The sequence below is a fragment of the Comamonas sp. UBA7528 genome, from assembly GCF_002479375.1.
Classification (GTDB): Bacteria; Pseudomonadota; Gammaproteobacteria; order Burkholderiales; family Burkholderiaceae_C; genus Comamonas.
Window position 1 is genome coordinate 307,285 of sequence record NZ_DLMU01000004.1, and the last position, 57,671, is coordinate 364,955.

A 57,671-nucleotide genomic window follows, 5' to 3' on the forward strand; every position below is an offset into this window, starting at 1 on the left:
CAGGCTGCGCGCCCGCTCCAGCGTGGAGGGCAGGCTTTCATGGGTCTTGTAGTGCTGGATGATGCTGCCGCTGCAGTCCAGGGTATGCACTTCATAGGGGGCGCCCAGATAGCAGCGGGACACGATGCCAAAGGGCAGTGCATCGATCGACACATCGGGCAATTCATTGCGGATGGCATCGATCAAGGCCTGGGTGGCGGCAGGGCTGTGCACGTGTCCACCGGCATCCAGCTGTGTCACGGCCTGCACATAGGCCGAAGAACGCTTTTGCCGCAAGCGGGCCTGCAGCGCGGCACCGTTCAGGGGAGTCTGGAGCGGGGTGGTGGTGTACAGCTCCAGCGGGGTCTGGGAGGCTGCAGGGCGGAGTCCGAGCAGTGAACGGGCCATTGGGCAAACATCAGCCGTGCCAACAGCGGCACGGCCTAGTTTGTAACATAGCGTGCTTGCACCGTGGAGGAAAAACGGCGGTTCAGGCGTTTTCTTCCCGGCCTGGATGGCGATGATCCTCCGCGGTGGCTGTTGCATTGGTCCGCCTTGGCAGCGCGTGTAACCGAGGACGCATATCACGTAGTTGACCTGCAAGAGTTATTGATCGCCATGCGCGTTGCCGTCTGTATCCGTTGGTCGTTTTCCGTGCCAAAGAGGTGATGGGTGCTGACTGCGTCCCAAGCAGCGTTGCCGGGACCGGCCCACTGACCGCGTAGGTCTAGCGAAGGTCCGAGTGATGCTGGGGGGGGGGGTGCCAAAAATCGAACGTTTGTTCTGTTTTTTATTCCTTTTGGTCTTTGCTAGAGGCATACATCTGACACGGTGTTATGTCAACAAAAGGTAAAAATTTCTTACGAAACAAGATGGTACAACTTTTGACATTTATAATCGCTGGCCATATTGATGTTGATAAATATATTTTTATTTAACATTATAATATTGTTTGATAAGTTCTGCATAAATATATTCATATTAATTTATAAATATAAATACTAATGCAAGGATCTGCAAGAGAGGGTAATGAATAATATTTTCAAAGCAGCAGGGGCGGTGTGGAAAGCATTATTTCTGCGTGAATCCATCGTGCGCATGTTTGGCTCGCGTATGGCGTGGGTCTGGCTGGTTCTGGAGCCTGTGGCCAATGTGCTGTGGCTGATTCTCATATTCACAGTCATCAGGGTTCGCCATGTCGGCGGCATTGAAACCCCTTTATGGATTGCCAGCGGAATGCTGGTTTTCATGACATTCCGGCGCACTGTGTCACAGGTGCAGAACGGGGTGGATGCGAACAGCTCACTCTTTGCCTACCGTCAGGTGCGGCCTGCAGATGTAGTGCTGGTGCGCTCCGTGGTTGAGGGTGTCACCATGCTGTTGATCAGCGCCACGGTATTTGCTGCGGGTGCCGTAATGGGGTGGATGGACTGGCCCGCTAGCGGCTGGAATGTATTGGAAGCCTTTACGCTGGCTTGGTTATGCGCCCTGGGTTTGGGCATGATCTTTGGGGTGCTCATCAAACTGGTGCCAGAGACCGAGCGCATCATCAACTTCATCATGATGCCGTTGATGATGGTTTCGGGTGTCGTCTTCCCCCTTTCGCTGGTTCAGTCCCCTTATCTGGATTGGTTACTGTTGAACCCGATCGCGCATGCGATTGAGGCATCCCGCGTGGGCTTTGCACCTTATTACCACTCAGTTGCCGGTCTGGATCTGGTATATGCCTATCAGTGTGCGCTGGTGTTGCTGTTTCTGGGGTTGGCGTTGTTTCGGCGCTTCAATCAGCGCTTGGTGATGCAGTAAATGATTGAAGTTCTCGATATCCACAAACGTTATTACACAGACCATGGAATGGGGCCCTGGGTGCTCCAGGGTGTCAATCTTCGTATTCCTGCCGGACTCAGTGTTGGTCTGGTGGGCGGCAACGGGGCCGGAAAATCCACCTTGTTGCGCATCATTGGTGGGGTGGACTATCCCTCCAAAGGCGAAGTGCGACGGCACTGCAAGGTGTCCTGGCCGATGGGGTTTGGTGGGGGTCTGCAAGGCAGCATGACTGGCCGGCAGAACACCAAGTTTGTTGCCCGCATCCACGGCGTGGAGCATGAGATTCCCCGCATTCTGTCCCAGGTTCAGGATTTTGCCGAAATCGGATCGGCATTTGATGAGCCTATCAAAACCTATTCTTCTGGCATGAAATCGCGCCTGCAATTTGGTTTATCACTGGCGTTCGATTTTGATGTCTATATTTCCGATGAGATCACTGCTGCGGGGGATAGGTCTTTTCAGGCCAAGGCTTCCAAGGCATTCAAGGATAAGGTAGGCAAGGCCAGCGTCATCATGGTTTCGCACAGCGAGGCGACGTTGAAAGATTTTTGCCAGGCAGGTGTGTGGCTGCACCGCGGGCAAGCCCATTGGTTTGATCAGATTGACGACGCCTTGCGCGCCTACCACGACAGCACTTCCGTTTCCACTTCATGAATATCGCCTCTACTTTGCGCGGCCCAGTTCAACAATGGCTGCGCCGCTCTCCCTTGCGTTCAATTACTGCCGCAGCGTGTGTCTGTACGGCTGTTTACTGGCTGGGCATTGCCTCGGATCGGTATGTGTCCGAGTCGCGTCTCATCATTCAGAGTACCAACCTCCACAGCGGTGCGGCGATTGATCTGGGGAGTCTGATTTCTGGCTCAACAGGGAGCAACCGTGACGATCAGCTTCTGCTGCGTGAGCACCTGCGCTCACCCGACATGGCCGAAAAGCTGGACACCACGTTGCACCTGCGCGAACACTTTGGATCACAAGGTGACTGGTTCTCCCGCATGTGGCAGGGTGCTGAGGCCAGTCGTGAAAATTTCTATGCCTACTACCTGCGCCGTGTGCAGGTGGAATACGACGAGTTTGCGGGGGTGCTGGTCGTCAAGTCGCAAGCCTATGAACCAGAAAAGGCGCAGCAGATTTCGCAAATGCTGGTGCAAGAGGGCGAACGTTTCATGAACCACATGGCACATGCGATTGCCCAGGACCAAGTTACCTTTCTGGAAGGGCAGGTGCAAGCTCTAAACAGCAAGGTGCTGGCCTCGCGCCGTGCATTGCTGGAGTTTCAGGACAAAAAGGGAATGATTTCTCCCGAAGCTGCAGCCCAGGTGATTGCTGCCATCGTGGCCAATCTGCAAGGGCAGATGGCGGACCTGCAGGCCCAGCGCGCTGCCATGCAAGCCTATCTGGTTGCGGACCATCCCAACATCGTTTTGCTGAATCAGCGCATCGACGCTTTGGAAAAGCAGATCGCGCAGGAGCAGGCCAAGCTGGCCGCTCCGGGTGGCAAAACCCTGAATCGTACGGCTGAAGCCTTTGCGCAGCTCGAGTTGCAGTCCAAGTTTGACCTGGACATGTACAAGACTGCACTGACTGCGCTGGAACAGGGGCGTCTTGAAGCCACACGCACGCTGAAAAAAGTCTCTGTTCTGCAGCAACCCAACTTGCCGCAAGACGCCAAGGAACCCCGGCGCCTGTACACCACCAGTATCTGGCTGGTCACCATCATGCTGTTGGCCGGCTTGGCGCACCTGTTGCTTGCCATAGTCCGTGACCATCGCGATTGAAGTTGCCTGCCAAACAGGATGCGGTATTGGCATAACAGGACATATATCTTTGGCAGATACGCCGAAACTTGAAGGCAGAACTGTCAATAGCTATTGAATTAATCGCTTGCAGCGAAATACCTGCAGGCATTTCTCATTTCTAGACCCAAAAAATGATGACAGATCCGACGCCCGCAACTCTGCATTTAAAAGCATTCAACGCGCGCCATCTCACAGGCCGCCGTGTTCTGCGCCCTGGCGCCATGCTGGTGCTGCTGGCACTAGCTATGTGGCAGCCCACAGCGCGGGCGCAATATGACCTCAACAGCACCCTGGGGCTTGGCGCAGGCACCAACAACAATGCGACGACCAATTCGGGCAACGGCTCGTACGTCAACGGTGGCGTTGCCAGCTCTGCCTACCCCACACCCACTGCGGTGCTTCCGCCCGTGGCACCCAGTGCTGCTTTCACCACACCTGCAAGCAGCCTTTACCAGCCCCAAACGCAGAATGCAGGTGGCAACACAGGTTCACCAATTCGGGCGGCGGGGCAAGCACCGGGTTCGCAGAGCTTGACTGCGCAAACCCAGGACCAGATCAACAACCAGTCCAGCGATGTGTTTGGCGCCCAATTGTTCACAGGCGCCTTCAGCCAACCTGGCGCGACGCAATTCAATCCCGACTACGCGATTGCGATTGGCGATCAGATTGAGGTGCGCTTATGGGGTGCGTTTGCGTATGAGCAATCACTGACCGTAGACCCGCGCGGCAATATCTTCTTGCCGCACGCAGGTCCCGTACAGGTATTGGGTGTGCGCAACCGTGAGCTGGAGGCCGCAGTACAGGCTGCCGTGCGTCGTACTTTCCGTAATAACGTGAGCAGTTACGCCAGCCTGGCTGCGGCCCAGCCGGTGCGCGTGTTTGTCGGCGGCAATGTCAATCGCCCCGGCCTCTACAACGGCACCAGCATGGACAGCGTGTTGCGCTATCTGGACATGGCCGGCGGCGTGGACCCGGAGCGCGGCAGCTATCTGCAGGTGCAGGTCAAGCGAGGCGAAGTCACCAAGGCCACCGTCAATCTGTATGATTTTTTGCTGCACGGAACCATGCCGATGGTGCAATTGGCCGATGGTGATGTCATCTTTGTTCCGCCATATGCTCGGCGTGTCAGTGTCAAGGGGTTGGTGGCAAATGCCAAGCGTTTTGAATTTCTAAGCGGGCATCAAACCGTCGCACAGTTGATGCAAGTGGCCAAGCCCTTGTCTATTGCCACCCATGTGCGCGTGGTGCGCAATACCGGCAGCGTGCGCAACGCCGAGTATTACGCTCTGAGCGAAGCCAACTCTGTGGCACTGGCCGACGGGGATGAACTGGAATTCACGGCAGACAAAAAGCCCGGAACCATTACTGTGCGCGTGGAGGGGGAGCACAACAGTGCCCAAGAATATGTGCTGCCCTACGGCACCCCCATGGGTACTTTGCTGGAACAGATTCAGCAAAGCACCAACTCCGACATGGCCAGCGTGCAACTGTTCCGAGAAAGCGTGAAGCTGCGTCAGAAAGAAATGTTGCAGACCAGCCTGCACAACCTGGAAATGAGTCTGTTGACCGCCCGCAGCGGCAGCAGCGATGAAGCCAAGTTGCGCAAGGATGAGGCCGATTTGACCCTGCAGTGGGTGCAACGTGCCAAGCAGATTGAGCCTACGGGCCAGGTACAGATTGCCAAGGCCAGTCAACTGAGCGGCATGCTGCTGGAAAACGGTGACGTCATCCGCATTCCGCGCAGGGACGACCTAGTACTGGTAAGCGGAGAGGTTTTATTCCCCAATGCGGTCGCTTATCAAACAAAGTTGAGCCTGGAGGGCTACATCCAGCGCGCCGGTGGTTTTACACAGATGGCCGACAACGCTCGCGTGGTAGTGGCCCGTCGTGATGGATCGTTTGACCAGGTCAACCCCAAACAGCTCTTTGCCAATACCGATATTCACGCAGGTGATCAGATTCTGGTGCTACCCAAGGTGGATGAGAAAAAGCGCCAGTTCTGGAAAGACATGACACAAATCATGTACCAGATTGCTGTGAGTGCAAAAGTGGTCTTTGGTCTTTAATTATATTTTGTGAATAAAAAATGAAAACGTGGGTTTTTTGTACTTATAAATGGCAAGGCAATCCGAAGGCATTGTTTCTTTATATGACTAAGCATTATTCAGCAACCCACGAGTGCTGGTGGGTTGCTGAAAACAGTCAGGATGCTCAAGAAATAAAGAATTTTGGGTTTGAGCGGGTTACTTTCAACGGTAGCAATCGTGCTAAAAATTTGTTCTCTTCTGCTGATGTTTATGTCAGCGAAAATTTTAGAGAAAAGTACCCGCCGGAATTGAAAAAGGATGCTGTTGTATTCAATACATGGCACGGCGTGGGGCTTAAGCATATTGAGCTAGCTGTCAGCGAAGGCTCCATTATTGCTGATGGGGTGATGCGGAAGAACATAAGAAATTTTAAACTGTATAAGAACCAGACCTATTTTCTTGTGACCTCCAAAGAAATGGAAGACCATTTCTTAAAGGATACGCTTGTCAGTCCGGATAAATTGATCAGAGGGAATTATCCGCGCAATGAGGTTTATGGCAAGCATAAAATCTCTACATTTGAACTTTCTGAAGTTCTGAAGAATGATAAAAAAGATTATCGCAATATAATTTTCTTCGCTCCTACCTGGCGAGTTAGCCGAAAAGAAGGGGTGTTTCAATATTTGCTTCCAAGCTTAGATATTGTCAAAGAGACTGTAGCTGCGAATAATGATTTATTCATCATTAAAGTTCACCCGTTGATGGAAAATGATGTTTATTATAAGAAGGCCAAAGAAAAATATCAGGGTGATGAGAATATTCTTTTCTGGGATGATCGTTTTGATATCTATGAGATTTTTAATAAAATTGATATCGCAATCGTCGACTATTCGAGTATTTTCTATGATTTACTCGCGGCCGGTGTGAATAAATTCATCAGATATATTCCAGATTATGAGGAATATGTAAGCGATGCAGAACTTGTAGGTGATTATTTTGAATTGACTGGCGGGGAGCCGGTTTTTGAGTTCAATCGTTTGCTTGAGGTTTTAAAGCACGGCGTCGAGGTTATTAATAACAAGAATTATCTATTGGAATATTTCTTCGGGTATAAAAACGAAGAAAATATGGATGGGATTATAAGAAAAATCGATGAGGCACAAGTCATTGATGTTAAACATCCAGAGTTTCATACTTTTGATGTTTTTGATACGCTTATAAAACGAAAGACACTTGCCCCATTCAGTATATTCTTCTATGTTCAGAATTTGATGAAAAAATCTGGATTTATATTCCCGGATTTTTTGAAAGAAAACTGGCCAAGAATTAGAAACCAGGTTGAGCACGACGTTAGAGATATGCGTCGCAAAACGCTCTTTGAGCGAAAAAGTGATTCACTGGAAATCACATTGGACGATATATATAAAAGATTGCAATCGAGTCTTAATCTTTCTGATGCCGAAACAGAGTTTCTGAAGAACGCCGAAATTTCGGCAGAAATTGAACATGTGGAACCGATCAAGTCCCGCATTGATATGTTGTTTGAACTGGTGGAGTCTGGGCATGATGTCGCATTGATCAGCGACATGTATTTGCCTGAAAATATTATTCGAGCAATGCTTGAAAGAGCGGACTCGAGACTCAGTGCTGTTCCACTGTTTCTTTCTGCCAGTGTAGGCCATCAAAAATCAACGGGCAAGCTTTATAAGAATATATTCTTTAAGAATAAATATAAGTATGAACGTTGGGTGCATTACGGAGATAATGCGCACGCTGACGGAAGTGTCCCTAGACAGCTAGGTATTGAAACCGTTGTGCATCATATGGATTCGTTCGCTCCATATGAGAAGGCATGGGTCGATGCTGCAAATATGAATTTGCGCTATGACGCATATCGGCTTGCTGCAAAAATGCAACGTTATCGTATGTCTTTGCTGGATAGCGATAATTCTGATATTTTTGAGAAAAAATATTATGCATATGCTTATGCAGGGTCTGCTCTAGTTCCCTATATACATTGGGTGCTTCTCGATTCCATGAAGAGAGGGTATGAAAAAGTATATTTTATTTCGAGAGATGGACATTTTCTCAAGCAAATCGCAGATCATATTCTAGAGCGCAAGAAGTATCCATTGAAAACTGGGTTCTTATATGGTTCTAGAAAAGCATGGCGAGTGCCCTCTTTTATTGATTCTGTTGACCCAGAAACTTTCGGACCATTTGGTAACTTTACCGGGATGGATTCTTTCGAAGATCTGGTCAATGCGAGCTGTCTCAATGAAGAGGAGTTCTTGGGGTTGTTCCCTGAGTTTGAATCTCTGCGGGAATCTCGGCATCTGCGCGGAGCGGCTGCCGAAAACATCAGAAGAACGCTGGAGCAATCTGAGACATATAAAAGCAGGCTGTTGACCATTGCGCATGAGCGCCGAGAGATAGTTCGCAAGTATCTCTTGCAAACAATCAATTTCGATGAGAAATTTGCGTTCGTGGAATTTTGGGGGCGTGGTTATACGCAAGATGTTTTTGGTCGATTGTTGAATGATGCCGCAGGAAGGCATGTCGTAAATCCATTCTATTATGTCCGAAGTTTTACAGAGGATTATGGCAGTTCATTGCGACATAATTTCATTATGTCTTCTCAAAATTTTTCTTATTTTGAGCCGATTTTTGCGAGCACCCCGTACGAAAGCATTCAGCAGTACTCTGAAGATGGTGACGGCATAGTTTCTCCGGTAATTGTCCCTGCTGATAATGAAATGTCTGTCCATTTTGAGAATGGGCTGAAAAAATTCGCGGAAGATTATTTGGAATGTGTTGAGTGCGATGATTTGAATTTCATTAGATCTCTCGCAATTTTTGCTTATGAATACCAGCTCAAGAATTCGGATGACCAATTTGTTTGCTCAGTATTCGCAAAACTGAAAGACAACATGTCTAGTTATGGGCAAGTCAAAGAGACAGCGCCTGTGCTGACCTTGCAGGAACTTGAATCTGCACGGGATAAAAAAGATCTTGACGTTCTAACGAGCCGCATATCTATTTCCTTGGCAAGAAGTGATAATTCCGTCAGAGATTATTATGCTAAGTTTCATAAGAAAATGCGATGGCCCGCTGTTCAGGTAAACGCATCCAAGAAGCACTACGTTGTCAATGATCTGGATTATTATGTCCGATCTGATGCTTTTCCTTTTAAAGCCATTTCTCTTCAAGAGAATGGACTATATATGGATATAGCATTAAATCCGGCAACGAAAAGACAAGATAAAATTTTGAATCCATTCGAAGTTTTTGATGTCGTTTCCATTGATTGGACGAGCAACGGTGTTCCACGGCTTTTGACAGCATATGGCTATGTTACAGCCAACAAAGAGTATGTGCAGAAAGTGGTGGATGATTCAAATGCTGAATCCAGTGTAAATAATATGAAGCTGATTCTTCGTGGTTTCAATCGACGGCAGATTGAAAATTCGAAGAAGACGGGGGTAATAATTTCGAGGACTGAAAACAAGAGCATCGCTAATATGATCGATGCCATTGGGAAAATATTCAGATTAGATATGGTTGAAGTGAAGCGTGGGCGGAAATGGAAAAAATTCACCCGTAACCCTTACCAGTTCTTTGATGATGCCAAGAGTCCATCTTGGCGTCGAATGCGTGTGCTTTTCAGTCCTGGACATGTTGTGGGTAAAGTCTCAACGAGATGGGTGAGGCGCTTTCTTGATTGAATTCGCTGAAAATTGAGTATTCTAAAAAATCCAAGATTTCTTGGTTTTTAATTGTAAGTGGGTTGATGGATATTTATGTCGAAGAATATAGCAGTTATTTTGTCCGGGGGATCTGGTTCGCGTTTTGGTGGTGCATTGCCCAAGCAGTTCACAAAATTGGCTGGAAAGGCAGTCATCGAATATACAGTTGACGTTTTTGAGAAGTCAGCCCACATTGATGAAATTATGATTGTCTCGCAGGTGAACCATATTGAAAGAACCTGGGAGATTGTGAAAAAAAACAGCTGGTCCAAAGTTTCTAAAGTAATTACCGGTGGTAAGGAACGATTTGATTCGACATATTCTGCATTGCAAGCGTTGAAAGACTATGATGATAAATCAAAGGTTTTATTTCATGATGCGGTGAGACCGTTGATTAGTCAGAATATCATTTTTGAATGTTTGGAAGCGCTTGAGAACTTTGAAGCAGTTGATGTTGTAATTCCTTCTGCAGATACCTTGGTTGAGGTGTATGACGATGGCTGTATTGCGAATATTCCTAACCGCTCCATGATGCGTCGTGGTCAAACTCCGCAAGGTTTCTTACTGGAATCCATCAAGAAAGCTTATCAGAAAGCCATTGATGCAAACCGTTATGTATTCACTTGTGATTGTGGCGTTATACGCTCAATGCTGCCACATGTGCGTGTTGCTACGGTAGAGGGTAGTGAGCGGAATTTGAAAGTTACCCAGCCGGTTGATCTGTTTATCGCAGAGAAATTGTTGCAAGCAGGCAGCAAAGGAGATTATTTGGAGGGAGACAGCCTTTCTCCTTTGTCCGGAAAAAATATAGTCATTTTTGGTGGGTCCAGCGGTATCGGACTCGAAATGAAGAACCTTGCTGTTTTGAATGGTGCAAATGTAGAAGTTGCAAGCCGTAGCGCAAATGGTATTGATATTCGAAATCTGGATAATGTCAGGCATTTCTTAAATGAGGTGAATTCTCGCCTGGGTCAAATAGATTACGTGGTAAATACTGCGGGCCTGCTCATCAAGAAGCCTATTGATACCTTGTCGATTGAGGAGATGTCTGATCTTATCAACGTCAACTATACCGGGGCTGTAAACGTGGCAATTGCTGCGAAAAAATTCCTCATGGAAAGCAACGGCATGCTGCTTAACTTTACATCTAGCTCCTATACACGTGGACGAGCCTATTATGCTTTGTACTCGTCAACAAATGCAGCTATTGTCAATTTCACGCAAGCACTGGCAGAGGAGTGGGAAGGGGATGGTGTGCGCGTCAACTGTATTAATCCTGAACGAACGGCGACGCCAATGCGTACCGCGAACTTTGGTGTTGAACCCGCCGGTTTACTTCTCGATGCGAAAGATGTTGCAGCGACCAGTCTGCGCGTGCTGTCTTCTGAAAGGACCGGCATCATCATTGATGTCCGTAAGGATGGAAGATAAATCGCTGTAGATTAAATATTATGGGCAAGATGTTTGCGCTGCCCATAATATTCAGGCCGCTATTTCCTTTCCTCCTGTGTCATAAGATGTTGAAAAAAATAATAACCCTGTTGAAGTTCATTAGCCTCAAGTGGGGGAGAGGGCGTGATAAACCAGAGGTGGACGCTGAATGCTCGTTTGTGTTTATTGATAATAAATTCGAGAATTTTTTCGAGCAAATAAAGATTTTTTTTGATTCGGGATTTTTAGATGCAAAGAAAACAGTATTAATTGTAAAATTTTATAATTCAAATTATCATAACATCGATACCGTTGCAAAGAAGCTTGGTCTTAGGGTGATATTTTATTTATTTTATAGACAAATTCCTAGCTTGAATGGACGAGTGATTTTTTATCCTTATAACGCACAATCAAATTGCCGTTTGATTCTAAATCGCAGTGCATGCCATGTTTTTCTGACTCATGGGGAAAGTAATAAGAAGGCAAGTGTCAACCGGATGGCTCGTCTTTATGATTATGTGCTGGCTGCAGGAGATATTTCATCTCAACGGTATGTGAAAGGTGGTGTATTTACTCGTCAGGACATTGAGGCCGGGCGTGTGATTCGCGTTGGTGCGTCACTAAGTGCAAAATGCCTCGAGTATACAACGAATGCTGGAAGTCCTTGCCTTGTTTATATGCCAACCTGGGAGGGAGGGCTTGATGAAGAGAACTTCTCCAGTATTGCGTGCCAAAATATTGCAAGCATACTCTGGAATATATTGCAAGGGCTAAATATAAAAAAAATCTTAATCAAATGCCATCCCAACACGGGGGGGAGAATTCGTACATATAAATCAGCACTTGCACTTTTAATAAATTCCTTGATGGAAAAAGATATTGATGTCTATGTGGATCCGAATTCGGAAAAATTTTTAAAAAAATATCCTGAATTGCAGCGTAGAGTTAATTCTGATTGTTCTAGATTAAATGTCCTCTGGGGTGTTGTTGATGTCTCTGCTGCCGAATTTATGCTTGCAGCAAAGAAAATTCCAACAATTGTTCTTCTTCGACAGAGAAATCAATGCTTTGCCACCTCCGAATATATGCGTATGCGGCATGACGCATTAATCGATATGGATGGAGTAATTGAAGTCAATGCTGCTATTGAATATTTAAGAAACTCGACCCAGGAAGATGAGTTTATGCTGAAGGCATTCCAAAAGGAAGAGTACCTTTGCTCCAAAACTACCAAAGAGATGGCAGAGATATTGATTGCGAAATTTCACAATGAAATGCGCATTGGAAATATGGAGATGATATGAAATATTTATGGATATTGATTACCTGTTTTTTTATGCGGTCATCGTTGGCTGGAAATGATGCAGACTCTCTTGGAGAGTGTTTTCCCAACGAAAAGACGATAACGCAATCTTTTACTATTGACAATAAAGCAAATGAATCGTTTGGGCAAACGCTAAAAAAGATATCGCAGAATCCTGATGTTTTTGGTGCAATCATTAGCCATTATCCGGGGACAGTAGGTACGTTGCGCGCCAAGGATTGGACCCCCCCTCTGGATATCATTGGACACCAAGGGCTTGCCATCCAATATATTAACAACGAGCGGTATTTTTGGGGTTCCCTGAATGAGGATTACTCATCCGATCCAGGGGCTTACGCAATTCGGTATAAGTTGGAGGGAGGGGCGGTCAATTCAGTTGAATTCTTTAAAATTTTTTCTGATAGAAATACGAAGCAGCCCACTTCGCCGACAATCAGTGCAGATGGAAAATATTTGATTGTTCAAATGGTGCGAAAAAATGAATATGAGATACGCTCATTTAATCTAGATATGTTGTCGCACGAAGGTGACTTTTCAAATTCTTACTCCCATCATTTCATCTTGAAAAGAGAACGGCAGAAGAATGGACCGTATGCCGCGCAAGCGCTGGCCAGCGACGGGGCACGCATTTTTATGCTAATGGGTTCTTTTAAGGTTGATGAAATTAATATCTTAAATATTTATACTATTTCTGGAGCGTTTATTGAATCTGTCCCATTGAGATTTGGTGAAGAACGTGCCAGAAATACCGGTAAAGGTACTCATTATGAGCCAGAAGGCCTTACATGGCTGAAGACGGCCAAAGGCAGTGAGCTCATTCTGCAGGTAGCCGCAGGGGATGGAAAGAACCGCAGCTGCTTGCTTTACGGAACGGGTATCCATGCGCAATGAATTTCGCATAAATGGACTAGCACGATGTTTTTCTACTTCAGCGTTTCGTCGACATGGATAGCTTTTCAAGAATTTCTGGAATTCGGGTGAGATAAATGGATATATTGCAATCGATCCTGGAAATTGGATTGGCAGGACAGGCTGGGTGTGCTTTGCCTATCAAGGCCATGACGAATCCACTGTATGTGGAGGCCATCTGAATATGCGTTTGGGAATCTTTTCGCAAGGCATTGCGCGCATCCCTTTTCTCTCAACGCTGGCTGGTGCCACCGTGCACAGGCTTCGCGTGTGGCCTTCCATTGCCGTGGATGCGGTGGCCGGGTGGGGCTTACGCCCAAGCACCGCCCGCGCAAGAGCCTATGCCCATAAGCAGTGCCTTTCTTATGTGGCACTGGAGGATGGGTTTCTGCGCTCTTTTGGTACAGGCGAGACATGCCCGCCTTTGGCTTTGGTGCGTGATGAACTGGGGATCTATTACGACTGCACCAGGCCAAGTGCTTTGGAAAATCTGCTAAATAGCGATCAGGGCTTGCAAGGCGTGGGGATGGCTGCAAGCAGTGGTGCACGTGCACAACTGCTGCGAGCGAAACTTAGCAAGTACAACCATGCTCCATTATTGAGACCAGAGCAACTGTGTGGGAATGACGTTGCCAAGGTATTGGTGGTAGATCAGACCTATGGCGATATGAGCGTTGCCTTGGGCGGGGCTGATGAAAGGTCTTTTCAAAACATGGTGCAGGCTGCGCTTTCTGAGAATGTGGGAGCGGCAATTTATGTGAAAACCCACCCAGAAGTCTCATCAGGACGCAAAGCCGGATATCTAACCAATCTGAAGACGGATTTGGCCCAGCGCATAGTGGTTCTACGCGATGCCGTGAATCCAATCAGCTTGATCGAGCAGATGGATAAGGTATATGTAGTCAGCTCCACCATGGGATTTGAAGCCTTATTAGCAGGTAAGCCCGTGAGCTGCTTTGGTGTGCCATGGTATGCGGGATGGGGTGTCACGGATGACAGACAGCCAGATCATCCTGCCATGTTGCGCCGTTCCGCAAGGCGTGGAATCAGCCGCTCTGTAGACGATTTATTTGCAGCGGCATACATGCAGTACACGCGTTATCTAAATCCTGAAACGCATCAAGCAGGCGATATTTCTGATGTGATGGCATGGTTGCAGCGGCAACAAAAAATGGCACAGCGGTTTAATGGCCGCATGATTGTCGTGGGTTTCCGGCGTTGGAAAGCTGCGAATGTTCGATCCATGCTGTCACTCCATCCTGGCAGGGTCATCTTCGTCAAAAACGCCTCAGCTGCAGCGGCATTGCTGCCAGAGGACTGTGATTGCCTTGTGTGCTGGGGTAGGGTACCGCCGGCTGGTCTGGCCGAGCTTGCCAAGCAAAGCGGTTCGCGTTTGCTTCGTATGGAGGATGGATTTATACGCTCAGTGGGCCTTGGTTCAGACCTTATTCCTCCACAGTCATTTGTGCTGGACGCAAAAGGGATTTATTTTGATCCATCCCAGCCTTCTGACTTGGAGGTTTTGCTAAATGAGCATACTTTCATTCAAGAAGATTTGGATCGTGCTGAGTCTGTGCGAAAGACTATTATTGAGCATGGTATTACTAAGTATAATATTGAGCCTTTGATCCCAGTGCAGTGGGGGATTGAAGGTGTTAATCGCCAAGTTGTTTTGGTTCCTGGGCAAGTCGAGGATGATGCATCCATCCGTTCCGGGTGTGATTGTGTTAACGGAGTGCATACGAATGCTGGTTTGTTAAGCGCTGCACGCAAGCAATTTCCCAACGCCTTTATTGTGTATAAACCACACCCAGATGTAACAAGTGGGAATCGCAGTGGAAAACTAGCGATGACTGAAGCGCTGCAATGGGCTGATCATGTGGAAATGCATGCATCCGTTGTGAGCTGTATCGAGGGATGCGATACGGTGGTGACCATGACATCATTAACTGGCTTTGATGCACTGCTGCGTGAAAAGCAAGTTGTTGTATATGGACGCCCTTTCTATGCGGGTTGGGGGCTGACTCAAGACATGCTACCCATTCCTCGGCGATCACGCGCGTTAAGTTTGAATGAGTTGGTAGCATGTGCTTTATTGCATTATCCTTTGTATTGGGATCCTGTTTTGAAGGGTTACACCAGCTGTGAGGCGGTTCTGTTGCAGATTGTAAATAAACGTGATCGTTTGATTCGCACAGGAAATATGGAGAAATTGCGTGCAGGTTATTTTAGACGGCAGTTTAGAAAACTAATGGTATTATTTAGGTTGATCAGAAATTGAATTAGATAGATTGTATTTAAAATAGTGCTATAAGAATTAATATGAACAAGCCCAGTTTCCACGGTAAAAAAGTACTTTTTTTGCAAGGTCCAGTCGGTCCATTTTTCTGGAATCTATCAAAGGATATGAAATCGAAAGGGGCAGACGTATATAAATTCAATTTCAATGCGGGAGACTGGTTATTTTTCCGGGAAAATGCCAATTCATTTAGAGGTGATTTGACTGAATGGCCTGAGGTTTTAGGGAAATTTATAAAAGAAAAAAGTATTGATGTAATCATCCTTTTTGGAGACTGTCGGCCTGTGCACGCTTGTGTAAGAGGCTTGGCTCAAGAATTGGGTTGCGCCGTCGGTGTTTTTGAAGAAGGATATTTGCGACCAGACTATGTCACTTTTGAGCCGGTAGGGGTAAATGGCAACTCTGAATTTTCACAAAGCCTTGCCCCGTGGCTTGTGCAGCAGGCACTTTCAAAAGAAGCAGATAATAAAGAATATAAAATCAATATAGAATCAAAAAGCATTCCAGTTGGCAATACGTATTGGTATGCTGCGCGTTGGGGTATGCTATATTTTTTTGTTTCCTGGATATCTCAATGGTTCTGGAATAATACTTTGCATCACCGTCAAATGTCTGTACTGGATGCTCCTTGGTGGTGCTTGTCATATGGCCGTAAGATTTGGTACAAAATAAAGGAAAAAGGAGTGGAGGAAAAGCTGTGTGGCGAATTTCGTCACCGGTTCTTTTTGATTCCTTTGCAGGTACATAATGATTCGCAAATTACGGTACATTCTGATTTTGATTCAGTCTGCAATTTTGCGGATTATGTAATGAGATCTTTTTCCAAGGCATTAATCGACGAGCAGAAAGAATTATTGCCCAAAGATGCTCTTTCGATTTCAGATGCTGTGCTGGTTTTTAAACATCACCCGATGGACCGAGGTCATAGAAATTATGGAAGAGCGCTCAAGCTATTGACACGTCGTTATGGCTTGGAAGGTAAGATTATTTATATCCATGATCAGCATCTACCTGCTTTGTTGAAGGCAACGCGAGGGGTGGTTCTTGTCAACAGTACCGTCGGTTTGTCTGCACTCCAACATGGTGCCCCCGTCAAGGTGTGCGGAACTGCGCTGTACGATATGCCTGGATTGACTTTTCAAGGCCGGTTGCGCGATTTTTGGCACATGACTGGACAGGCAATTCCGGATGCAGAAGAGTTGAAGCGGTTTAAGCAAGCACTTATTCGCCGCACGCAGCTTAATGGGAGCTTTTACAAAAAAATGTCACAGGTTGAATGGCAGTGCGGTGTTGCTCTTGATGGTCAAATGGCCGAGCGGCTATGGCCGGCTGCTGTTTCAGCATTCCAGAAGCCTTCGTCCCAATTTCTAAAATCGCCAATGTTAGCTCCGGCAAAAATGTCTTCTGATGGGGTATGGGTTGTCAGACCTACCGGGGGCCAAGGAAAAGTCGAAGAGCAGGACACTTTGAGCGTGGAGTCCTAGATGCCGTACCAGCAAGAAGAGGCTAAGCTGCCTTCAAAAAATGAACGGTTAATACTTTTTGTCGGTGGGTATGATCCACGCGGTGCGCGGCATTATCACCAAATTATGCAACGTGAGTCTTTGAAGCAGAGCGAAGTATCACAGAAAAATTACAAAATAGGCAATCGCCATCGTTGGGAGCCAGGTTTGGAAGAAGGACTCTTCCATTCCCAATGGACTGTTAGCAATGAGCAAGGGCAAACCAGTGACTATGTGTTTGTAGACTGGTCAGATTTGGTGCGTCAGAGTTGGTCTTCACGGATTGCGGATGTTTTGTTGCAAGGAATGAAGACGTATCGTTTGATATTTCTCAACAAAAGCCTATTGCGCCCGTTGTTTAAAGCGACACCCTATGTAATTTGGACGTTGGCGTATCCTTTGATGTATATGCTGCTCTGCTTGGTACTTGCAGTTATCGCAATAACAGTGTTTTATAAAATCAACCCTGGATGGATTGGCTTTGCAAGCGGTACATTAGGTGGCGCTGTTATTTTATGGATTGGATATGTGCTTGATAAAAGGCTACATATTAGCTGGTTACTTAGAATATTGAATTTTGCAAAAAAAGAAGCTGAACAGCCGCTGCACGAGATTAAAGACCGCTTCGAGAGGACAGCAAAAATTGTTGCGAGGCAGGTCATCCTGGGTGACTATAAAGAAGTTATCGTGATCGGTTTTAGTGTCGGCAGTGCTGTAGCGGTTTCTTTTTGGCAAGCGATCCGTGAAGAATTTATTTCAAAAGGTTATCCTAAACAAAAAATCAATTTTCTGACACTGGGTAATTGCATTCCATTATTCTCGCTTATGCCAGGAGCGGACAGGATGCGCCGCAATTTATTTGATTTGGCTAAAGATGAGAGCTCTTATTGGATCGATATTTCATCTCCTGGCGACAGTGTAAGTTTTGGTATGTGTGATCTGCTGGCGTTGAGTTTTCCCAAGCAGGACAGCATAGTGATGGCAGGTTGTGTCAACCCTAGACATATGTGCAGCCCACGTTTTCACAAGCTGTTCACGTCATCGACCTACCGTTGGATGAGGCGCAACAAAATGCGGATGCACTTTCAATATCTGATGGCATCTGAGTTACCCGGTGCATATGATTATTTTGAGTTGCTCACTTGTAAAGATCCGTTACCAGATTTTATTGAAAAGAGATTGGTCCGATGACACGGTTTTGTCCTGTTTATCCAAAGCCTCATTCTGAGAAAGTATCCAAGCTGAGCTTGTTCTGGCATGCCCGACGCTCCTGGATGGATGCGTTGTACGAGCGCAGTTACACCATGCAGATGGGCGAAGTGCACTTGCCAGGCGTAGATCTGTACATGCTCAATGACACGGAGCAGGTCAAGCGCGTCATGCAAACAGAGGCCGAGAATTTTCCCAAGAGCCACTTGCTGCATGAGTCATTGGAGCCGCTGTTGGGCGATAGCATTTTCACTACCAATGGTGAGCAGTGGAAGCGCCAGCGCACGATGATGAATTCTGCGTTTGAGCAGGCGCGTTTGCATGTGGCTTTCCCACGCATGTTGGATGCAGCCATGGCCATGCTGGAGCGGCTTGATGCCTTGAAGGATGGTGAGGAATACGATATCGAAGTGGAGATGACCCACGTCACCGCGGATATCATTTTTCGTACGATTTTTTCAACTCCTCTGCAGGGTGCGGATGCTTACCGCGTTTTTGCTGCATTTGCACGTTACCAGGCATTGGCTCCCAGGCTCATGTTGCCAGCCCTGTTTGGTGTGCGCTGGTTGCGACTTCCATGGCTGAAGTGGCAGAGCAATCAGGCTGCTAAGGAAATCAGGACGCTGTTGGTGGAGATTGTCCGCCCTCGCTATGAAGCATATGCGCGCGGCGAAGATCAAGGCCAAGAGGATATCTTGACTGCGTTCATGCGTGCACGAGATCCGCAGACTGGTGAGCCATTCTCCTTTGAAGAGCTGATCAACCAAGTGGCAATGCTGTTTTTGGCAGGACATGAAACCTCGGCCAGCGCGTTGACGTGGACTTGCCATTTGTTGGCAAAATCTCCCGATATTCAAGAGCGGGCTTTCAGCCAGATTCAAAGCTTGCTTGGCGAGCGTGCTCCAGAACAGACGGATATGAAAAATCTCCCTCTTCTTTGGAACATTTTTCGTGAATCTTTGCGCCTTTTCCCGCCGGTAGGATTTTTTGCCCGAGAGAGCGCACAAGGTTGCCCTATCCGCGGTAAACAGGTCAAGGCAGGAAGTACCGTGGTAATTGCTCCATGGCTGCTGCAGCGACACCGCAAATGGTGGCAGAACCCGGATGCATTCGACCCTGATCGATTTGATCGTGAAGAGAGCAAGCAGGCGATTAAGCACACCTATATGCCTTTTAGCATGGGGCCGCGCGTTTGTTTAGGGGCTGCGTTTGCGTTGCAAGAAGCAGTGCTGATTCTGGCCTGTCTTCTGCGCCACTATGAGTTGCTGCCTGTGGATGGGCATGAACCGCAGCCGGTGGGGCGTCTGACGATTCGTTCGGAAAATGGTGTCCGAGTTCTGTTGCGTAAAAGGATCAGTGGGTGAAAGAGCGTTTGGCAGGTTTTGCTCTGATGTGTGCCATGGTGCCCATGGCGATCATGGGATATCTGGTGCTGTGGTGGGTCGGTTTGTGTGGAAACACCGAGCGAGGGCGGGCAGGCGTGCGCGCCCTCGATCATTTCGTCAATGCGACAGTGTTCAATGGCTACGCCTGGGAGAGCGTGTCATCCCATGCATGGCGGGTGCGTGAAAAACGTTGGGCACGCTTTGTCATCTGGTTCACTGACCATTTTCAGGAGAATCATTGCCAGCGGGCGAACAAGAGAGAGCAACCCATCGTGGACCTGGCCCTGCGCAAGGGCCTGGAAAAGCGCACGATCGAATAAGACGTTCAGGCAGCGATGTTAGGCAGTGGGCAAACCACTGCCCAAAGAAGCTGCAGTGCCATTCGCCTGCCCCTGCAGCGTGTGCAGCAGGGCCGCTGCACTGATGCACTGGATCAGCAGGCTGCCGCCATTGGCCTTGACCAAGGCATCCACCAGCCGGTGCTGGGAGGGCGCCATGGCAGGTGCCGGGATGACCTGGCTGTCGGCAAAGCGGGCCACGCCCTGCAGGTCGCTGACCAGCAGGCCCAGGCGGCGCCCGGCATGCTCCAGCACGATGACCTGGCTTTGCGCGGTGACCCGAGTGGGCTTGCCGTGCAGCAGGGCGTTCAGGTCAAACACCCAGACATAGCCGGTCAGCGCGCCGCGGCTGCGGCGGGCCATGGTGCCCACGCAGTGGGGAATTCGGCCGGCCGATACCGGGGCGATGGCCGCAGCGGGCAGGGCTTCGAGCACGCAGGCGGCGTCCAGGGCCATCAGGCTGCTGCCGACGAAGAAGGTGGCCATCTCGCGCAATTGGTGCTGCCCGGCCTGGGCGGGTGCCATGGAGTCGATGTAGGTGCTGCGGCGGCGCACGGCGGCGATGGCGTCTTCCTGCTCGGCCCCGAAAGGCTGTACGGCCACGGCCAGCACGTCTTCGCGGTAGCCGTCGCTGCGCTTGAATTCGCGGTAGCCGCTGCCTGCCGTGGCGGCCACGATGCAGTACTGGCCGGCATGCACCATGGCGCGTGCGGCACTCTGCCCGGCAGGCAGCTGCAGCAGGTCGGCTGGCAGGGGCATACGGCTGCCCACAGGCTGGGCCGTGTCGGTGGAGGCCAGCACCTGGCCCTGGCGGTCCAGGTAGAGCACGCGGGTGGCGCTGTCAGCGGTAGCAGCGTTGTGCGGCGCGGCACTGTCCAGCATGGACTGCAGCTCGCGTTCGGCATTGAAGACCAGACCGATGCCGCCAAGCACCTGTCCGTCGTCGCTGCGCAAGGCTGCGTGGTAGGCATAGGTGGGGGCCTGGCTGCTTTCGAGGGCGCTGGGCCGCCAGGGGCTGACGTGGTAGGCCTGCGGGCCGGACAGGGCCAGCACCTGGGTGAGCGTGTCGGCCTCGATGCTCTGGCCCAGCAGGGGATGCTGCAGGGCGTCGTCGATGGAGCGGAGCCCGCCGGTGGGTGCCCCAGCGGGTGTTTCGCCCCGCAAGCTGGAGGCTACGATGCGGCCACTGCGGTCGTACACCACCAACTGGCTGTAGACGGTGTAGAGGCTGTGAATGTGGCTGAGCTGGGCACAGACCTGCTGCACCTGGGCGTCCGTGGCCTGGTTGCGTTGCACGGCCAGCAACAGCGCTGGCAGCTGGGGTGTCAGCGCCCACCAGCGGCAATCGTTGGCCCGTTCGTACAGGTTGCGGTCCAGCAGGTCCACCAGCAGGCGGCTGAGCAGGGTGTTGTCGCGCAGGGCTGCGTTCAGCACCGTGTCGTACAGCGCGCGGATGGACTGGGTGAACACCTCATTGGTGCGCGCCCCTGTCTCGCCGATCTGCTCCAGCACGGCCTGCAGACGGGTGCCGTCGCTGCCGTTGTCGGGCGTGTCGCCGGCAGTCATCACCTGGCCATTCCAGACCACGCGGCGGATGGTGTCCGCCGCCGTGATGATGGCATGCAGCGGCGGGCAAAAACGGTGGGCATGGGCCAACAGACCCTGGGCCACATAAGGGTCCAGCTGTTCCAGCAGATGCTGGCTCTGGTTGGCAAAGGCCTGCTCCACCGGAATCATGATCTGGCCTTGCCAGCCTTCAGGGCCAGGGTAGCCCTGGTAGCCGGCCGACGCGGCAGTCTGCACCAGATAGGTGCGTCCTGCATGAATATGCAGACTGGGTGCACTGTCGCGGTACGTTGGGACAGGGCTGTTGGCACCAATCCAGTGCGGATCGCTGCTGGCCAGCACCTGGCCGCTCCCGTTGACCAGCAGGCCCACGCTGCGCACGCCATTGTTGCTGCCTTGCAGGCCTGCGGCACGTGCCCCGAAGATGCCGCGCATTTCGCCATCGAAATCAAAGCTGAGGCACAGCACGCCAATGGGTTCACCCGTCTGTGGGTGCAGCATGCGCTGGGAATAGATCAGCGCGTGGGTCTGGTGGGGACGCAGGTCGGTGGCGCGGAAGGTCTCCACATAGCTGCTGCTTTGCAGCGTGTGCGCCAGCAGCGGGTCCTGGCTGCCTTCCACGGGCGAGTCGCCATCGGTCTGGGCCAGCACCGTACCGTCCAGGCCTACGAGCAAGATCTCGTTATAGACCGTGTACTTGCTGCGGTAAGCGCGCAGGCGCTCCTGCACGCCCACACCGTCGGCCAGCCCGGCCACGTAGCGGCAGAGCATGCTGTCGGTGGCCAGAAAGCCCACGTCGGCCGTGCGTTCGTACAGGTTGCGCACCAGGGTATCGATCACGTTCTGTGCCTGTGTGGCCAGGGCGGCCATCACCCCGGTGACGGACTGATGCACCATGGAGTGCACCAGATCCTGTTCCAGTTGCTCAAAGCCGGCACGCGTGGCGGCCATCATCGGAAGGATCGCATGCGCTTCCTGCGGGCAGTTCATCTTGGCTGACGATTCGATCAGCCGCCACATCAGGTTCAGCTCGCGCAGCGAAGCCTCGCAGCGCGTGACATTCCGCATATATGGGATGAAGGCATCGGTGTGCAGCTGGGGGACTGCAGAAGATGCGGCGGCATTGTGGCTGGAGGTCGTCATACGGGTCCTTGTCTCTTGTTGGTGTGTGCCTCGGTACGCGTGATCTGCATCAGCAAAAGCCGGGCCCGGGGTAAACCCATGTCAAGAAACTGCCAGCAATGTCAGCAGCAGGTGGTGGGCGATATCGCGGGTTTTGTGGCCGTGCCGTGTTCGAGCGCCGCCAAGACCCTTACCATCGGCGCCTATGAGTTCCCAGTACGAAAACCTGCCCCAGCCGGGCGATTACGCCGCCTTCTTCAAAGTGAGTCCTGTGGAGGTGCCTGCGGAGCGCCTGGTCCGTGCCAACCGCCTCAGCGGCATGGTCCGCGCCGTGGCACAGCCCGTGTCGTCGGACGCTACGGTGGCCGATGTGGTGTCCGTGGCAGGTGGTGCAGCCGAGGCCGCGCCCCTTCCGGAGTCGACCGTGGCTGTTGCCTCCGATGCGGTGCCTGCGGCCAAACCCAAGGCCCCTCCCGTGCAGCGCGAATGGGTGCAGGCACAGTTCGGTTTTGTGGCGCACTGGGTCAAATCCGCATCCGATGCCCGGCTGCGTGCGCCCAAGCAACTGGTGGCGCGCAACGACACGGTATCCACTGTGCAGGCCTACCGTGACGCATGGTTGGCCGGGCAGCGCTGCATCATTCCAATGCAGGCGTTCTTCGAAGACGATCTGCGCAGCGGCAAACCCGTGTCCACCCGCATCTCGCGCGTGGATGGCGAGCCTATGGGCGTGGCCGGGGTGTGGTCCCGTTGGCAGGATCCGGACAGCGGCGCGGAGCTGATCAGCTATGCCATCCTGACCGTGAACGCCAACAGCCATGCGCTGATGCACCGCTACCAGCACCCGGGCAGCGAAAAGCGCATGCCGGCGATTCTGAACGAAGGCTCGTACGACGCCTGGCTGACTGCCCGCCAGGACAAGGCGCGCGAGTTTTTGCGTGCCTATCCGTCCAACTGGTTGACGGCCAACCCGGTGGAGCGCAAGCAAGACAAGAAGCCCAAAGGCTGGCTGGGCTGAAGAGGCCATTCAACGCGGTACAGGGGATCGCCACGGACCGCTGTGCCGCGGCCGTCGCCGCCAGATTGCAAGTTCCTGCCACGGTGTACCCAGGGCAGTGCCCGGCGTTAGGTGGGCGTACATGAAAAAGCCCGCAGGATTCCGGCGGGCTGGTGCAGACGGTTGTGAGTGGACGATCAGACCAGATCGATGGCGTGCACCTGGTCGCTCATGCCGTTGTCGCGGTCGGCAAACCAGCGCTGCAGCGTGGTGCTCACGGTGCGAAAAGCAATTTCGTCCCAGGGAATATCTTCTTCGCGGAAGAACCGTGCCTCAATCGTTTCGGGGCCCGGGTTGAGTGCTTCGCTCAGCACTTCGGCGGTGTAAAACAGGTGCACCTGGCCTACGCGCGGCACATTGATGACGGAAAACAGCCGCCCCATGCGGATCTGGGCGCCGGCTTCCTCATCCGTCTCGCGTGCTGCGCCCTGGCTGGTGGTTTCATCCAGTTCCATGAAGCCGGCCGGCAGCGTCCATTTGCCCCAGCGTGGCTCGATGTTGCGCTTGCACAGCAGCACGCGGCCATCGGCCAGCACGGGAATGGTGCCCACCACGTTCAGCGGGTTCTCATAGTGGATGGTGGCGCATTGCGGGCAGACGGCGCGGGCACGGGTGTCGCCGTCGTCGGGTACGCGGTAGGTCACGGCATGGCCGCATTCACGGCAGAACTTGATGGGGCTGCGCAAGATCATGTCTGGAATATAGGAAAAATGGCACTGTGATGCTTGCGGGGTGAAGATTGCCAGCTATCAAAACATGAGTTTTAGGCGGCATTGGCGTTCACGGATTGCACACAGGGCCCGGTCGACCGCTGGTCTGCATGGAGACCAACGCGAAGCCCGGCGTACAGCACGGCCGTACGCCGGCGTCTACAGGGCGGCCCGGGCTGCGTTTATGCCATGCGCACGCGGATGGACTCCAGTCCGTCCACGCCGCCCGCCATCACATCGCCACGCACCACGGCACCCACGCCTTCGGGCGTGCCGGTCATGATCAGGTCGCCGGGTTGCAGCTCCCAGGCTTGCGACAGGATGGCCACGGTCTCGGCAATGTTCCAGATCAACTGGTCCACATTGCTGCGCTGGCGGTCGGCGTCGTTCACCTGCAGCCAGATGCCCGCCGTGGCCACGTCACCCGCCTGAGCGACTGGAGTGATAGGGCCGATGGGGGCGCTGTAGTCGAAGCCCTTGCCAATGCACCAGGGACGGCCCTGCTTCTTCATCTCGCCTTGCAGATCGCGGCGCGTCATGTCCAGACCCACGGCGTAGCCGTAGATATGTTCCAGCGCCTGGGCCACGGGAATGTCCTTGCCGCCCTTGCCAACGGCCACCACCAGTTCGATCTCGTGGTGCAGGTTGTCAGTCAGCGTGGGGTAGGGCATGTCCACCGTCTGGCCTGCGGGCACGGGCAGCACGGCATCGGCCGGCTTCATGAAGAAGAACGGCGCCTCGCGCCCGGTAAAGCCCATTTCCTTGGCGTGTTCGGCGTAGTTGCGGCCCACGCAGTAGACGCGGTGCACGGGAAAGTGCGCTTCGCTGCCGGTGACGGGCAGGCTGGCAACAGGAGCAGGGGGGAGAACGTACTGTTGGGACATGGTAGTTGGTCAATCTAGCGTGTTGTCTCGGGGCACGGGCAAAGTGGCGCTGCGGCTTTTCTGCCCTGCTTGCAGTGTGCCACGGCGCCAGCACGGTGCAGCCCAAAAGGCGACACGGCCTGCGCTATGCTGCGGCCCATGCAGCTCTACAACTACTTCCGCTCCTCGGCCTCGTTCCGTGTGCGCATTGCTCTGGCACACAAGGGGCTGCCATATGACTACCACGCCGTACACCTGGTGCATGGCGCGCAGCGGGCGCCGGACTATTTGGCGCACATGGGGGACAGCCTGGTGCCGGCCCTGGACATCGGCGGCGGTGCCGCCTGGTTGAACCAGTCCATGGCCATCATTGAATACTTGGACGAGGCCCATCCCCAGCCCAGCCTGCTGCCAGGCGATGCGCTGGCTCGTGCGCGCATCCGCGGCCTGGCGCAGATGGTGGCTTGTGACATCCACCCTTTGAACAATCTGCGGGTGCTGCGCTGGCTGGTGCATAAAGGCGGTTTGAGCGACGACACCAAGAACCTGTGGTACCACCACTGGGTGCGCCAGGGCTTGGAGGCTTTCGAGCGCGAGCTGGCGCTGCTGGCGACCGAGCGCGCGCGCCTGGATCTGGCGCCGTCCACGCTGTGCTGGGGTGACAGCCTGACCTTGGCAGACTGCTGTCTGGTGCCGCAGATCTTCAATGCCCAGCGCTTTGGCGTGCCGCTGGACGGCCTGCCTGCCACCCTGGCCGCCTATGAAGCCGCGCTGGCGCAGTCCGCTGTGCAAGCGGCGCAGCCCTCGGCCTGCCCGGATGCACAGCCTTGAACGGCGGCGTTGCGCCGAATGAGGAGCTTGATGTGGTGTGTGTGAACGAGAAAAATGACGATGCGTGAGAGTGTGATGTTGCCTGTGTCCCATCCTTGGCTGACGCCTGAATGGCCGCAGATCAAGGGTGTGCAAGCCCTGTTCACCACCCGTGCAGGCGGGGTGAGCCAAGCGCCGTTTGACAGCCTGAACCTGGGCGACCATGTGCGTGACGACCCTGCCGCGGTGGCCGCCAACCGGCATATCCTGACCGAAGCCATCCAGCGCAGCAGCCCGGGAGCGCGCCCGGTGTTCTTGCAGCAGGTGCATGGCTGCAATGTGGAGGCATTGCATGCCCACTCCGCCGACGGCACCGCAGCAGATGCCTGCGTGAGCGATCAGCCGGGCGCGGTGTGCACCATCATGGTGGCCGATTGCCTGCCGGTGCTGCTGGCCCACCGGCATGTGCCGGTGGTGGCTGCCGCCCATGCAGGCTGGCGCGGACTGGTGGGACAGGATGGTGTGGGCGTATTGGAGACAGTGTTTGCCCGTTTTGCAAGGCAGGTACAGGCACGCCAGGCGCATCCGACGCCTGCAGCCCTGCCACATGCTGTTGAAGCGATGTCGGTGCAGACGGTGGCTGACATCGCAGCCGATACCCAGGTCTGGATGGGGCCGTGTATCGGCCCCACGGCGTTCGAGGTGGGCAGCGAAGTCCGCCAGGCGTTCGTCACTGCGTCTGCGCCCGCGGCCAGTTGCTTCACCTCTGGCGCGGCGCCGGGAAAATGGTGGGCCAACCTGCCAGGACTTGCCCGCCAGCGCCTGCAGGCGCTGGGTCTGACGGGCATCTACGGAAATGACGGCAGCACGCCCTGGTGCACGGTCACCGACAGCGCCCGCTTTTTCTCCCACCGCCGTGATGCTGCAGTGCTGGGCAGCACGGGACGGATGGCCGCATGCATCTGGCTGGAAGGGTAAGCGCCTGCAGCGCGAAGCTGACGGATGTCATGCCCAACTGGCTGGGCTACCCCAGACGCAGGCCGGTGTGGCACGTGAGATTTGCAGCGAGCATGTGCCGCGAGCTGGGCTGCAGACGTTCGCAGGACGAGGCACCGTGGCGGTCCTTTGGGGAAGGATCGCAGCGATTGATCGGTGGTCCTGCGCCGGTGGGTACGCACAGTTTTCAATTGCTTGCAACTTGGCTGGGCGGCCCGGACAGACTGTGGCGTGCGCGCTGCAAGTGGCATGCCGTTGGTCGGCGTCCGTCTTTCAGGGGTGCTGTTCTGTCGGGGCGGTGGCGTTCGCTGGCCGCGCCTCGGCAGGAACAACGGGTGCGGAGCCAACTCCTGTCGTGGTCGGTGCCTCGATCGTGCCGGAGGGCATGGACTTGGTGGTGGTTGCAGGGGGCTCCTGGGCTGCATCCCAGGCCTGCTGCTCGGCTTCGCGCCGGGCTTTCAAACGGCGTTTTCGCTCGGGTGTGGCCATGATGTAGCCCACGATGGCCATGGGGAGCAGGCCATACAGCACAAACGTCACGATGCCGCCCAGCACCGACCCCACGGGGTTGGTGGCTTCGGCAATGGCCATCATCAAGGTGACGTAAAACCAGGCAATCAGGATCAGGTACATGGCGCCAAGCATAGGGCAGAGGGGGGTGTGCATGCCGAAAAACACCGTGAATCGGGCTTGATGTCTGTCAACGTCCCTCCAAGCAAGGCACAGTGCGGCGCTGGGGTGCGTTGTCAGCGCCTGCCGCCTCGGCAACAATGGATGCAAGCCCGTTGGCGACACACGGCATGGCGGGCTGACAGCGACAGCAACACCAAGGGGACAAGGCAGGCATGAATTCTGAACCTATCTGGGGCCAAAGCGCCCAGGCTTTCCAGCAGTTCTTTGGCGAGCATTGGGTCAAGACCCTGCAGTCATTCCAGCAGATCGATCCGAAGGCGCCCGGCGCCGTGCCGCCGGTGCAGTTTGAGCCGGGCAAGCTGCAGGCGCTCCAACAGGAGTACGTGCGGGAAGCCACGGCCTTGTGGGCCGCCGGCATGAAGGCCCCCGTGCCCAAGGACAAGCGCTTCAGCGCCGCACCCTGGGAACACAATCCGCTGGCGGCATTCTCGGCTGCCAGCTATGCGCTCAACGCCAAGGTGCTGACCGGCATGGCCGATGCGGTGGAGGCGGACGAAAAGACCCGCCAGCGCATCCGCTTTGCTGTGGAGCAATGGGTGGCGGCCATGGCGCCCAGCAATTTTCTGGCGCTGAACCCCGATGCCCAGCAAAAAGCCATCGAAACGCGTGGTGAAAGCATCGCCAAGGGCGTGCAGAATCTGCTGCACGACATCCAGCAGGGCCATGTGTCCATGACGGACGAAAGCGTGTTCGAGGTGGGCAAGAACGTGGCCACCACCGAAGGTGCGGTGGTGTATGAGAACGAGTACTTTCAACTGATCGAATACAAGCCGCTGACGGCCAAGGTGCATGAGCGCCCCTTCCTGATGGTGCCGCCGTGCATCAACAAGTACTACATCCTGGATCTGCAGCCCGACAATTCGCTGATCCGCTATGCCGTCAGCGAGGGGCACCGCACCTTCGTGGTGAGCTGGCGCAACCCCGATGCGGCCATGGGTGACCGTACCTGGGACAACTACATCGAAGACGCCATCCTGCGTGCCATTGCCGTGGTGCAGGAGATTGCCGATGCGCCCAAGATCAACGCGCTGGGTTTCTGTGTGGGAGGCACCATGCTGGCCACCGGCCTGGCGGTGCTGGCCGCGCGCGGAGAGCATCCGGTGGCCAGCGCCACCTTCCTGACCACGCTGATCGATTTCCACGACACCGGCATCCTGGATCTGTTCATCGACGAGAACTTCGTCAGATACCGCGAAATGCAGATGGGGCAGGGCGGGCTGATGGCAGGTCAGGACCTGGCATCCACCTTCAGTTTTCTGCGCCCCAACGACCTGGTGTGGAATTACGTGGTGGGCAACTACCTGAAGGGTGAAACCCCTCCCGCGTTCGATCTGCTGTACTGGAACAGCGATTGCACCAATCTGCCTGGTCCCTGGTACGCCTGGTATCTGCGCAACTTCTATCTGGAGAACAACATGGTGCAGCCAGGCAGGCTGACCGTGTGCGGCGAGCAGATTGATCTGCGCAAGCTCAAGCTGCCGGTGTATGTCTATGGCTCACGCGAAGACCATATCGTGCCTATCACCGCGTCCTATGCGTCCACCCAGGTCCTGCCCGGTCCCCGGCGCTTTGTGATGGGGGCCTCCGGGCATATTGCCGGGGTGATCAACCCGCCTGCCAAGAAAAAGCGCAGCCACTGGATCCGGGAGGATGGTGCATTGCCGCCCACCCATGCCCAGTGGCTGGAAGGGGCGCAAGAGCAGCCCGGCAGCTGGTGGGAAGACTGGGCCGGCTGGCTCAAAGGCCATGCTGGCAAGCAAATTGCTGCGCCCAAGCGCTACGGTCAAGGTACCAAATACAAGGAACGCATGCCAGCACCCGGCAGCTACGTGCTGCAAAAAGCCTGAGGTTTCGCTGCCGCAGCCCCGGAGGACAGGGCAGAATGCTGCGGTGCAATATCTGAAGCAGCCGCTGTACGGCCCTCGGGCTGTCATCGGCTGCGGAGCTCAACCACCCCGATACGGAAAAACACAAGAGGAAGACCATGGAAGACATCGTTATCGTTTCTGCTGTCCGCACCCCCGTTGCCAAGTTTGGTGGCGCCCTGGCCAAGGTGCCTGCCACCGAGTTGGGTGCCGTCGTCATCAAGGAGGCTCTGGCCCGTGCCCAGGTGGGCGCTGACCAGGTGGGTGAAGTGATCATGGGTCAGGTGCTGACTGCAGGTGTGGGCCAGAATCCCGCTCGCCAGGCCATGATGAAGGCCGGCGTTGCCAAGGAAACCCCGGCGCTGACCATCAACGCCGTCTGTGGCTCCGGTCTCAAGGCCGTGATGCTGGCTGCCCAGTCCGTGGCCACGGGGGACAGCGAAATCGTGGTGGCCGGTGGCCAGGAAAGCATGAGCCTGTCGCCCCACGTGCTCAATGGTTCGCGCGACGGCCAGCGTATGGGTGACTGGAAGATGAGCGACACCATGATCGTGGATGGCCTGTGGGACGTGTACAACCAGTACCACATGGGCATCACGGCCGAGAACGTGGCCAAGGAAAACAGCATCAGCCGCGAGCAGCAGGACGCGCTGGCGCTGGCTAGCCAGCAAAAGGCTGCAGCGGCTCAGGACGCTGGCAAGTTCAAGGACGAAATCGTTCCCGTGGTGATCCCGCAGCGCAAGGGCGACCCCGTGGTGTTTGCGGCCGATGAGTACATCAACCGCAAGACCAATGCCGAAGCCCTGGGCGGCCTCAAGCCTGCTTTCGACAAGGCCGGCACGGTGACCGCGGGCAATGCCTCGGGCCTGAACGACGGCGCTGCCGCCGTGGTGGTGATGAGTGCCAGCAAGGCCAAGGCCCTGGGCTTGAAGCCATTGGCCACCATCAAGTCCTATGCCACCAGCGGCCTGGACCCCGCCACCATGGGCATGGGTCCGGTGTTTGCCACCCGCAAGGCGCTGGACCGCGCTGGCTGGTCTGTAGGGGACGTGGATGTTTTTGAGCTGAACGAAGCCTTCGCAGCCCAGGCCTGCGCCGTCAACCAGGTGCTGGGCATTGATGCCGCCAAGGTCAACGTCAACGGTGGTGCCATCGCCATCGGGCATCCCATCGGTGCTTCCGGCTGCCGCGTGCTGGTGACCTTGCTGCACGAAATGCAGCGCAGCGGCGCCAAGAAGGGCGTGGCTGCGCTGTGTATCGGCGGCGGCATGGGTGTGGCCATGGCGCTGGAGCGTTAAAAGCCCGGCGGCACACGCGGCGCGATGCGCTGTCGCTGCGGCCTGGCAGCAGCCAGGCCGTGGTTCGGCACCATAGGGTATGCCCCGGTGGGCAGGGGGGGAGGGCTTCGGCTTGCCGTTTGCTCCGGTGTTGATAGCGCGAAATCCAATCTAATTGCCGCGATTGGTACTTACCTCAAGGTTTCCCTGCGCCAAAGCAGGTAGAGTGTTAGTGGAAAACTATCGATTAACAGGAGAATATGTATGAGCCAGAAAGTAGCGTATGTGACCGGGGGTATGGGTGGCATTGGTACGGCCATCTGCCAGCGCCTGCATCGGGAAGGTTTCAAGGTCATCGCCGGCTGCGGCCCGACACGCGACTTTCAGAAGTGGTTGGATGAGCAAAAGGCACTGGGCTACAACTTCCACGCGTCGGTCGGCAATGTGGGCAACTGGGAGTCGACGGTCGAAGCTTTCGGCCAAGCCAAGGCCGAGCATGGCAGCATCGATGTGCTGGTGAACAACGCCGGCATCACCCGTGACCGCATGTTTCTGAAGATGACCCCTGATGATTGGCAGGCGGTGATCGAAACCAACCTGAACTCCATGTTCAACGTGACCAAGCAGGTCGTGGGCGACATGGTGGAAAAGGGCTGGGGCCGCATCATCAATATCAGCTCGGTCAACGGCGCAAAAGGCCAGGCCGGCCAGACCAATTATTCTGCTGCCAAGGCCGGCATGCATGGCTTCACCATGGCCCTGGCGCAAGAGCTGGCCAACAAAGGCGTGACGGTGAATACCGTGAGCCCGGGTTATATCGGCACCGACATGGTCAAGGCCATCCGCCCTGACGTGCTGGAGAAGATCGTGGGCACCATCCCCGTCAAGCGCCTTGGCGAGCCCGGCGAAATTGCCTCCATCATCGCCTGGCTGGCATCGGACGAAGGTGGTTATTCCACCGGTGCCGACTTCTCGGTCAACGGCGGTCTGCACATGCATTAAAAGATGGGCGGCTTTTCGAGGCCGTTGGCATACTGTATGCAAAGAGAAGGAGCTGGACATGTCCCGCTCCTTTTTTTATCTTTGTGGATGTTTTGGTGGCCTTGCCGGCAGATGGCTGGTGCGTGCACGCATGAAAAAAAGCCCACTTGCGTGGGCTTTTTTACAGGTGGAACAACGTTGAAGACGGCGCAACACTCAAAGAACAGATCCAGGGCATTCGATGGGCGAACGGGGCTCCCGGGATCGGGCCAGCGTCATGGCCGCTCAGCCTGCAATCGGATTACAGGCGTGCGGGTGCGCGCTTGCGGTCACGTTCGTCTTCAGGCCATGCGGACAGGATGTCGGTCAGGTTCATACGGTTTTCACTCCTTGTGCTTATCTAACGCGTGGCCTGCAGCACGGGTTGACGGTCAGGATGCAAGCAGGTGCATGCAAAAGTGAACGAGTGTGTAAACGCCCCAGGTTGGTGGGATGCTGTGGACCACCATGGTGCCAACGGCGTTGCGGTGCAACGGTGATGAAGCGGAAATTGCGGTGTCTGCAGGGAGCTCGTGATAACAAAAAACCCGCCAGAGGCGGGTTTCAGAGTGGGTAGTGTGTCGTATCTCGGCGCACAAACTGTGCAGCGGCAGCGGTCGGCAAGCGCCGGCACGGCATTTGCTTACAGGCGTGCAGGTGCGCGCTTGCGATCACGTTCGTCGTCAGGCCAGGCAGACAGAATGGCGGGGGTTTGCATACGAATTCACTCCTTGTACTGCTTTAACGTCCGTCATGCAGGCCGGGTTGACACACTGTGCGTAAAAGAGCGCCGGAAATGGCGGGGGAAAGGTGGGCAGATCTGGCTTTCAGGGCCGGCATCGCCTGCGTCTTGCTCTGGCAGACCTGTGGGTGGAGCGGTGGCTTGCACCAGCTCTACACACTGGCAGGCTCCATGTGAAGCACAAAGCCCGCCGAAAGCAGGTTCAGGCGGGCTGGGTTGTGTAGCAAGGTGCGCGTAAAAGTGGTGTGCCTGGCAGGGAACGCGCTCCCTGGTAGCAGCCAGCATGCACGTGCTGGCGCGGAGCCTGTGGCAGGCTGTCAGAAGCGGGCTGGTGCGCGCTTGCGATCGCGTTCGTCGTCAGGCCAGGCGGACAGGATGGCGGTGGTATGCATCTGGGTATTACTCCTTGTGCACCTCACAACGCGGCCCCGATCACACCGGTTGACACATTCTGGAAATATTTCGTTGCCGATATAAAAAATTTTAAACTGTATATAAATACAGTTCGTTGCAAAGCATTGAAACAGGCCGCCTACAATTCACGGCTGTAGCTGGATAGGCATTTCCATGCGCTGCTGTCAGCGTGTTGCTTGTTGCACCTATCCGTCCCCTGCATTTTGCCAGGCGGGTGCAGCCGTGTATGGCGCGCTGCGCTGGCGGTTGGAAGTTTCCATGTCTTTGCATACCTGGTTGTTGTTTGTTTCCCTGGCAGGCGCCGTGATTGTGGCGCCCGGACCGTCGGCGTTGCTGTGCGTGACACATGCGGCACGCCATGGGGTGCGCCCGGCACTGGCTACCATCGTGGGTGGGATGACGGCATCGATGACGCTGATGGGTCTGTCCGCTCTGGGTCTGGGTGCGGTGATTGCCGCATCGGACACGCTGTTTCACATCATCAAATGGGCAGGGGCAGCCTATCTGCTGTATCTGGGTATTGCCACCTGGCGCAGCCAGAGCAACGGCGCTGCGGATGAGCCTGCTGTGCAGACGGCTGCCACCGCCAACCCCAACCCTGCCGTTCAAGACCCCCCGCAGGCCGGCCGGTCCATGTGGTGCAGCTGGCGGCCTTTGTACCGCAAAGGCCTGATCGTGGGCATTGGCAATCCGAAGGACCTGCTGTTCTTCAGTGCGCTGTTTCCGCAGTTCATGGACGCCAACCTTCCCATTGCCGGGCAACTGGGCGTGCTGGCGTTGACCTGGCTGGTGCTGGATGGCACCATCATGCTGGGCTATGTGCTGTGTGGCGCCACGTTGCTGGCGCGCCTGCAGCAGGGCAGCGCGGGCCGCTGGTTCCAGCGTGTGACCGGTGGCGCTTTCATTGCAGCGGGTGGGGTGCTGGCTGCGTCCCACCGCTAAAGGCTGGGACGAGATGGCGCTGAGCGCACTGGCAGCGCTCGTCGGTGGGCTGCCACCGTGCGGCGGCAACAGGTCTGCAAGCCGGAACTGGATATCTGACCAGTCCCGGCTGCAGACCTGAGGTTTCAGACCAGACCCGCGGCCTGGGTCAGTCCGTCGATCTCCTCGGTCAGCTCCAGCCAGCGCTCTTCCAGCGCGTCCAGCTCGCTGTTGATGCTGCTGAGCTGTTTGCCTGCTTCCGCAATGTCGGCACCGGACCGCCCGGGCATGGCCAGCTCGGCTTCCAGCGCGTCGCGCTGGGCCGTCAGCTGGGGCATTTTCTTATCGATCTGCTCCAGTTCTTTCTTGAAAGGCTTGGTCTTTTCCGACAGCTGCTGGCGCGCGGCGGCGGCCAGCTTGCGCTGCTCCCGCTGGTCGCCTTGCGGGGCAGGCGCCGCAGATGGTGCCGCAACGATTTCCACAGGTGCTGCCACCGGAGCCACCACGGCGGTGGCTGGAGCCAATGTCGCAGCGGCTTGCTGGGCCTGGGCTTCGGCATGCTTGGCTTCTTCGCGCAGGCGCTTGGATTCTTCCAGCAGATAGCGCTGGTAATCGTCCAGATCGCCGTCGAAGGGGCCGACCACGCCACGGCCCACCATCCAGAAATCTTCGCAGACGGCACGCAGCAGGTGGCGGTCGTGGGACACCAGCATCACCGTGCCGTCGAAGTCGTTCAACGCCATGGCCAGGGCTTCGCGGGTCGCCAGATCCAGGTGGTTGGTAGGTTCGTCCAGCAGCAGCAGGTTGGGGCGCTGCCAGACGATCATGGCCAGCACCAGGCGGGCTTTTTCACCGCCGCTCATGGTCCCCACGGTCTGCTTGACCATGTCGCCGCTGAAGTTGAATGTGCCCAGGAAGTTGCGCAGATCCTGCTCGCGGCTGGGTTGCTTGGCATCCGGACCCAGATCGCGTGCCAGGCGGATCATGTGCTCCAGCGGGTTGTCGCTGGGGCGCAGCACGTCCAGCTCCTGCTGGGCAAAGTAACCGATGTTCAGGCCCTTGCCTTCCGTCACCGAGCCGGCCAGCGGCTTCATGGTGCGGGCAATGGTCTTGACCAGGGTGGATTTACCCTGGCCGTTGGCCCCCAGAATACCGATGCGCTGACCTGCCAGCACCGAGCGGTTCACGCCGGTCAGGATGGTGGTGCTCTGGCCTTCGTTGTCGGTGTAGCCAAAGGCCGCATCGCTGATGGCCAGCATGGGATTGGGCAGGTTGGCGGGCTCCTTGAATTCGAAGGTGAATTCGGCCTCGGCCAGTACCGGGGCAATCTTTTCCATGCGTTCGAGCTGCTTGACCCGGCTTTGTGCCTGCTTGGCCTTGCTGGCCTTGGCCTTGAAGCGGTCGATGAAGTGCTGCAGGTGGGCCATCTTTTCCTGCTGCTTGGCAAAGCTGGCTGCCTGCAGCTCCAACTGCTGGGCGCGCAGTTCTTCGAACTTGCTGTAGTTGCCGCCGTAGCGCGTGAGCTGGCCTTGCTGGATCTGCAGCGTGACGTTGGTGATGGCGTCCAGGAACTCACGGTCGTGGCTGATCACGATCATGGTGCCCGGGTAGCGCTTGAGCCAGGCTTCCAGCCAGACTAGTGCGTCCAGGTCCAAGTGGTTGGTGGGTTCGTCCAGCAGCAGCAGATCCGACGGGCACATCAGGGCGCGCGCCAGCTGCAGGCGCATGCGCCAGCCGCCGGAAAAGCTGTCCACCGGGTGGTCCAGCTCGCTGGTCCTGAAGCCCAGACCCAGGATCAAGGCCTGGGCGCGTGCCTCCGCGTCGTGAGCGCCGGCGTCATGCAGGTCGGAATAGGCCTGAGCAATGGCCATGCCGTCGTCACTGGCCTCGGCTTCCGCCAGCTGGCGCTGCACTTCGGTCAGGCGGGTGTCGCCCTCCAGCACGAAGGCGGTGGCGCTCTGGTCGGTTTCCGGCATGTGCTGGGCGACTTCGGCCATGCGCCAGCTCGACGGAATGTGGAAGTCACCGCTGTCCTCATGCAGCTTGCCGCTGAGCAGCGCAAACAGGGACGATTTGCCTGCACCGTTGCGGCCGACCAGACCCACGCTTTCGCCGGGGTTGATGGTGGCCGAGATGTTGTCCAGCACCACTTTGGTGCCGCGGCGCAGGGTGACGTTGCGAAGGGTAATCATCAGCGAGTACGAAAAAACGCACCCGCCGGCGAGCTGCGCTCACGGCGGGTGGAGGGGTTGTGCGATGGGGCGCAGGCCTGGCAGTGGCTGCGCCGGGCTTTCCGGCAGGCCAGCTGATCGGTGATCCAGCGGGGCTGCGCGGTAGGGCGATAGCCTCTATTGTGCCAAGAGCTTGGCCTGGGCGAGCAACGCGGCGCGGGTAACCAGCAGAACCTGGTCCTCGCCAGCGCTGGTGTCCAGCCAGAACACCGGCAGCAGCGGGAAGGCGGCTTCAAAGAATGCGCGTTCGTTACCGATTTCCAGCACCATCACCGCGTCTTCCGTCATGGCGGAGGGCGCGGCGGCAAACAGATTCCGGATGAAATCCATGCCGTCGGTGCCTCCGGCCAGGGCCAGTTCGGGCTCGGCCCGGTATTCCGCAGGCAGCTTGGACATGCTGTCCGCATTCACATATGGCGGGTTGCACAGGATCAGATCCCAGGGGCCGGGGACTTGGGACAGGCCGTCGGTTTCCACCAGCGTCACGCGTTCTTGCAGTCCGTGTTTGTCGACATTGATGCGGGCCACGGCCAGCGCATCGGTGGACAGGTCGGCGCCTGTCACTTCGACTTCGGGGTAGGCCATGGCCGCCAGGCAGGCCAGCGAGCCGTTGCCGGTGCACAGGTCCAAGACCTTGTGCGTCTTGTCGGAGAGGAAATGGTCGATGCTGCCGTCGGCCAACAGCTCGGCAATGAAGCTGCGCGGCACGATGGAACGCTCATCGATGTAGAAGGGCACCCCCACCAGCCAGGCTTCCTGCGTCAGGTAGGCGGCGGGCTTGCGGCTGGTGATGCGCTTGTCAAACAGCGCGGCGACCTGTGCGCTTTGCTCCGGCGTGACAGTGTGGTTGTCGATGGCGTCTTCATCGTCTTCCAAAGGGCTGTCGATCGGCAGGCCCAGCTGCCACAGCACCAGCCACGCCGCTTCGTCGTGCGCATTGGCCGTGCCATGGCCAAAGCCTACGCCGGCCTGTGTCAGGCAGGTGGCGCCGCCGGCAATCAATTCACCCACGGTGGTGCCGTGGGGCAGGGTATAGGGAGTCGTCATGTGAAAAAGTGTTGTGCGCGCAGCTTATTCGGAGGCCGCCGCAAAGGCCATTGCAGCCGTGCGGGCTGCCAGTGCCTGGGCATGCAGGTTTTCCAGCGTGCGGCGGTAAATGTTGGTCAGCGGCTGCACATCGGCGATGGCAATGTGCTCGTCGATCTTGTGGATGCTGGCATTGGGCGGACCCAGTTCGATCACCTGGGGGCAAATCTGGGCAATGAAACGCCCATCGCTGGTGCCGCCGGTGGTAGAGAGTTCAGTGGTCACGCCGGTTTCGGCGTAGATGGCCGCCTGCACGGCACCGACCAGATCGCCTGGAGTGGTCAGAAACGGCTCGCCGCCCAGGGTCCAAGCCAGGTCGTATTCCAGCCCATGGCGGTCAAGCACTGTCTTGACGCGCTGCTTGAGGGATTCGGCCGTGCTTTCGGTGCAGAAGCGGAAATTGAAATCCACCACCACCTCACCAGGGATCACATTGCTGGCACCGGTTCCTCCGTGGATGTTGCTGATCTGCCAACTGGTGGGCGGGAAAAAGGCATTGCCCTGGTCCCAGGTGGTGGCCGCCAGTTCGGTCAGCGCTGGCAGCGCCTGGTGGATGGGATTGCGTGCCAGCTGCGGGTAGGCAATGTGGCCCTGGATGCCGTGCACGGCCAGACGCCCGCTGAGCGTGCCGCGGCGTCCGTTCTTGATCATGTCGCCGGTCTGGTGGACGGCAGTGGGTTCGCCCACGATGCAGTAGTCCAGCTTTTCGCCGCGCTGCTTGAAAATTTCGACCACGGCCTTGGTGCCATCGATGGAGGGGCCCTCCTCGTCGCTGGTCAGTAGGAAAGCGATGTCCAGCACGGGCTCTGGGGTGGCTGCCAGAAACTCTTCCACGGCGACCACGAAGGCGGCGATGGAGGTCTTCATGTCGCTGGCGCCGCGCCCATAGAGCTTGCCGTTGCGGTAGCTGGGGATGAAGGGCTGACTGCTCCACTGGGATTCCGGCCCTGTGGGTACTACATCGGTGTGGCCGGCAAACACCAGGGTCTTGACGGCAGCTTGGCCGCCTGCCGCAGGCTTGGCCGATCGTTTGGCCCACAGATTGTGGACACGGAACGTGTCCGGGCCGCTGTCCAGGCGCTCGCAGGCAAAGCCCAGTGGCGCCAGGCGTTCGGCCAGCAGTTCCAGGCAACCGAGGTCTTCGGGGGTGACGGAGGGGCGGCTGATCAGGGCTTCAGCCAGCTGCAGGGTGGGGGACATGTCGAAAACGCTTCCTCGAAGCCCTGGCCCCGGGCGCACGCGCTCAGAGTCTGGGCATATGGGTATCCAGCACCATGTCGCTGACCGGGGCCCCAGGGGCGGCGTCAGCGGCAGGGTGCCGGAAGCTCGGTACGGCCTGCTGCACAGAGGCCGCGGCAGCCGTGGAGGGTCATTTTGCAGGCACCACATCAAGTTGGTGTGCGAATCTGCATTGGACAGACCTTCCTTACGGTCTATTTTGCCGCTCAAAACGCGCTGTGCGAGGCTATCTTCAAAGGTTTGCGAACCTTCGGCCATGGATTGATCCATCGCATCCTGGATAGCGGTGAGGTCGCCTTTCTCGATCATGGTGCGCCCCAGGGGGAGTTCACCATGATTTTGGCGGCCGTAATACGGTGTCCATTGGGCTGGCGCACCAGGCATTGCGTGACCATGGCGCGCGGCGCCGAGCCCAGATCGGGCAGCTGTGTGGAGCGCTCCTCCATAGGGTAGAAGCTCAGAACAAGGTGGAGTGCGTGGTCGCCGTTGTTGTCATGCAGCGGCACGGCCAGGCTCAGCTCGCCGGTGTTGGCCAGCAATTCCATGTCTTGGGGGGCGATTTCAGCCAGCAGTGCGCGGGGCGCCTCGGGGGGAAGAATCTGGCTGTTGACGGGCATGCATTCGCCGTCAATCTTGATCAGAGGGCCGGGAAATTAGCGGACAGTAAACGTCTGACGCCTGTTTGTCACCCATTACGCGAAGAATGCGCTCCATCATGCTCATAGGGCGAACCTCGGAAGCCGTGGGTCTGCACTGTGGATCGCCATCGTGGCGGGCACCTTCCCCTGCATCTGAAGCCCCGGTACGGGCGCAGCGTCGACGCGCGACCGGGATACTCAGGCATGCCCTCCTATGGTGCCTGAACACCATGGAAGGCAGCAGCGCGGCGATCAGTCGCGCAGCAGATCGTTCAGGCTGGTCGTGGAACGGGTCTTGGCGTCCACGGTCTTGACGATGATGGCTGCGTACATCGAATAGTCCTTGCCGTCCTTGGTCTTCTTGGGCAGGTTGCCTGACACCACCACGGAGCCTGCAGGCACGCGGCCGAAGGTGGTTTCGCCGGTTTCGCGGTTGAAGATGGGGGTGGACTGGCCGATGTACACGCCCATGGAGATCACGGAGTTCTCTTCCACGATCACGCCTTCCACCACTTCGGAGCGGGCACCGATGAAGCAGTTGTCTTCAATGATGGTGGGGTTGGCTTGCAGGGGTTCCAGCACGCCGCCCAGGCCCACGCCACCCGACAGATGGACGTTCTTGCCCACTTGGGCGCAGGAGCCAACGGTGGCCCAGGTGTCCACCATGGTGCCTTCGTCCACATAGGCGCCGATGTTCACGTAGGAGGGCATCAGGATCGCGCCCTTGGCGATGAAGGAGCCGCGGCGGGCTACGGCAGGCGGCACCACGCGCACGCCGGTGGCTGCGATTTCGGCTTCCGACAGACCTTGGTACTTGGTGGGAACCTTGTCGAAGAAGTTCAGCGCGCCCGACTGGATCAGGGCGTTGTCCTTCAGGCGGAACGACAGCAGCACGGCTTTCTTGAGCCACTGGTGCACGGTCCACTGGCCCACGCCTTCACGGGTGGCCACGCGCATGCGGCCTGCGTCCAGTTCGGCGATCACATGTTCAACGGCGTCCACCACTTCCTTGGGGGCAGAGGCGGCCGAGATGGAGGCACGGTTTTCCCAGGCGGAATCAATGATTTGTTGGAGTTGTTGCGTCATAGCTTGTGCTTAGTTGGAATGGGAGTGGATGAATTGGACGATGCGGCGTGCAGCGTCCACGCATTCGGCGGTTTCGGCCACCAGGGCCATGCGCACGCGACCGGCACCGGGATTGTGTCCCTGGGCGTCACGGGCCAGGTAGCTGCCGGGAAGTACGGTCACATGCTGCTCGGCAAACAGGGCGCGGGCGAATTCGGTGTCGCTCATGCCCAACTGGGCAGGCACACCGGCCCACAGGTAGAAGCTGGCGTCAGGCAGACGCACGTCCATCACGTCGGCCAGCAACGGGGTCACGGCCGCGAATTTCTCGCGGTACATGCGGCGATTGTCTTCCACATGGGCTTCGTCACCCCAGGCGGCAATGCTCGCCATTTGCACGGTGGGGCTCATGGCGCCGCCGTGGTAGGTGCGATACAGCAGGAACGACTTGAGCAGTTGCGCATCACCGGCCACAAAGCCGCTGCGCAGGCCCGGTACATTGCTGCGCTTGGAGAGGCTGGTGAAAGCCACCAGGTTGCGGAAATCGCTGCGACCCAGCTGCTTGGCCGCTTCCAGGCCGCCCAGCGGCGCGTCATCGCGGAAATAGATCTCGCTGTAGCACTCGTCCGAAGCGATCACAAAACCATAGCGGTCGGACAGCTCGAACAGCTTTTTCCATTCGTCCATCGGCATCACCGCGCCGGTGGGGTTGCCGGGGGAGCAGACAAAGATCAGCTGTGTCTGGGCCCAGACCTCGTTGGGCACGGCATCCCAGTTGACCGCAAAGTTGCGCCCGGCTTCGCTGGCGGCGTAGTAGGGCGTTGCCCCGGCCAGCAGGGTGGCGCCTTCGTAGATTTGGTAGAAAGGGTTGGGGCAGATCACGGTGGCGCCAACACGCGTGGGGTCGATCACGGTCTGCGCAAACGAGAACAGTGCTTCGCGCGAACCGTTGACCGGCAGCACCTGGGTGGCTGCATCCAGCTGGACACCATAGCGGCGCCCCATCCAGTCCGCACAAGCCTGGCGCAGGCGGATATCACCCGCCGTGGCCGGGTAGTTGGCCAGACCGCCCAGGTTGGCCGTCATGGCTTCCTGGATGAAAGCCGGTGTGGGGTGGCGGGGCTCGCCCATGCCCAGGCTGATGTGGGGGAGGGTGGCGGGAGGGGTCACACCCGCGAACAGTTGGCGCAGCCGCTCGAAGGGATAGGGCTGCAGTGTGGAGAGCAGGGGGTTCATGATCGAAGCATTATCGGGTGCCCTCTGGCGGGGTGCGGAGACTTTTCCCGACACTAACGACGTTTTTTATCGCCATTACGACAGTGCCATTGCGGAAAACCCCTGCGCCCAGGGGTTTGCGCCGCTGTGCACAGTCGCGTACAAACAGGCGCACACGATACAAGAAACATAAAGAAACATCCAAGGGGGACACCATGGCTCGGCTTTTCTTTGCACCCGCTTTGTGGCTGCTGCGACGCATGGGGTTGCGTGCCAAGTTTTTTGCGTTGGGGCTGTGCGGGCTGCTGGCGCTGGGCGTGGTGCTGTGGAGCGGCAGCATGATAGCTGGACCGACAGTACAGTCGTTGCTGGCGGCCGGAGTGATGCTGGTGTTCCTGTACGGCGTGGGGGCGCTGTATGTGGACCTGTCCCAGGGCTTGCGCCGGCTGTTGCAGGTGACGGCCCAAGCCACCGAAGGCGACTTGACCAGCCGTGCCCAGTGTGATGGCCGTGATGAACTGGCTGCCCTGGGCAGCCAACTGGACAAGATGGTGGTGTCGCTGTCGGCCATGGTGGCCGATGTGCGCAGCAACGCCGCGCTGGTGGCACAAGCCGGTCACCATCTGACGCAGGACCAGCATGCGCTTTCGGTGCGTACCGAACAGCAGGCGGCCAGTGTGGCCCAGACCGTGGTCAGCGTGGAGCAGGTCACGGCTGCGGTGCAGAACAATTCCGACGTGGCCAAGACGGCCGACCAGCATACGCTGCAGGTACGCAAGGCCGTGGAGCAAGGCGCGCAGGCCATGGAGCGTGCGGTGCACTCGGTGGAAGCCATCGAGCAAAGTGCCGGCCGCATGAATGAAATCATTGGTGTGATTGACGGCATCGCCTTCCAGACCAATATCCTAGCGCTGAATGCGGCCGTGGAAGCTGCCCGTGCCGGTGAGCAAGGACGCGGTTTTGCCGTGGTGGCGGCCGAGGTGCGCACCTTGGCGCAGCGCTCGTCCGAAGCGGCCAAGGAAATCAGCCTGCTGATCGGCAATTCCGTCAGCCAGGTGGGAGCCAGCACCACCATGATCCGTCAGGCCGGCAAGGAAATGGGGCACATTGCCGACGGCGTCCGCAGTGTGGCCGGTCATGTGACGGCCATCACCGAAGCCGGCGCACACCAGGGTACGGGCCTGGCACAGATCAGCCAGGCCGTGCATGAGATCGACCAGGTCACCCAGGACAATGCCCAGATGGTCGGCCACGCCGTGCGCCAGGCGCAGTCGCTGGAAGACCGCGCCATGACGCTGACGCGCGCTGTGTCGCGCTTTCGCCTGCAGCAGGGCACGGCCGAGGAAGCCGTCACGCTGGTGGAGCGCGCCCAGGCCTTGCGCCGCATGGGTATGCCGCTGGAGCGCTACTGGGCATCGCTGACGGACCCCAAGCAACCTTTTCACGACCGGGACATGTATGTGTTTGTGCTGGATGCCCATGGCAAGTACATGGCCTTCGGCGGCAATCCCGCGCGCGTAGGCACCCGTGTACAGGATGCCAAGGGTGTAGATGGTCAGCAACTGCTGAACGACATCATCCACCAGGCCGAGCAAGCGCCCGGCTGGGTCGAGTACGCCTATGCCCATCCGGTGAGCGGCGCGATCCTGACCAAGATGTCCTTTGTTTGCAAACAGGATGGTGTGTACCTGGGTTGCGGCATCTACAAGGCGTTTACGGGGGCTTGAAATGGCTCCTGTCCCTTGGTGTTGCGTGTCTGCAGCGTTGAATGTGCACAGACCGAGCTGAAGAAGCAACCGACACGCCAGCGGACCAGCAGTCGGATGCTATTGGCCTATGGCTTGGATGGTTTCCCCGGCGCAGCGGGAGTCGGGGCACGCAGTGCCCGTGCCTTGGCCAAAGCCGCGGCGATGGTGGCTTTCTTCGGATCGCCCGCATGGCTGGAGCTGGTGGCCGTGTGCGCACTGCCCACCGTATGGGCTGCGCCGCTGATGGGGCCTGAACTTTCCTCCGGCAAGCCGGGTTGCGCAGTGGTTACGGGAGCCTCCGGGCGGGTGTGCACTGCGGTGGTCGCGCGTTTGGCGGCCTGCCGCGTGCGGTGCACGGCATAGCGTGAGCGGGCATGGTCGGCCTGTGCGGTGGACCAGGCTTGCCATCCCGTGGCTTCCCCACTGACCACATCCAGCTCGATGCAGTCCACCGGGCACACCGGCAGGCACAGCTCGCAGCCGGTGCAGTGGACACGGATGACGGTGTGCATCTGCTTGTTGGCCCCCAGGATGGCGTCGGTCGGGCAGGCCTTGATGCACAGCGTGCAGCCGATGCACCAGGCTTCGTCGATGCGGGCCACGGTCAGTGGTCCCTCCACACCAAAGCTGCGGTTCAGGGGCTGGACGGGTTGGTCGGTGAGGGCGGCGAGGCGCTGCACCCCTTCCATGCCGCCAGGGGCGCATTGGTTGATGGGGGTGCCGTCGGTGGCGATGGCCTGGGCGTAGCTGGCGCAGTCCGGATAACCGCAGCGGGTGCACTGCGTTTGCGGAAGCGCTTGGTCAATGAAAAAAGCCAGTCCTTGCAGGGCTGGCTGTGGTGGAGTGGGCTCGGCCATGGGCCGGTATTATCGGCGGCTGCGGCGTTTGCTGTGTACAGGCGTGGCGGTGACGTTCAGCGCTGCGGGGGCTTCCGGAGATTCGGCCTTGGTGCGAGCCGGACCGGCGGCCAGCGCGGTCTTGGTGGTTGGCGTGCCGGCCTGGTGCTGCAGCACGAAATCGCGCAGTGTCGGGTAGACGGTTTCGCGCCAGCGGCGGCCGCTGAAGATACCGTAGTGGCCGGCGCCAGGCACTTCCAGGTGCTTGCGCTGGTCTGCAGGAATTTGCGTGCACAGGTCGTGTGCCGCACGGGTCTGGCCAGAGCCGGAGATGTCGTCCAGCTCGCCTTCCACCGTCAGCAGGGCGGTGCCGCGGATGTCCTGCGGGCGCACGCGCTCGGTTTCCCCTGCGGGGTTGACCACATCCCAGGTACCGTTGACCAGCTTGAAGTCCTGGAACACGGTGGCAATGGTTTCCAGGTAGTAGTCCGCATCCATGTCGAGCACGGCGTTGTACTCGTCATAGAACTTGCGGTGGTGTTCCACACTGGCGTCGTCGCCCTTGATCAGGTCCTTGAAGTAGTCATAGTGGCTGGTGGCGTGGCGGTCGGGGTTCATCGCCACAAAACCAGCGTACTGCAGGAAGCCGGGGTAGACACGGCGTCCGGCCCCCGGGTAGTTGTCGGGAACGCGGTAGATCACATTGTTCTCGAACCACTCGAAGCTGCGCTGCGTGGCCAGGTTGTTCACCGACGTGGGCGAGCGGCGCGCATCGATGGGGCCGCCCATCATGGTCATGGTCAGTGGCGTGGTTTCGCCGCGGCTGGCCATCAGCGACACGGCCGCCAGCACGGGCACGGTGGGCTGGCAGACGCTAACCACATGGCAGTGCCCGTACTTGCCCTGCAGGTGGCGGATGAATTCCTGCACATAGTTGACGTAGTCGTCCAGGTGGAACTCACCTTCGGAAAGCGGCACCAGGCGGGCATTCTTCCAGTCGGTGATGAAGACCTTGTGGTCGCCCAGCATGCTGTTGACGGTGTCGCGCAGCAGGGTGGCGTAGTGGCCCGAGAGCGGGGCCACGATCAGCACGGCAGGCTGCTCCAGCAGCGTATCCAGCGTGGTGGGGTCATCGGAGAAGCGTTTGAAGCGGCGCAGCTCGCAGAACGGCTTGTCGATTTCCACATGTTCGCGGATGGTCACGTCAACGCCATTGACCTTGACGGAGCGGATCTCGAATTCCGGCTTCTCGTAGTCTTTGCCAAGGCGATAGAACAGATCGAAGGCCGCCACCATGCGCTGCGAGTACGGCAGCTTGCTGAAAGGCAGCATGGGGTTGCTGTAAAGCTTGGCCGTTGCCTGAGCGAAGTCGGCAAACGGCTCGACAAGGGCCCGCTGGGTTTCGTAGAGCTGGTAGAGCATGGGGCAGTCGCTTTATGGATGTTGCACTGCAATATATCAGTACTTTCAAGCGACGTCAGGCCGTAATTACCCCGTTACGCCGTCGCGGTAGAGACAAAATGCTTGCCAGAAAACTGCCTGGGGTCTAGAGCAGCTTCCTTGTCAGGGCTTGGTGTTCGCGATAGCAAACACTTCGCGGGCGGGCAACTGTTTGAGGCGGTGGTCGCTCCACACCTGGCGCCAGCGGCGGGCGCCGGGCATGCCGTGGCGCAATCCCAACATGTGGCGGGCGATGGAATACCAGCCTGTGCCGTGCTTGGCGGCTTCCTGCTCCATATAGCGCACCATGGCTTCTTCCACTTCCACGTGGGAGAGGGTGTTGGGGGATCGGCCAAAGTACAGCTCGTCCCAGCGACTGAGCCACCAGGGGTTGTGGTAGGCCTCGCGCCCCACCATCACGCCGTCGACATGCTGCAGTTGCTCTTGCACTGCGTCATCGGTGGCAATGCCTCCGTTGATGGCAATGGTCAGTTGCGGGAAGTCGCGCTTGAGCTGGGCCACCACGTCATAGCGCAGCGGCGGGATCTCGCGGTTTTCCTTGGGCGACAGACCTTTGAGCCAGGCATTGCGCGCGTGGACAATGAAGACATTGCAGCCGCCTTCGGCCACGGTCCCGATGAAGTCGCGAACGAAACCATAGCTCTCGTCCTTGTCGATACCGATGCGGTGCTTGACGGTGACAGGCACATCCACAAGGTCCACCATGGCCTTCACGCAGTCGCGCACCAGCGTGGGCTCATGCATCAGACAGGCGCCAAAGGCCCCGCGCTGCACACGTTCGCTGGGGCAGCCGCAGTTCAGGTTGATCTCGTCATAGCCCCATTCAGCACCCAGCTTGGCAGCCTGGGCCAGGTCTGCAGGTTCGCTGCCACCCAGCTGCAGGGCGAGCGGATGCTCCTGCTCGTGAAAGCGCAGATGGCGCGGCACATCGCCATGCAGCAGCGCGCCTGTGGTGACCATCTCGGTGTAAAGCAGGGCATTGCGGCTGAGCAAACGGTGCAGGTAGCGGCAATGCCGGTCTGTCCAGTCCAGCATGGGAGCCACACTCATACGCCATGGCGATGTAAGCTGTTGATTTTTATCTGTATTGTTTGCGTTCATTGTGAATTCTGGATGCCGGGCAACACCGAAGTAGCACCCCGGAAACCACCTCAGTCCCGATTTCTGGCATGCAGTGCTGCAAAAACCATGTGCAGCACCGGGGCAGTGGGGGCCATCACCGCCTGAAAAAGGGGGCCGCGCAACTGCGTATGCAGCGCAGACCCGTCTCAAGGACAAGGGCGCTATTTTGCACACTGGAAGGCAGACTTTCATGCGCAAGGCTTTGGCCCGGGAGTGGCCAAAGCGCAGGGGGCGGAGCTGTGGCATGCCCATGCAATATGAATGCTGCGCCAAGATCACTGCGCGAGAAGGGGAGCGCATCCGAGATATGTGGGGTCACCCCTCAAACGTTTCGCTGCAAGATCCAAGCTGGATATCGACGTCTTCCCCCCGTAATAGCAGCGAGGAGAAATTGGTCAGGTCTTTGCCAGCCTCCAAAAAGAAACCCCGCACGGGCGGCGGGGCTGGAGAGGATGGAGAGGCGGGCTCAGTGCGCGGAATGGCCCATGCGTGGCGGAGCAGTGGGCAACTGGGCCAGCTTCTGTGAGCAGTCACCACACACATGGCATGCATGAAAAAGGCGAGCACCGGAAGCAGGTTTCTTTTGGCTGCATTGGATGCAGTCGATGGTATGGGCAAGGTCTTGAAGCCGCATGGGGGGCTGGCCTTTCTTGGGACTGCGCATGGATCTCCTTTGGGCTTGCGCCGCGGCAATGGCGCATTGGATGCCGCAGTGGCGGGTTTGCTTGTTGCCACGGTGGCGCGGGCTTGTTACATGGCTGTGACTGGCTGGTATGGGTTGGTATTCCCAGTGCAGCAAAAACAATGCCCGCGCGGCGTGGGCCGGGCGGGCTGGTGGATAAACGTAGAGGTCGCTCAGGTTCTTGCTCTAGCATTTGTGCTTGATATATGGGCTGCGATCCAGGCTGTTATCTTGCGGTGGTCCTTCCTCCGCATTGCGCGCTGTCATTCAGCGTCGGGGTGCAGGCTACCGTCTGTGGGGTGTGCTTTCGCGCGTCACTGCAGGCATGGTCGTTGATAAAGCGGTGAAGCCGATCAGCCTTTGTAAGCCTGGTGCTTGCGAAATGCTGCAGTGGCCATCAGAACAATGCCCAGTGCCCAAAAGGTCGGTCCCAGCGTCCAGTACGCGGTCAATTGATTGCTCAAGCCCACAATAAGGAACGTGGCCCCGTTGGCCAGAAGAACAAATCCAAGAACCAGCAGTGCTTTGGTCAGCTTCAACGTCGCATCCTTTTTGGCAAAAAATGAGCATAAGCACGCCTGCCAATGCTTATCCAGAAGTCGTTGGCAGTGATCCAAGCGCCAAGGCGCCGTGTGATGGTGCAGCCATTGCATTGCGCCAGCCATCGGCATAGGCAGTGCTGTGGCTGGCATTGGGCTTTGCCATGCGGGACAGCAGCAAGGGCTGACCCGGCAAGGATTCAGACCATCCGGGCGCAGGAAGGGGTGAACGCTTCCGTACAGGCGTGGGCTGAAGCTCAGAGGCTGGCGACTTCCCTACAACCCAAAGCCCCCACGTATCGCCGTGGGCACGCAGCGACCAATGAGTGGGAGCGCTGTTCTCCCTATGCAGGGCACAACCGTGCCATTGCCGTCCCGGGCTTTGTGGAAGCACCTGCGGCTCTGTGAGAGCCTGGCCCATGAACGCTCGGTAGATGTTGCCGGATTGTGGCCTTTATGTATCAATTTTGATAGCTGAAAATGCAGTCTGAATAAGCTTTTCGGTTCATATAATGAATTTTTTTGTGACGGAGTGAGGACGAGAAATGCGTGTGCGATGGTTCCATGTGGGGGTGCTATCTGCCTGTCTGGCGGCAGTCTTGGGGGCACAGGCCCAGCCCAGCGAGACGGTCAGCGCCGCAGAAGCTGGGCAGCCCGTGGCCCAGTTTGAGCTGGGTTCCATCTACTTCAATGGCAAAGGCGCAGAGCGCAACCCCAAGGAAGCATTGCGCTGGTTCCGTCTGGCGGCTGAGCAAAACCATGCCCAAGCCCAGTACATGCTGGGCCTGGTGAAGCTGCTGGGCGTGGGAGGGGTGGAGAAGAACCTGAAGGAAGGCATGGCCTGGATTCAGAAATCCGCTGCCAACGACAATGTGGATGCACAGAACATGCTGGCCAGCCTGTATCTGCAGGCCAAGGATGTGCCGCGCGATCCCGCTGCCGGAGTGGCCTGGCTGCAGCGCGCAGCACAGCAAGGCTCGCTGACGGCGCAGAAAAACCTGGGGTTTGTGTACCGCAAGGGGGAACTGATCCCGCAGGACCTGAAGAAGTCTTTCCAATGGAACATGGCTGCTGCCCAGCAATCCGACATGCTGGCCCAGTTTGTGGTGGGAGAGATGTACTACCTGGGTGAAGGCGTTGAACAAAACCATGCCGAAGCCGCGAAGTGGTTGACACCGCTGGCCGACAAAGGGGCGCAGAACGCCAAGCTGATTCTGGGCAAGATCTACTTTGAAGGGCAGGGCGTGCCCCCGGATTACAAGCGCGCCGTGCTGCTGTTGCACGATGTGGCCATCCGCGGCTCGGGTCAGGCCTTCTTTGAACTAGGCCGACTGTTCGAGCAAGGAGAAGGCGAGTACCGTAACGAAAAAGAAGCGGTGGCCTATTACACCCAGGCAGTCAAATACAAGCACACTGCGGCCGCGAAGCGGCTGGCGGAAATTTCTGCCGCATCACCCAGCTCCGGTGAGATGGTCCAGTCCATGGAATACGTGGAGAACCTGAACTCCGCTGTGCGGGGCAACAAGCTGGCGCAGTACAACATTGGTGTCTTCCAGTATCTGGGCAAAGGCTTTGAACAGCCCAATTACGCCGAGGCGGTGAAATGGTTCACTTTGGCGGCCAACCAGGGATATGCCAAGGCCCAGTACAACCTGGGCACCATGCACGAAAACGGTGAGGGCGTGACCAAGAGTCTGGCCCAGGCCCTGAAGTGGTACCGCCTGGCCGCCGAGCAGGAGGATGCCCCAGCCCAATATGCCCTGGGAACCATGTACCGCGACGGAGTGGGGGTCAAGAAGAATGCCAAGCAGGCCCAGCGCTGGCTGCAGCGCGCCGCAGACCAGGGCTATGGCCCAGCCAAAAGCGCTTTGGCACGCCGCTGAGCACCTGGCAGCGGTGTTGCCCACTCCGTAGCAAGCAGGGCGGCCCGAATCCAGTCGTACTGCCCACGGCATGGAAATGGCCGTAGAGGTGAAAGGTGGCTGCCGCGCCAGGTCATTGCGAGAGGCCCTGCTGAGCGTACAGCGCATGCGGGGCTTTTGCATGCGCACGTGCCCATCAGGCCTGCAATGCGAAGTAGTGAGGGCAGTTGGCAACCTGGTTGATCAACACAGCTTGCATCTTCGATGGCTTGTGCTGAGGCTCGCATGCTGCGAACTCTTCGTTCCTGGGTTCTTTCTTCTTTGTCTTTGAATACAGCTTACATGAAATATATCAAGGCACTCTAAACCCACTGAACCTCATTCCACGTTCACAAACTGCTGCAGGTGGCCTAGAGCATGGGGGGTCTTCAATCCGGCACGTTGCAGCACCTCCACCTGGGGCAGGCCGGATTGCAGCCACTGCACGATGACGGTGTTGCGGATCACCTGGGGCCCCATGCGAGGCGGCAGCTCCTGGGAGGAGCTGGCACTGGCAGCCTTCAAGGTCTTGCTGACCAGATGAAGCACGGTGTGGGTGGAAAGCGCAGGCGCCTTGCGCGTACAAAACAGGGCAGGTTGCTGCGCCATCGGTGCGTAGCCTGCCCGGTAGCCCAGCCAGACCCGCAAGGCTTCGTCCAGCTGTGGTGGAACCTCGAGCGTGCGGGATTGCATGGCGCGCAGTCCGGTGATGCGCAGACCGTGAATGCGGGCGGGAGAAGCCTTGGCAGCTCCTTTGTCCGCATGGTTGGCAGGCTGGGCCAAAGTAGCGCCTGCTTTGGCAGAAGCTTCCTCCCACAGCAAATCCTCCAGCACTAGGGCGCGTACCTCTTCGGACGACAGTCCAAGGTGTACCAGCACCAGCAACACCGCGCGGTCACGGGCGGAAATCAGATCGGTGGCAGCAGGAATCTGGTGCAGCAATGCACGCCATGTCCGCGGGCTCAGGATCGCTCCCTGCGGATCTTCGCTGGGAGGTCGGTCCAGTTCGGACACGGCATCCAGCGGGTTGTGGTTGACCCAACCGTGCAGCAGCGCGTGATCGTAAATGCGCTCCAGAACACGCCAATATCGGCGGCGGGTGATGTCGCTGGGCAGATCCAGTTGCTTCTGGCTGCGCGTGGACTGGTTCAGAAACTGTAGTATCTGCACAGCCTGGGCCTGCTGCCAGGGTTGGAGCGTCTTGCCTTCAACTGGCCGTGTAGCAACGGCTGATGCTGCCAGCAGTTTGAGCCATGCGCCCCAGATAAAGCGGTAGGGCGTGGCAGCCGTTTCGCTCAACGGTGCCCAGGGGTCGGCGCTGCAGGCTGACAGCCAGTGCTGAAACAGCGCATCACCGGTTGGCGCGTCAAAGGCTCGGGAAAAATCGCTGGGCTGCATTCATCCATTTTAGGAGCGCTCAGCTCACAGCACGCATGAGCTATGACCCAATTTCAGGACAAATTCTGAAAGCAAGAGCCTCCTTGACCGCCGCCGCGTATCGAGAGATGGCTACGCCGTCGTCTGCAAGCCCTTGCGGGCGTTCAGCGCCGTGCTGCCCACCCATGTTGCAGCAGCATGCCGACCAGCATGGCGGCTACAAACAGCCAAACTTCGGACCGCAGCGTGGCCAGGTTCATAACGGCGGGGCCAGGGCAAAAACCCGCCAGCCCCCAGCCGGCGCCAAACAGGACCGCTCCAGTCAGCAGGCGACGGTCCACGACCGAGGCTGTAGGCAACTGCATCGGCTCGCCCAGCAGGCTGGTCTTGCGGTGCTTGGCCCAAGTGAATGCCACCAGGCCTACGACAATGGCGCCGCCCATGACAAGGGCCAGCGATGGATCCCAGGTGCCGAAAAAGTCCAGAAAGTTCTGAACCTTGGCTGGATTGCCCATGCCTGACAGGATCAGTCCCAGGCCAAACACCAGGCCTGCGCCCAGGGCTACCAGATAACTGATGATGTTTCTCATGGCAGGTTGCGGTTGCAGTGATGGCATAGCAGTCTTTCAGGCGATGTGGAGTACATGCCGCAGCACAAATACCGCCAGCGCACCGGTGGCCATGAAGGTCAGCGTGGCGGCCAGTGAGCGCTGTGACAGGCGGGACAGCCCACACACGCCATGGCCGCTGGTGCAGCCCGATCCCAGGCGCGTGCCAAAACCCACCAGGAGACCGGCCAGCACGATCAGCACCGGGTTGCGTGGCAGTTCCATGGCGGGGAGGGGGGCAAACCACTGCCACACCAGCGGTGAGCCGATCAGGCCCAGCACAAAAGCCAGGCGCCAGCCCCAGTTGCTGGCTTGCTGCCAGGTACTGCGTTGCAACAAGCCGCCCAAGATGCCGCTGATACCGGCAATGCGGCCCAGTAACACCACCATCAACCCGGCGGCCAGACCAATCAGCAGACCTCCGGTCAGTGAGGCTTCAGGCGTGAAGGCGTTCCACAAAATCGTCATGCCTGTTCTCCAGGGACACAGAAAAGTTGGTGAATGGCTTGCATCAGCGCCAGCGCGCGGTCATCGGCCAGTTGGTACCAGATGAACTTCCCTTCGCGCCGGGTGCTGACCAGACCTTCGCGGCGAAGCACACCCAGCTGTTGGGACAGCGTGGGCTGGTTGATGCCCGTCAGTTGTTCCAGTTCGCCCACCGTGCGTTCCTGCTGTGACAACTGACACAGCAGCATCAGGCGGTCCACGTTGCCCAGCACCTTGAGCATGGCAACAGCCTCATCAGCATGGGCGCGCAGCGCTTCCTGATCCAGCGTTGCGGCAGCAGTTACCTCAGGTGCTGCAGGGGAGAAGGGTGCTTCGTTCAGGGGCATAGGGGGTGGGGGAAATGTGGTGCATTAATACTATATAAAAAAGTAAATTGAAATGAACCACAGAGGGGGATTGACATCGCTGATGTGTGCTGAGTGATGCCGCGTTGCCGGGCAACCCCGCAAGAATCTTTCACCGGATCGCCTTTGTTGCTGCTTGCCTGCGGGAGCCCGTTCGCACTGGCGCGCCCAGCGCGCCTGTTGCCGAGAAATTCTGCGCCGGCACGCGGCAGCTGCGTGGACTGCGCGCTACTTGCGCGAACCTCCAGCATTCGCAACGTCCTGTTCCCAGGATCGTGGAGCAAAGCGCTCAACCCGGCCCGATTTCCTTCTGAAGGGAGCTGCAATTTGGTGTCCCCTCCATGCACAGCCGGGCCATGCATCCGCAGTGCCGAAGGGCGATGAGGTACACGGCGCCCATGCTCACCGCTTGCAACTGCTGATGCCCAGCAGCGGATACGCCGGGCAGAAGCGGAAGATGCCAGTCAATAGGGGCAGCACGCCCAGCCAGCCCCACCAGCCCACTGTACCCGTGGCAGCGAGAGCAATCAGCACCAGGCCAATGGCAATGCGAAGAATGCGGTCCAGGCCGCCTACGTTGCACTTCATTTCTTTTCCTTTCAGGGACGGGCTAAAAAACAGCTTGGCGCAGGCCATGACGTGACATCAAGACTGTCCCATGGGTATCGCCAAACAATCTGTTTTTGTATATTATATTAAAAAGTAAATTAATCAAGCGCCCCCTGAGATCAATGCTGCGGATCTGCACCATGCCTGCATGCAGTGCGCGCACAGGACGTCGCTCAACAAGCCAACCCAGAGATGCCCATGACCGCTGAACGCATGCATATCCAAGGCTTTTATGACCCGGCCACGGGAACCGTCAGCTATGTGCTGGCAGACACCCAGGCCCGCCAGGCGGCGGTGATTGACGCCGTGCTGGACCTCGAGCCCAAGTCCGGTCAGCTGTCCACCACCTCGGCCGACCGCATCGCGGCTTACCTGCGTGCCCAGGGCTGGCAACTGCAATGGATTCTGGAAACCCACGCGCATGCAGACCACCTCTCGGCTGCGCAGTACCTGCGCCACCAACTGGGCGGCCAAGTGGCCATGGGCGAACGGATCCGCGAGGTGCAACGGGTGTTCCGCAGCGTGTTCCACTTCGAGCCTGGCTTTGTGCCCGATGGCCGACAGTTTGACCACCTCTTTGCTGCCGGCGAAGTCTTTCAGGTGGGCAAACTGCCCGTCACCGCGTTGTGGGTGCCCGGCCATACGCCGGCAGACATGGCTTACCAGGTACAGGATGGTCCGGGAGAGGCCGGCGCCGTATTTGTGGGGGACACATTGTTCATGCCGGACGTGGGCACTGCAAGGGCCGACTTTCCTGGCGGCGATGCGGCCCAGCTGTACCGCTCCATCCACCAGTTGCTGGCTTTACCTGGCGATACGCGCTTGTTCATGTGCCATGACTACCCGCCTGCAGGTCGGGAGCCGGCCTGGGAGTGCACGGTGGCAGATCAGCGCCGCAGCAACATCCATGTGCACGACGGTGTGCGCGAGGCCGACTTTGTGCAGATGCGCCAGGCACGCGACGCCACACTGGCCATGCCCACGCTGATCCTGCCTTCGGTGCAGGTGAACGTGCGTGCCGGCAAGCTGCCGCCCGCACAGGACGATGGGCGCATCTACATTCAGCTGCCTGTCAATGCGCTGGGTGCGGGGGCAGGCCAGCCGCTGCCTCCGGGCCTGGGGCATGTCCCCGGTGCAGACAGTTGAACTTGCGCCAATGTATGAATGGACAAGTGGCTGAAGACTGGATGCCAGCAATCAGCCAACGCGTGCCGCTTTCCTGACTTCCCTCCGCACCAGCCTGGCCTGCATGCCCCAGGCAGCGCTGCCGCATGGCCGGTTTCTTCATCCACTAGGAGCATTTTCATGAGCAGTTTTGCCCACCAAAGCCTGATCCGCGACATCAACACTGCCCTCAAGCCGTTTCGCAGCTCGCAAAGTGCGGCCATACAAGGCTTCGCCCAACTGGCACAGGCCAGCATGGCTGAAGGCGCTGTCAGCGCCAAGCACAAAGAGCTGATCGCACTCGCCATTGGGGTGACACAGCGTTGCTCGGGATGTATCGGCTTTCACATCAAGGCTCTGCAAAAATTGGGAGCCACACGCCAGGAACTGGATGAAATGCTGGCTGTCGCTGTCTACATGGGTGGAGGGCCGGCGCTGATGTATGCCGCCGAGGCCATACATGCCTGGGAGGAAATGGCGGCACCGACCAGTATGTGATTGTTACCTGGTTGCGTACAAAAGAGCTGCTCCAGCACTGCGCAGGGCTTGGAGCCGCTCTTGTGGCTTCCGTGTGCAGTTGCAGCGCTCAGCACTTGGCCTTGCGCGTATCCGGCAGCAATGCCGTAGCCAGGCCCAGCAGCGGCAAAAACGACACCAGGCCATAGACCCAGACAATGCCATGCGTGTCGGCCAACTCGCCCAGGCCAGCAGCGCCGATGCCGCTGATGCCAAACATCAGCCCGAACATCAGGCCCGAGACCATGCCCACGCGACCGGGCACCGCTTCCTGCGCATAGACCACCAGTGCCGCAAAGGCGGATGACATCACCAGGCCGATCAGAATGGCCAGCACCGCAGTCCACACCAGTCCCACATGGGGCAGGGCCAGCGCAAACGGTGCCACACCCAGGAACGAAATCCAGATCACTGCCTTGCGGCCGATGCGGTCACCTACCGGGCCGCCAGCGAAGGTGCCAGCAGCCACGGCCGCCAGAAAGACAAACAGATAGAGCTGGCTGTGCTGCACGCTCAGTCCAAAACGCTCCATCAGATAGAAAGTGAAATAGTTGGTAAAGGCGGCGATGTAGACGAACTTGGCAAACATCAGCAGGCAGATCACCACCATGGCGCGCACCACGGCGGCACGGCCCAGGCCCTGCTGGGCACCTTGCCTGGCCAGGCCCTTGGCAGTAGCCGTGCCGTGCTGCAGCACCCAGCGGGTGAGGCGGTACAGCACATAGATGGCTGCCAGTGCCACCAGCATGAACCAGGCCACCGCACCCTGACCGTAGGGGATGACAATGGCTGCGGTCAGCAGCGGGCCTATGGCTGAGCCAGTGTTGCCCCCCACCTGGAAAGTGGACTGCGCTGTACCAAAGCGCCCGCCAGAGGCCAGCCGCGCAATGCGCGAGGCCTCGGGGTGAAAAGTGGCCGACCCCACACCCACCACAGCGGCGGCCGTCAGCAGCATGGTGTAGCTGCCTGCAGTAGCCAGCAGGGCAATGCCGATCAATGTCATCACCATGCCGCAGGGCAGCAAATAGGGCTGGGGGTGCTTGTCGGTATACAGGCCGATCCAGGGTTGCAGCAACGAGGCGGTGACCTGGTAGACCAGGGCGATCAGGCCGATCTGTCCGAAGCTCAGCGCAAAACTGGTCTTGAGCAGCGGGAAGATAGCCGGCAGCATGGCCTGGATCAGGTCGTTGAGCAAATGGGCCAGTGCGGCGCCGCCTACGATGGGCAGCAGGAAGCCCTGCGGGCGAGGGGCGGCGGCAGAGGCAGGGTGTGCCTGGGGCGATTCGGCAAGGGTGGCGGAAGGGAGAGTCATGGCGCAAACAGCTTGGGACATGCGGGGGCCAGGATGGCTTGGCCCGCACGGCCCGGGGTTCCAAAAACCGTGTCTGCCGGCATGGCAACCCACGGAACCGCCAGCGTAGTGCGCTACAGCGTGGCTGTCGCACGCTTATCTGCCAACTTCTGTAGAGTTTCTGCCATGAGCGCAGATCCATCGCACCACTACCTCGCCTATGACCAACTGCCCCATCCGGTGGTGGCCATGGAAAGCCGCTGGCGCCACGGCATGTCCACAGGCTGGCACAGCCATCCCCGTGGGCAACTGCTGTACGCCACTGAAGGCGTGATGGTCATCCACACCGATGCTGGCTCCTGGGTCATTCCGCCCAACCGGGCGCTGTGGATGCTCACAGGCCTGCGCCACTGCGTCACCATGTCCGGTGATGTGGTCATGCGCACGGCCTACATCAATGTGGATCAGGTATCCGCCATGCCTGCGCAAAGCTGCGCCATCAATGTGTCGCCGCTGCTGCGCGAGCTGCTGGTGGAAGCGGTACGCATCGCCCCCGGCGCTGTGCTGTCGGCACGCCATGCCCGTGTACTGGAGTTGCTGATCGACGAGATACAGGTCTCGCCCACCTTGCCCCTGCATCTGCCGCTGCCGCAGGACACACGGCTGCACCGCATCTGCACTGCATTGATGGCGCACCCGGCCGATGCCGGCAGTGCCGCGCAATGGGCCGCCAGCATCCAGGTGGCAGAGCGCACCTTGCACCGTCTTTTTGCACAGGAAACCGGCATGACCTTTGCCCAATGGCGTGAACAGGCCCGGTTGCTGCACGCACTGCGTCGTATCGCTTGCGGGGACAAAGTGATCGACATCGCGCTGGACTGCGGCTACGCCAGCCCCAGTGCATTCACCGCCATGTTCCGCCGGCACTTTGGGGTCACGCCTTCCGGCTTCTACCGCTGAGCAGCAGCTGTGTTCTGAGTGCAACCCGAAAAGTTGCACCACAGGCTTTACGGGATGAATGGCTCTGGAGAGCCATTTTTTATTTCTGAATTCCTCCATGCAAAGTGAATAGGTTTTTCACTTCCAAGACATGGCGTTTCTGTATTTTTCATGCTTGAGCATGGTTTTTAAAATCCACGCCAAGATTCTTATTCGGCCTATGCAGTAGCAGCTGCATGGGATGCTTTATAAAGAAAATTTATCAAAATATAAAATTTAATTGGAATGATCATTAAATTGTAGTCAGATTTGATTTAAGTCAAAATATCTTCTTGTGTTGTAAATAATCTCTTTCGTGCATCATGAAGTAAAAATAGAATTTCAGAGGAAAATTAGTAAAAATAGAAAGTGTAATTAAAATTCAGGCATATCTATTTCGGTTTTTATTCTATTTTTAGTTCGGTACACAAACCGTTATATGAAGTGAGCTCGTTGTAGTATTCAATAATCCTGTACAGATTTATGTATATACAGTCTATCCCATCAGCCATAGAACAGCAGGAGTAAAAAAATGACTGTTCGTCATTGGAGTGGATATGTTTCAATAGATTGTGAATGCGATGGAAATAACATTGAACCGTTACTATGGTGCTTAAGGTTTTTAATTGTAGACCACTTGCCTTTAGATTATTGGTTGAGCCGAATTTTTCCTGCAATTGAGAAGC

The 57,671-nt window shown here is 57.3% G+C and carries 49 protein-coding genes (2 of these 49 only partly in view); 28 read left to right on the plus strand and 21 right to left on the minus strand.

The features are described from left to right. Positions 1-387 carry the 5' portion of a hypothetical protein gene (locus B3349_RS05505; RefSeq protein ID WP_291587092.1) on the minus strand. Its footprint begins 93 nt before the window's first position, so only the first 387 of its 480 coding nucleotides appear in the window; it begins with the start codon at positions 385-387; the stop codon falls past the left edge of the window. Positions 388-1,008: 621 nt separating this feature from the next. Between B3349_RS05505 and B3349_RS05510 the strand changes: the two genes are divergently transcribed. From B3349_RS05510 to B3349_RS05570, 13 genes are all read left to right on the plus strand, one after another. Then, positions 1,009-1,785, plus strand: a complete 777-nt coding sequence (locus B3349_RS05510; RefSeq protein WP_291587094.1) for an ABC transporter permease — start codon at positions 1,009-1,011, stop codon at positions 1,783-1,785. After that, positions 1,786-2,460 carry an ABC transporter ATP-binding protein gene (locus tag B3349_RS05515; RefSeq protein ID WP_291587097.1) on the plus strand — a complete coding sequence of 225 codons (675 nt, stop codon included), beginning with the start codon at positions 1,786-1,788 and terminating at the stop codon, positions 2,458-2,460. It abuts the gene before it with no gap. Further along, a complete protein-coding gene (locus B3349_RS05520) occupies positions 2,457-3,581 on the plus strand; it encodes a KpsE/RkpR family capsule polysaccharide export protein (RefSeq protein ID WP_291587099.1) in 1,125 nt (374 codons plus the stop codon). Before B3349_RS05515 ends, B3349_RS05520 begins: the two co-directional genes overlap by 4 nt. 152 nt (positions 3,582-3,733) lie before the next feature. Beyond that, positions 3,734-5,668 (plus strand): polysaccharide biosynthesis/export family protein, encoded by a 1,935-nt coding sequence (locus tag B3349_RS05525; RefSeq protein ID WP_291587102.1) that lies wholly within the window; start codon positions 3,734-3,736, stop codon positions 5,666-5,668. A 20-nt stretch (positions 5,669-5,688) separates the two neighbouring features. Further along, on the plus strand, positions 5,689-9,354 hold the full coding sequence (locus B3349_RS05530; RefSeq protein WP_291587104.1) for a CDP-glycerol glycerophosphotransferase family protein: 3,666 nt from the start codon (positions 5,689-5,691) through the stop codon (positions 9,352-9,354). Between the two features lie 75 nt (positions 9,355-9,429). Beyond that, a complete protein-coding gene (locus B3349_RS05535) occupies positions 9,430-10,806 on the plus strand; it encodes a bifunctional cytidylyltransferase/SDR family oxidoreductase (protein WP_291587105.1) in 1,377 nt (458 codons plus the stop codon). Positions 10,807-10,916: 110 nt separating this feature from the next. After that, positions 10,917-12,110 carry a hypothetical protein gene (locus B3349_RS05540; protein ID WP_291587108.1) on the plus strand — a complete coding sequence of 398 codons (1,194 nt, stop codon included), beginning with the start codon at positions 10,917-10,919 and terminating at the stop codon, positions 12,108-12,110. Next, positions 12,107-13,021 carry a hypothetical protein gene (locus tag B3349_RS05545; protein ID WP_291587110.1) on the plus strand — a complete coding sequence of 305 codons (915 nt, stop codon included), beginning with the start codon at positions 12,107-12,109 and terminating at the stop codon, positions 13,019-13,021. The genes B3349_RS05540 and B3349_RS05545 overlap by 4 nt, the downstream gene beginning before the upstream one ends. Before the next feature lie 202 nt (positions 13,022-13,223). Continuing rightward, complete coding sequence (locus B3349_RS05550; RefSeq protein ID WP_291587112.1) at positions 13,224-15,320, plus strand: capsule polysaccharide biogenesis protein; 2,097 nt, start codon at positions 13,224-13,226, stop codon at positions 15,318-15,320. Positions 15,321-15,361: 41 nt separating this feature from the next. Next, entirely contained in the window at positions 15,362-16,822 is a 1,461-nt protein-coding gene (locus B3349_RS05555) for a capsule polysaccharide biogenesis protein (protein WP_291587114.1), read from the plus strand. Then, positions 16,823-18,031 carry a hypothetical protein gene (locus B3349_RS05560; RefSeq protein WP_291587115.1) on the plus strand — a complete coding sequence of 403 codons (1,209 nt, stop codon included), beginning with the start codon at positions 16,823-16,825 and terminating at the stop codon, positions 18,029-18,031. A gap of 83 nt (positions 18,032-18,114) precedes the next feature. Beyond that, complete coding sequence (locus B3349_RS05565) at positions 18,115-19,413, plus strand: cytochrome P450 (protein WP_291587117.1); 1,299 nt, start codon at positions 18,115-18,117, stop codon at positions 19,411-19,413. Continuing rightward, a complete protein-coding gene (locus tag B3349_RS05570) occupies positions 19,410-19,754 on the plus strand; it encodes a hypothetical protein (protein WP_291587119.1) in 345 nt (114 codons plus the stop codon). Before B3349_RS05565 ends, B3349_RS05570 begins: the two co-directional genes overlap by 4 nt. Positions 19,755-19,772: 18 nt before the next feature. Here B3349_RS05570 and B3349_RS05575 read toward each other — a convergent pair whose 3' ends face one another. Further along, positions 19,773-22,481: a chemotaxis protein CheW gene (locus tag B3349_RS05575; RefSeq protein ID WP_291587121.1), complete on the minus strand. Its 2,709-nt coding sequence runs from the start codon at positions 22,479-22,481 to the stop codon at positions 19,773-19,775. Between the two features lie 184 nt (positions 22,482-22,665). On the opposite strand from B3349_RS05575, the gene B3349_RS05580 reads away from it, so the two are divergent. Next, positions 22,666-23,478, plus strand: a complete 813-nt coding sequence (locus B3349_RS05580; RefSeq protein WP_291587122.1) for an SOS response-associated peptidase — start codon at positions 22,666-22,668, stop codon at positions 23,476-23,478. Between the two features lie 176 nt (positions 23,479-23,654). On the opposite strand, the gene B3349_RS05585 is transcribed toward B3349_RS05580, so the two are convergent. Both B3349_RS05585 and B3349_RS05590 read right to left on the minus strand, forming a co-directional pair. Beyond that, positions 23,655-24,209, minus strand: a complete 555-nt coding sequence (locus B3349_RS05585; protein WP_291587124.1) for an NUDIX hydrolase — start codon at positions 24,207-24,209, stop codon at positions 23,655-23,657. 200 nt (positions 24,210-24,409) lie between these two features. After that, on the minus strand, positions 24,410-25,111 hold the full coding sequence (locus B3349_RS05590; RefSeq protein ID WP_291587125.1) for a fumarylacetoacetate hydrolase family protein: 702 nt from the start codon (positions 25,109-25,111) through the stop codon (positions 24,410-24,412). Positions 25,112-25,249: 138 nt separating this feature from the next. On the opposite strand from B3349_RS05590, the gene maiA reads away from it, so the two are divergent. Beyond that, on the plus strand, positions 25,250-25,921 hold the full coding sequence (gene maiA / locus B3349_RS05595; protein WP_291587127.1) for a maleylacetoacetate isomerase: 672 nt from the start codon (positions 25,250-25,252) through the stop codon (positions 25,919-25,921). Positions 25,922-25,996: 75 nt separating this feature from the next. Further along, positions 25,997-26,878, plus strand: coding sequence for a purine nucleoside phosphorylase YfiH/LACC1 family protein (locus B3349_RS05600; RefSeq protein ID WP_291587129.1), 882 nt, complete (start codon positions 25,997-25,999; stop codon positions 26,876-26,878). 291 nt (positions 26,879-27,169) lie between these two features. Here the strand turns inward: B3349_RS05600 and B3349_RS05605 are convergent, their stop codons facing one another. Then, positions 27,170-27,529, minus strand: coding sequence for a hypothetical protein (locus B3349_RS05605; RefSeq protein ID WP_291587242.1), 360 nt, complete (start codon positions 27,527-27,529; stop codon positions 27,170-27,172). A 212-nt stretch (positions 27,530-27,741) separates the two neighbouring features. On the opposite strand from B3349_RS05605, the gene B3349_RS05610 reads away from it, so the two are divergent. From B3349_RS05610 to B3349_RS05630, 5 genes are all read left to right on the plus strand, one after another. Next, complete coding sequence (locus B3349_RS05610; RefSeq protein WP_291587131.1) at positions 27,742-29,436, plus strand: PHA/PHB synthase family protein; 1,695 nt, start codon at positions 27,742-27,744, stop codon at positions 29,434-29,436. A 137-nt stretch (positions 29,437-29,573) separates the two neighbouring features. Beyond that, positions 29,574-30,752 carry an acetyl-CoA C-acetyltransferase gene (locus tag B3349_RS05615; RefSeq protein ID WP_291587133.1) on the plus strand — a complete coding sequence of 393 codons (1,179 nt, stop codon included), beginning with the start codon at positions 29,574-29,576 and terminating at the stop codon, positions 30,750-30,752. A 243-nt stretch (positions 30,753-30,995) separates the two neighbouring features. Continuing rightward, entirely contained in the window at positions 30,996-31,733 is a 738-nt protein-coding gene (phbB, locus tag B3349_RS05620) for an acetoacetyl-CoA reductase (protein WP_291587136.1), read from the plus strand. 58 nt (positions 31,734-31,791) lie between these two features. Continuing rightward, positions 31,792-31,914: a hypothetical protein gene (locus tag B3349_RS05625; RefSeq protein ID WP_291587138.1), complete on the plus strand. Its 123-nt coding sequence runs from the start codon at positions 31,792-31,794 to the stop codon at positions 31,912-31,914. Between the two features lie 1,251 nt (positions 31,915-33,165). Next, the gene (locus B3349_RS05630; protein ID WP_291587141.1) at positions 33,166-33,849 is read left to right on the plus strand and encodes a LysE family translocator; all 684 of its coding nucleotides are present in this window, start codon (positions 33,166-33,168) and stop codon (positions 33,847-33,849) included. Between the two features lie 125 nt (positions 33,850-33,974). Here B3349_RS05630 and B3349_RS05635 read toward each other — a convergent pair whose 3' ends face one another. The 6 genes from B3349_RS05635 to dapC all read right to left on the minus strand — a co-directional run bounded on the left by B3349_RS05635 (position 33,975) and on the right by dapC (position 41,323). After that, positions 33,975-36,020 (minus strand): ABC-F family ATP-binding cassette domain-containing protein, encoded by a 2,046-nt coding sequence (locus B3349_RS05635; RefSeq protein ID WP_291587143.1) that lies wholly within the window; start codon positions 36,018-36,020, stop codon positions 33,975-33,977. A gap of 156 nt (positions 36,021-36,176) precedes the next feature. Beyond that, positions 36,177-37,106, minus strand: coding sequence for a 50S ribosomal protein L3 N(5)-glutamine methyltransferase (gene prmB / locus B3349_RS05640; protein ID WP_291587145.1), 930 nt, complete (start codon positions 37,104-37,106; stop codon positions 36,177-36,179). Between the two features lie 24 nt (positions 37,107-37,130). Next, positions 37,131-38,345: a succinyl-diaminopimelate desuccinylase gene (gene dapE, locus B3349_RS05645; protein WP_291587147.1), complete on the minus strand. Its 1,215-nt coding sequence runs from the start codon at positions 38,343-38,345 to the stop codon at positions 37,131-37,133. 344 nt (positions 38,346-38,689) lie between these two features. Further along, on the minus strand, positions 38,690-39,001 hold the full coding sequence (locus B3349_RS05650) for a P-loop NTPase family protein (protein ID WP_291587149.1): 312 nt from the start codon (positions 38,999-39,001) through the stop codon (positions 38,690-38,692). 273 nt (positions 39,002-39,274) lie between these two features. Continuing rightward, complete coding sequence (gene dapD / locus B3349_RS05655) at positions 39,275-40,108, minus strand: 2,3,4,5-tetrahydropyridine-2,6-dicarboxylate N-succinyltransferase (protein ID WP_066534269.1); 834 nt, start codon at positions 40,106-40,108, stop codon at positions 39,275-39,277. Between the two features lie 9 nt (positions 40,109-40,117). After that, positions 40,118-41,323: a succinyldiaminopimelate transaminase gene (dapC, locus tag B3349_RS05660; protein ID WP_291587151.1), complete on the minus strand. Its 1,206-nt coding sequence runs from the start codon at positions 41,321-41,323 to the stop codon at positions 40,118-40,120. Here dapC and B3349_RS05665 point away from each other — a divergent pair. Together B3349_RS05665 and B3349_RS05670 are read left to right on the plus strand one after the other, a co-directional pair. Then, positions 41,322-41,495 carry a hypothetical protein gene (locus B3349_RS05665; RefSeq protein WP_291587153.1) on the plus strand — a complete coding sequence of 58 codons (174 nt, stop codon included), beginning with the start codon at positions 41,322-41,324 and terminating at the stop codon, positions 41,493-41,495. The two genes, dapC and B3349_RS05665, sit on opposite strands and share 2 nt — an antisense overlap. Before the next feature lie 22 nt (positions 41,496-41,517). Beyond that, positions 41,518-43,029 (plus strand): methyl-accepting chemotaxis protein, encoded by a 1,512-nt coding sequence (locus tag B3349_RS05670; RefSeq protein ID WP_291587155.1) that lies wholly within the window; start codon positions 41,518-41,520, stop codon positions 43,027-43,029. Positions 43,030-43,136: 107 nt separating this feature from the next. Here the strand turns inward: B3349_RS05670 and B3349_RS05675 are convergent, their stop codons facing one another. The 4 genes from B3349_RS05675 to B3349_RS05690 form a co-directional block, all read right to left on the minus strand. After that, positions 43,137-43,907, minus strand: a complete 771-nt coding sequence (locus B3349_RS05675; RefSeq protein ID WP_291587156.1) for an RnfABCDGE type electron transport complex subunit B — start codon at positions 43,905-43,907, stop codon at positions 43,137-43,139. Between the two features lie 9 nt (positions 43,908-43,916). Beyond that, a complete protein-coding gene (locus B3349_RS05680) occupies positions 43,917-45,308 on the minus strand; it encodes a polyhydroxyalkanoate depolymerase (RefSeq protein WP_291587158.1) in 1,392 nt (463 codons plus the stop codon). A gap of 141 nt (positions 45,309-45,449) precedes the next feature. Then, positions 45,450-46,448 (minus strand): tRNA dihydrouridine(20/20a) synthase DusA, encoded by a 999-nt coding sequence (dusA, locus tag B3349_RS05685; RefSeq protein ID WP_291587160.1) that lies wholly within the window; start codon positions 46,446-46,448, stop codon positions 45,450-45,452. 1,056 nt (positions 46,449-47,504) lie between these two features. Then, positions 47,505-47,804 (minus strand): hypothetical protein, encoded by a 300-nt coding sequence (locus B3349_RS05690; RefSeq protein WP_291587162.1) that lies wholly within the window; start codon positions 47,802-47,804, stop codon positions 47,505-47,507. A 431-nt stretch (positions 47,805-48,235) separates the two neighbouring features. Here B3349_RS05690 and B3349_RS05695 point away from each other — a divergent pair, with 431 nt between their 5' ends. Then, positions 48,236-49,573 (plus strand): tetratricopeptide repeat protein, encoded by a 1,338-nt coding sequence (locus tag B3349_RS05695; protein ID WP_291587164.1) that lies wholly within the window; start codon positions 48,236-48,238, stop codon positions 49,571-49,573. Between the two features lie 357 nt (positions 49,574-49,930). On the opposite strand, the gene B3349_RS05700 is transcribed toward B3349_RS05695, so the two are convergent. From B3349_RS05700 to B3349_RS05720, 5 genes are all read right to left on the minus strand, one after another. Next, positions 49,931-50,989: a site-specific integrase gene (locus B3349_RS05700; protein ID WP_291587166.1), complete on the minus strand. Its 1,059-nt coding sequence runs from the start codon at positions 50,987-50,989 to the stop codon at positions 49,931-49,933. A gap of 143 nt (positions 50,990-51,132) precedes the next feature. Continuing rightward, positions 51,133-51,558, minus strand: coding sequence for a DUF6691 family protein (locus tag B3349_RS05705; protein WP_414646854.1), 426 nt, complete (start codon positions 51,556-51,558; stop codon positions 51,133-51,135). Positions 51,559-51,594: 36 nt separating this feature from the next. Continuing rightward, the gene (locus B3349_RS05710; RefSeq protein WP_291587168.1) at positions 51,595-52,044 is read right to left on the minus strand and encodes a YeeE/YedE family protein; all 450 of its coding nucleotides are present in this window, start codon (positions 52,042-52,044) and stop codon (positions 51,595-51,597) included. Continuing rightward, on the minus strand, positions 52,041-52,409 hold the full coding sequence (locus B3349_RS05715; protein ID WP_291587170.1) for an ArsR/SmtB family transcription factor: 369 nt from the start codon (positions 52,407-52,409) through the stop codon (positions 52,041-52,043). Before B3349_RS05715 ends, B3349_RS05710 begins: the two co-directional genes overlap by 4 nt. A gap of 420 nt (positions 52,410-52,829) precedes the next feature. After that, positions 52,830-53,015 carry a YgaP family membrane protein gene (locus B3349_RS05720; protein WP_291587172.1) on the minus strand — a complete coding sequence of 62 codons (186 nt, stop codon included), beginning with the start codon at positions 53,013-53,015 and terminating at the stop codon, positions 52,830-52,832. Positions 53,016-53,234: 219 nt separating this feature from the next. On the opposite strand from B3349_RS05720, the gene B3349_RS05725 reads away from it, so the two are divergent. Together B3349_RS05725 and B3349_RS05730 are read left to right on the plus strand one after the other, a co-directional pair. Then, on the plus strand, positions 53,235-54,182 hold the full coding sequence (locus B3349_RS05725) for an MBL fold metallo-hydrolase (RefSeq protein WP_291587175.1): 948 nt from the start codon (positions 53,235-53,237) through the stop codon (positions 54,180-54,182). 159 nt (positions 54,183-54,341) lie between these two features. Then, complete coding sequence (locus tag B3349_RS05730) at positions 54,342-54,698, plus strand: carboxymuconolactone decarboxylase family protein (RefSeq protein ID WP_280000567.1); 357 nt, start codon at positions 54,342-54,344, stop codon at positions 54,696-54,698. 88 nt (positions 54,699-54,786) lie between these two features. On the opposite strand, the gene B3349_RS05735 is transcribed toward B3349_RS05730, so the two are convergent. Next, positions 54,787-56,028, minus strand: coding sequence for an MFS transporter (locus tag B3349_RS05735; RefSeq protein ID WP_349682180.1), 1,242 nt, complete (start codon positions 56,026-56,028; stop codon positions 54,787-54,789). A gap of 165 nt (positions 56,029-56,193) precedes the next feature. On the opposite strand from B3349_RS05735, the gene B3349_RS05740 reads away from it, so the two are divergent. Together B3349_RS05740 and B3349_RS05745 are read left to right on the plus strand one after the other, a co-directional pair. Then, a complete protein-coding gene (locus B3349_RS05740; protein ID WP_291587181.1) occupies positions 56,194-56,967 on the plus strand; it encodes an AraC family transcriptional regulator in 774 nt (257 codons plus the stop codon). Positions 56,968-57,517: 550 nt separating this feature from the next. After that, positions 57,518-57,671: the beginning of a hypothetical protein gene (locus B3349_RS05745; RefSeq protein ID WP_291587183.1), read on the plus strand. The gene runs 272 nt beyond the window's last position; 154 of the gene's 426 nt are visible here — the first part of the coding sequence; the start codon lies at positions 57,518-57,520; the stop codon falls past the right edge of the window.

What these genes read in the sequence shown, in the direction of transcription:
- B3349_RS05510 (WP_291587094.1), top strand. Translation starts at nt 1,009, where the DNA reads ATGAATAATATTTTCAAAGCAGCAGGGGCGGTGTGGAAAGCATTATTT.
- B3349_RS05515 (WP_291587097.1), top strand. Translation starts at nt 1,786, where the DNA reads ATGATTGAAGTTCTCGATATCCACAAACGTTATTACACAGACCATGGA.
- B3349_RS05520 (WP_291587099.1), top strand. Translation starts at nt 2,457, where the DNA reads ATGAATATCGCCTCTACTTTGCGCGGCCCAGTTCAACAATGGCTGCGC.
- B3349_RS05525 (WP_291587102.1), top strand. Translation starts at nt 3,734, where the DNA reads ATGATGACAGATCCGACGCCCGCAACTCTGCATTTAAAAGCATTCAAC.
- B3349_RS05530 (WP_291587104.1), top strand. Translation starts at nt 5,689, where the DNA reads ATGAAAACGTGGGTTTTTTGTACTTATAAATGGCAAGGCAATCCGAAG.
- B3349_RS05535 (WP_291587105.1), top strand. Translation starts at nt 9,430, where the DNA reads ATGTCGAAGAATATAGCAGTTATTTTGTCCGGGGGATCTGGTTCGCGT.
- B3349_RS05545 (WP_291587110.1), top strand. Translation starts at nt 12,107, where the DNA reads ATGAAATATTTATGGATATTGATTACCTGTTTTTTTATGCGGTCATCG.
- B3349_RS05550 (WP_291587112.1), top strand. Translation starts at nt 13,224, where the DNA reads ATGCGTTTGGGAATCTTTTCGCAAGGCATTGCGCGCATCCCTTTTCTC.
- B3349_RS05555 (WP_291587114.1), top strand. Translation starts at nt 15,362, where the DNA reads ATGAACAAGCCCAGTTTCCACGGTAAAAAAGTACTTTTTTTGCAAGGT.
- B3349_RS05560 (WP_291587115.1), top strand. Translation starts at nt 16,823, where the DNA reads ATGCCGTACCAGCAAGAAGAGGCTAAGCTGCCTTCAAAAAATGAACGG.
- B3349_RS05565 (WP_291587117.1), top strand. Translation starts at nt 18,115, where the DNA reads ATGGATGCGTTGTACGAGCGCAGTTACACCATGCAGATGGGCGAAGTG.
- B3349_RS05575 (WP_291587121.1), bottom strand. Translation starts at nt 22,481, where the DNA reads ATGACGACCTCCAGCCACAATGCCGCCGCATCTTCTGCAGTCCCCCAG.
- B3349_RS05580 (WP_291587122.1), top strand. Translation starts at nt 22,666, where the DNA reads ATGAGTTCCCAGTACGAAAACCTGCCCCAGCCGGGCGATTACGCCGCC.
- B3349_RS05585 (WP_291587124.1), bottom strand. Translation starts at nt 24,209, where the DNA reads ATGATCTTGCGCAGCCCCATCAAGTTCTGCCGTGAATGCGGCCATGCC.
- B3349_RS05590 (WP_291587125.1), bottom strand. Translation starts at nt 25,111, where the DNA reads ATGTCCCAACAGTACGTTCTCCCCCCTGCTCCTGTTGCCAGCCTGCCC.
- maiA (WP_291587127.1), top strand. Translation starts at nt 25,250, where the DNA reads ATGCAGCTCTACAACTACTTCCGCTCCTCGGCCTCGTTCCGTGTGCGC.
- B3349_RS05600 (WP_291587129.1), top strand. Translation starts at nt 25,997, where the DNA reads ATGTTGCCTGTGTCCCATCCTTGGCTGACGCCTGAATGGCCGCAGATC.
- B3349_RS05605 (WP_291587242.1), bottom strand. Translation starts at nt 27,529, where the DNA reads ATGTACCTGATCCTGATTGCCTGGTTTTACGTCACCTTGATGATGGCC.
- B3349_RS05610 (WP_291587131.1), top strand. Translation starts at nt 27,742, where the DNA reads ATGAATTCTGAACCTATCTGGGGCCAAAGCGCCCAGGCTTTCCAGCAG.
- B3349_RS05615 (WP_291587133.1), top strand. Translation starts at nt 29,574, where the DNA reads ATGGAAGACATCGTTATCGTTTCTGCTGTCCGCACCCCCGTTGCCAAG.
- phbB (WP_291587136.1), top strand. Translation starts at nt 30,996, where the DNA reads ATGAGCCAGAAAGTAGCGTATGTGACCGGGGGTATGGGTGGCATTGGT.
- B3349_RS05625 (WP_291587138.1), top strand. Translation starts at nt 31,792, where the DNA reads ATGTCCCGCTCCTTTTTTTATCTTTGTGGATGTTTTGGTGGCCTTGCC.
- B3349_RS05630 (WP_291587141.1), top strand. Translation starts at nt 33,166, where the DNA reads ATGTCTTTGCATACCTGGTTGTTGTTTGTTTCCCTGGCAGGCGCCGTG.
- B3349_RS05635 (WP_291587143.1), bottom strand. Translation starts at nt 36,020, where the DNA reads ATGATTACCCTTCGCAACGTCACCCTGCGCCGCGGCACCAAAGTGGTG.
- prmB (WP_291587145.1), bottom strand. Translation starts at nt 37,106, where the DNA reads ATGACGACTCCCTATACCCTGCCCCACGGCACCACCGTGGGTGAATTG.
- dapE (WP_291587147.1), bottom strand. Translation starts at nt 38,345, where the DNA reads ATGTCCCCCACCCTGCAGCTGGCTGAAGCCCTGATCAGCCGCCCCTCC.
- B3349_RS05650 (WP_291587149.1), bottom strand. Translation starts at nt 39,001, where the DNA reads ATGCCCGTCAACAGCCAGATTCTTCCCCCCGAGGCGCCCCGCGCACTG.
- dapD (WP_066534269.1), bottom strand. Translation starts at nt 40,108, where the DNA reads ATGACGCAACAACTCCAACAAATCATTGATTCCGCCTGGGAAAACCGT.
- B3349_RS05665 (WP_291587153.1), top strand. Translation starts at nt 41,322, where the DNA reads ATGATCGAAGCATTATCGGGTGCCCTCTGGCGGGGTGCGGAGACTTTT.
- dapC (WP_291587151.1), bottom strand. Translation starts at nt 41,323, where the DNA reads ATGAACCCCCTGCTCTCCACACTGCAGCCCTATCCCTTCGAGCGGCTG.
- B3349_RS05670 (WP_291587155.1), top strand. Translation starts at nt 41,518, where the DNA reads ATGGCTCGGCTTTTCTTTGCACCCGCTTTGTGGCTGCTGCGACGCATG.
- B3349_RS05675 (WP_291587156.1), bottom strand. Translation starts at nt 43,907, where the DNA reads ATGGCCGAGCCCACTCCACCACAGCCAGCCCTGCAAGGACTGGCTTTT.
- B3349_RS05680 (WP_291587158.1), bottom strand. Translation starts at nt 45,308, where the DNA reads ATGCTCTACCAGCTCTACGAAACCCAGCGGGCCCTTGTCGAGCCGTTT.
- dusA (WP_291587160.1), bottom strand. Translation starts at nt 46,448, where the DNA reads ATGAACGCAAACAATACAGATAAAAATCAACAGCTTACATCGCCATGG.
- B3349_RS05690 (WP_291587162.1), bottom strand. Translation starts at nt 47,804, where the DNA reads ATGCAATGGCTGCACCATCACACGGCGCCTTGGCGCTTGGATCACTGC.
- B3349_RS05695 (WP_291587164.1), top strand. Translation starts at nt 48,236, where the DNA reads ATGCGTGTGCGATGGTTCCATGTGGGGGTGCTATCTGCCTGTCTGGCG.
- B3349_RS05700 (WP_291587166.1), bottom strand. Translation starts at nt 50,989, where the DNA reads ATGCAGCCCAGCGATTTTTCCCGAGCCTTTGACGCGCCAACCGGTGAT.
- B3349_RS05705 (WP_414646854.1), bottom strand. Translation starts at nt 51,558, where the DNA reads ATGAGAAACATCATCAGTTATCTGGTAGCCCTGGGCGCAGGCCTGGTG.
- B3349_RS05710 (WP_291587168.1), bottom strand. Translation starts at nt 52,044, where the DNA reads ATGACGATTTTGTGGAACGCCTTCACGCCTGAAGCCTCACTGACCGGA.
- B3349_RS05715 (WP_291587170.1), bottom strand. Translation starts at nt 52,409, where the DNA reads ATGCCCCTGAACGAAGCACCCTTCTCCCCTGCAGCACCTGAGGTAACT.
- B3349_RS05720 (WP_291587172.1), bottom strand. Translation starts at nt 53,015, where the DNA reads ATGAAGTGCAACGTAGGCGGCCTGGACCGCATTCTTCGCATTGCCATT.
- B3349_RS05725 (WP_291587175.1), top strand. Translation starts at nt 53,235, where the DNA reads ATGACCGCTGAACGCATGCATATCCAAGGCTTTTATGACCCGGCCACG.
- B3349_RS05730 (WP_280000567.1), top strand. Translation starts at nt 54,342, where the DNA reads ATGAGCAGTTTTGCCCACCAAAGCCTGATCCGCGACATCAACACTGCC.
- B3349_RS05735 (WP_349682180.1), bottom strand. Translation starts at nt 56,028, where the DNA reads ATGACTCTCCCTTCCGCCACCCTTGCCGAATCGCCCCAGGCACACCCT.
- B3349_RS05740 (WP_291587181.1), top strand. Translation starts at nt 56,194, where the DNA reads ATGAGCGCAGATCCATCGCACCACTACCTCGCCTATGACCAACTGCCC.